The organism is Rhabdothermincola sediminis, assembly GCF_014805525.1.
In the GTDB taxonomy this organism is placed as follows: Bacteria; Actinomycetota; Acidimicrobiia; order Acidimicrobiales; family Acidimicrobilacustridaceae; genus Rhabdothermincola; species Rhabdothermincola sediminis.
This window is the reverse complement of sequence record NZ_JACFSZ010000014.1, coordinates 1-55,964: the sequence shown is the minus strand read 5'-3', so window position 1 is coordinate 55,964 and position 55,964 is coordinate 1. Positions and strand designations below refer to the sequence as shown.

Here is a 55,964-nt window from a genome sequence, read left to right as displayed (position 1 = left end):
CGACCGCCCACATCGGGGACTCGAGCTCGTGGGGATGGCGGAGCTTCTCGATCCCCTCGTAGAGGGAGAACACCCCGCCGAGCACGAACAGCACCTGGGCCACGATGAACGACCAGAAGTACCGCTCGCGGCCGTAGCCGAACTGGTGCTCATCGTCCGCCGGCCGCCGGGCGCGCGCCCCACCGAGCAGGAGCAGCGCCTGGTTGCCGCTGTCGGCCACCGAGTGGATGCTCTCCGCCAGCATCGACGACGCCCGGGTCACGAGGAACCCGATGAACTTGGCGGTCGCGATGCCCAGGTTGGCGAGGAGGGCCGCGAGGATCGCCTTGCGACTGCCGGAGGAGGCCATGGGCGGGTTTTAGCCGGTGGTCAACCGCTGGCGGGGGAGATGCCGGTCGCCTCGGGTGGTCGATGGCCGTCGAGGACCACCGAGGCCAGCCAGGTGCCGATGGCGAACGAAGCGGTGGCGCCGGGGCTGGGCGCGTTCAGGACATGGACAGCGCGAGGGGTCACCTCGATGGCGAAGTCGTCGACGAGGCAGCCTCGGTCGTCGACCGCCTGCGCTCGTACCCCCGAGGGCGCGGGGGTGAGGTCCTGGGCCCCGATGTCGGGGACCAGCCGCCGGAGATCGCGCACCAGCAGCCGCCGGCTGACCGAGCGGGCGATCTCGTGGAGGCCGGTGCGCCAGTACCGGAGCGCGAGGCGCCACACCGCGGGGTCGGAGGCGAGGTGGGACACGTGGCGGATCGACCGATCGCGCCACCGGTAGCCCTCGCGGGCGAGTGCCAGCACCGCGTTCGGGCCGCCGTGCACCCGTCCGTCGATCCCACGGGTGAGGTGGACCCCCAGGAACGGGAAGCGCAGGTCCGGGACGGGATAGATGAGATGGCGGACGAGGTGGGCCCGTTCCGGGAGCAGCTCGACGTACTCGCCCCGGAACGGCACGATCCGCACGGCTGGTTCGAGACCGGCCCGGCGGGCCAGCACGTCGCTGTACAGCCCGGCACAGTTGGCGACCTGCCGGCCGTGCAGCTCGCCGTCGCTGGTGTGCACGACCACCTGGGACTCCCGCTCGTCGAGCGACTCGACCGCGCAGCCCAGCCGGAGCTCCACCCCACTCGCCACGAGGTCCCGCGCCAGGGCCCGGGTGACCGTGCCGAAGTCGACCACACCCGCCGCGGGGACGAAGATCGCCTCGAGGGCTTCGGCGTGCGGCTCGTGCTCGGACAGGCCCCGCCGGTCGAGCCGGACGATCCGCAGGCCGTTGCGCTCACCGCGCTCGTGCAGGGCGTGGAGCGGTTCGAGGTCGTTACGCCGGGTGGCGACGATGACCTTCCCGCAGTGCTCGACCGGGATGCCGACCTGCTCGCAGTACGCGGTCAACTCGGCCCGACCGGACGCGCACAGCCGGGCCTTGCGGGAGCCGGGCCGGTAGTAGATGCCGGAGTGCAGCACGCCCGAGTTGCGCCCGCTCTGGTGCCGGCCCGGCTCGGTCTCCTTGTCGAGGACCGTGATCGCGAGGTCCGGTCGGGCCCGTCGCAGCGCTCTCGCCGTCGCCAGGCCGACGATGCCGGCTCCGATCACCACCACATCGGCGTCGGCGGGCATCGACCGTCAGTGCCGGTACCGAGCTCGTGATGCCTCGATCTCCGCCCATGCGGCGTCCCGCCCCTCCCAGTCCGCGATGAGCGAGTACTTCTCCGGTTCGAGGTCTTTGTAGATCGTGAAGAAGTGGCGGATCTCGGCCAGGAGATCCTGGGAGAGATCGGTGATGTCGGCGGCGTCGCGGAAGCGGGGGTCCCGGGGGTCCACGCAGATGATCTTGGCGTCGCGACCCTTCTCGTCCTCCATCCAGAGCACGCCGATCGGCCGGGCGGTCACCAGGCAGCCGGGGAAGGTGGGGTCCTCCAGCAGCACGAGGGCGTCGAGGGGGTCCTCGTCCTCGGCCAGGGTGTCGGGGATGAACCCGTAGTCGGTCGGGTAGACGGTGGCGGAGAAGAGCCGCCGGTCGAGGCGGATGCGCCCGGTCTCGTGATCCATCTCGTACTTGTTCCGGCTCCCTTTCGGGATCTCCACGATGACGTCGATGAGTTTGGGTTCGTCCATCGCAGCATTGTGGCCTCGACGGCCTCGCCAGGTGCACCCGGCGGGTCCCGCCCCGAGGAGCGTTCGGCGTCCCGGTCGTCCATGCTTGAGTCGTGGTGACCGCTCTCGCTCTGGTCGTCGCCGGATGGATCGGCGGGTGGGTGCTCTTCTGGCGGTTGCCCCGCTTGACCGCACCGGAGACCGGGTCGGGATCGGGCCGCCGATCTGGACACCTCGATTGCAGCGTCATCGTGCCGGCGCGCAACGAGGAACGATCGCTTCCCACCCTCCTGCGGTCACTCGAGGCGCAGCTCCCCCCTCCTCGGGAGATCATCGTGGTCGACGACCGGTCCGAGGACTCGACCCGCTCCGTCGCCGCCTGCTTCCCCAGGGTGACCGTCCTGGCCGGCGAGCCGGCGCCACCGGGATGGACGGGTAAGTCGTGGGCCTGCTGGCAGGGGGCGCGGGTGGCGTGCGGGCGCGTCCTGGTCTTCGTCGATGCGGACGTGTCGTTCGGGCCCGGCGCGCTGGCGCGGGTGGTCGCGAGTTGCGAGGCGAGGGGTGGGCTGTTCTCGATCGTTCCGTACCACCGGGTCTTGCGCGCCTACGAGCAGCTCTCCGCGCCGTTCTCGGTCGTCGCGGTGATGGGGACGGGGGCCGCGGGTCTGGCCCGGGGGCAGGTGCACGGGGCATTCGGGCCGTGCCTGGCGTGCAGCCGCGCCGACTACGTGGCGCTCGACGGGCATCGGGGCGTGCGCTCGGAGATCGTCGAGGACGTCGCGCTCGCGGCGCGCTTCGAGACCGCTGGGCTTCCGGTCGACGTGGTGGGCGGCGGTCGCCTGCTGTCGTACCGCATGTATCCCTCGGGTCCAGGTCAGCTGGTCGAGGGCTGGTCGAAGAACATGGCCGCTGGCGCTCGTTCGGTGCCGTGGGGCCGGCGCCTGCTGATCGCCGCCTGGGTCGGCGCGTCGCTGGTACCGCTCCAACTGCTGGTGCAGGCGGCCCAGACGGGATCAGCGGCCACCACCGTCGCCGCGGTCGCCGCGTGGGCAGGGCTCGCGATCCAGCAGCGGGTCATGCTGGCGCAGCTCGGGTCGTTCCGATGGTGGGTGCCGGCACTGCACCCGCTGGTCACGCTGTTCTTCGTCGCGGTGTTCGTCCGGTCCGCCTGGCTGACGCTCGTGCGCCGCCGGGTGCGATGGCGGGGGCGTGACGTGCCGATCAGCGCCCGCGGTGAGCGGCAGGTGGGATACTGATGCATCTCGGTCGGCTGCCCGTCGGTTGGTTGGTGGTGATCGACTCGCTGATCTGGGCGGCAGTCAGCGTGATCGTGGGGCTGTTCGCGCACCGGGCGTCACTGACCCGCCTCGACCGGGACGGCGCGCTCACGAGGCTGCGCGGCTTCGAGCGCGACGGGCGCTGGTACGAGCGTCGGCTGCGCATCAAGCGCTGGAAGGACCACCTCCCCGAGGCCGGTGATGTGTTCGCGGGCGGCTTCTCCAAGCGTGCACTCCACGGGACGTCGCCGGCCCAGCTCCGGCGCTTCGTCGCCGAGACGCGCCGGGCTGAGCTCACGCATTGGGTGCTGATGGCACTCGGTCCGGTCTTCTTCTTGTGGAATCCCTGGTGGCTGGGGGCGGCGATGGTGGTCTACGCGGTCTCGGCCAACGTCCCGTGCCTCCTCGTCCAGCGCTACAACCGGGCTCGCCTCGAGCGGGTGCTGCGCCGCGCGGGCGAGATGCCAGAATGCCGGCCGTGAGGAGCGAGAAGCTGGCCACGGTCGATGCCTTCGTGGTCTTCGACCTCGACCACGCGGAGACCTCGTCGGGCTTCGTGCGGCAGGCACCCAAGATCCTGGTCGACGGCGCGGCGCTGCTGGCTCGCTCGCAGACCTACCAGTTCGCCTCGTTCGAGATGCAGGTCGGGGGCGCCTCTGCGGGCATCAACGCGCCCGCCTCCGAGCGCCAGGCGGCGGTGGAGTGCTTCGTGGAGGAGATCCGGTCCGCGGTTGCCACCGGCCGGTTCCTCCCCGACCCGGGGAAGGGGATCACCGCCGCCGATCTGGGCCCGTTGTGGGCCGTCGACCCCCGCGGTGCCCGGTACTTCGAGCAGCGTGAGCCGCTCGTGGCTCTCGGTCTCGCCGAGGCCGGCACGACCGCTCTCGGGGGGCTCGACGGGCGCACCGCTGCCGTCGAGTGCTTCGACCCCGTCGGTCCGCTACTGGTGCGCGAGCTCTCCGAGCGTGGGGCCAGGGTGGTCGCGGTCGGCACCTCCTCGGGCGTGGCGTGCTCACCGGAGGGCCTCGATCCCGTGCTGGTCGCGGGCGGCTGGGACGAGCACGGCCCCGACCTGGTGGCTCATCTCGGCCCACCGGTCACCCCGGCTCCCGAGCTGGTGGCCTGCGAGGCCGATGTGCTCTACGTGGGGTCCCGAGCCGGGGTCCTCGATCACGTGGCCGCGCAGCAGGTGCAGGCCGGAGCCGTCGTGCCGGCCGGGCCGGTGCCGGTCACGGCGAAGGCCCTGGCCGTGCTGCGGCGGCGGGGGGTGACGGTGCTCCCGGACTTCCTCACCACCGCCGGGGCCATCTTCGCCGCCCACCCGCCACCCGGCCACGATCTGGCCGAGATCCGGGCGGACGCGGCGCGCCGGGTCGCGGGGGCGATCAGTGAGGTCCTCGGCCACGAGGACGGTCCCCTCCTCGCCGCGTGCTACCGGGCGGAGGCGTTCCTCCGCTCCTGGTGCCCAGTCCTGCCCTTCGGCCGACCGCTGGCCTGACCCGCCAGAGGCGGGAACCTCCCGGTCCCGGCGCGTACGCTCCCCGCCATGCCTGGCTCCGAGAAGATCGCGGTCGTCTGGTTCCGCCGCGATCTACGGCTGGATGACAACCCGGCGTGGGCGGCGGCCACCTCCGAGCGGCGCGCGGTCGTGCCGCTGTTCGTGCTCGATCCCCGGCTGCTGGACGCGGCCGGCCCGTTCCGGCGCCGCCAGCTGCTCGCCAGCGTGCAGGCCCTCGACTACGACCTCTTCGAGCAGGTCGGCGGGCGGCTCCTGGTGCGCATCGGCGACCCGGTGGTGCTCGTCCCGCAGACCGTCGCCCGCTACCAGGCCGGAGCGCTCTACTGGAACGCCGACGTCAGCCCCTTCGCCGCCCGCCGCGACCAGGCCGTGGCGAAGGCGCTCGACGCCCCCGTGCACACCTTCCACGGCACGCTCGTCCATCCACCCGGCTCGATCCTGACCACCAAGGGGTCCCTGTCGAGGGTGTTCAGCGCTTTCTTCAAGGTCTGGCGCCGCACCCCCCTCGATCCGTGGCCGGCTCCGGGCGACGCGGTGGTGCTCGACCATCCGGGCCAGCCGCTGCCCGCGCTCGACGGGCCGTCACCGTTCCCCGAGGGCGAGCTCGAGGCTCGTGCTCGCCTCGAAGCGTTCCTCGCGATCGTCGACCACTACGACGCGGACCGGGATCGGCTCGACCGGCAGGCGACCTCTCGGCTGTCCGTCGATCTCAAGTACGGCACGCTGTCCCCGCGAACCGTGCTCGACGCGGTGGGTGACGCCACTGCCGGCCGTGAGAGCCTCGTGCGCCAGCTCGCCTGGCGGGACTGGTTCGCGCACCTGCTGGCGGAGATCCCCTCCCTGCCGACCCGGGAGATGAAGCCCCGCTACGCGGGGCTGGCGTGGCGTGACGATCCGGTGGAGATCGCCGCGTGGAAGGGCGGGTTCACTGGCATCCCGATCATCGACGCCGGCATGCGGGAGCTGCGCCAGACGGGATGGATGCACAACCGGCTCCGGATGCTCTGCGCGTCCTTCCTGGTCAAGAACCTCCTCGTCGACTGGCGGATCGGTGAGCGCCACTTCCGTCACCTGCTCGTCGACGGTGACGTCGCCCAGAACGTGGGGAACTGGCAGTGGGTGGCGGGCACCGGGCCGGACGCAGCAGCGTTTCATCGCATCTTCAACCCCGTCACCCAGGGCAGGCGCCACGATCCCGACGGTAGCTACGTCCGCCGCTGGGTGCCGGAGTTGGCTCCCCTCGACAGCTCACAGATCCATGCCCCGTGGGAGGTGGATCCCGCGGAGCTGGCCCGGCGGGGGGTGACCCTCGGCGACGACTACCCGCACCCCATCGTCGACCTGGCCGAGAGCCGGGCGCGGGCGCTCGAGGCGTATGCCGCGCTGGGCGCCACCCGGAGCTGATCCGTGCTGCCGTGCTGTCCTAGGAGGCGATCCCCCGGCTCGCCGCCTCCTGTACCGCGCGGCGGCTGATCGAGCGGGGAGGGAATCCCGCCGCGGCGCGCTCCTCCTCGGATTCGCCGCCCCAGAAGCCGTTCTCCCGGTTGGCCCGAGCGGTGGCCCGGCACTCCGCGATGACGGGGCATGCCGCGCACACACGCCGCGCCGAGGCCTCGCGACGGGCCCGGCGCTCCGGTCGCTCACCCGCGATGCCGAAGAACAGGCCGGTCTTGCCCTTGCAGGCGGCGAGTTCCATCCAGTCGTCGGTGGCCGGTGGCAGCCGGACCATCGAGCTTCGCTCCTCGGTCATCGTCACGGCTCGGCACCTCGCTCGCGGTGCCCCGGCGAGGCGCGCCTCGCTTCCGGGGGGCGGGGTCGCTGCACGGCCCGGGTGGATCTCATCGGGCGTGATCCCTTCCCCACCCGGCACCGGTCCAGAACCGGTGAGCCTGAGGGCCGGTGTGCGGGAGCTCGGAGCGTCGGTCGGCGGTCAGCCGGCCAGGAGACGGGTGTAGGTCAGCAACATGACGGCGCGGGCCTGCTCGATGGTGCGTCCGGTGCTGCGCAGCGCATCCCAGCAGGCCCAGCCTCCGGCTGCCGCCAGGGCGGCCAGGGTGGTGGCCCGTTGCTCGTGGTCCAGCCGATCGAGCTCGTGGCCGAACACCGCCACGATCCGCTGCTCACTCCGTTGATTGAACGCCGCCCTGGCCCGGCGCAGCGCAGGGGAGAAGGGCTCCTGGAGCAGCGATGCGCGCCGCACCGGCGTCATGCTCTCCAGCACCCGGCTGCGCTCGAGCACGAACCGGGCCAGGCGCTCCTCGAAGGGCAGCTCGGAAGGGATGTGCTGCACCATGGCGGCCATGCGTTCGGCCTGGCGCTCGGCGGCGGCGCGGTAGAGGGCTTCGAGATCGCCGAAGTGGTGGTAGATCAGGCGTTGCGAGATGCCGGCTCGTTGGGCGATGCGGGTGGCCGTTGGTTGCAGGTGGCCTTCGTCGAGCAGGGTCAGCAGCGCCTCGACGATCGCCGCTCTGGTTCTGGTCGCCCGAGCGCTCCGGCCGTCGGTGGGGACCTGCACGGGCGCCTTCATGCCGCCATCTTGCCAGGCCCGGACCGTCCCGCGGCCGGGAGCGGCCCACCTAGGCTGGCGCGGTGACCGTGTACCTCGTCGGCGCGGGGCCCGGCGATCCGGGGTTGCTCACCGTGCGGGGCGCCGAGCTGCTCGCTCGGGCCGAGGTCGTCGTGTACGACCGCCTGTCGGCGCCGTCGCTGCTGGAGCTGGCGCCACCGACCGCCGAGCTGATCGATGTCGGCAAGGCGCCTGGGCGTACCACCTGGTCGCAGGCCGCGATCTGCGAGCTGCTGGTCGACCGGGGGATGACCGGCGCCCTGGTGGTGCGCCTGAAGGGCGGTGATCCGTTCGTGTTCGCTCGGGGCGGGGAGGAGGCCCAGGCCCTGCTCGACGCCGGCGTGCCCTTCGAGGTGGTGCCAGGGGTGTCGTCGGCGATCGCGGTGCCCGCCTACGCCGGCATCCCGGTGACGATGCGCTACTCGTCGACCTCGTTCACGGTGGTGACGGGCCACGAGGACCCGGCCAAGGCCAGCGAGGTGAACTGGGAAGCGGTCGCCGGGGTGGGGGGCACGATCGTCGTCCTGATGGGGGTGGCACGGCTCGACGCCATCGTCGGACGCCTGCTCGCAGGAGGCCTGCCGGGCGACACCCCGGCCGCGGCCATCCGGTGGGGGACCCGGCCGGATCAGCACACGGTGCGAGCCACGCTCGCCACCCTGACCGAGCACCGGCTGGAGCCCCCGGCGACCATCGTGGTGGGAGCGGTGGCCGGGCTCGACCTGGCGTGGTTCGAGCGGCGTCCGCTGTTCGGGCGGCGCATCGTGGTCACTCGGGCTCGCCGCCAGTCCCCGGCACTCGTCACCCGGCTGCGCGAGCTGGGCGCCGCGCCCATCGAGGTACCTGTCATCGACGTCGTCGATCCCGAGGACGGCGGCCGCGGGCTGCGTGCGGCGCTGGAAAGGATCGCCGACTACGACTGGCTGGTGGTGACCTCGCCGAACGGCGCCACCCGGGTGCTGGCCGCGGTGCGAGACGCTCGCGTCCTCGCCCCCGTGCGGGTGGCCGCGCTGGGGCCGGGGACGGCGGAAGCCCTGCGGGAGGGCAACGTGGTCGCGGACCTGGTGCCGGAGCAGTTCGTGGCCGAGGCGCTGGTCGACGCGTTCCCGCGACCCACCTCCGGCGACCAGGGGCGGGTCCTGATCGCGCGGGCGGCGGTGGCCCGGGCGGTCCTCCCCGAAGGGTTGGCGGCGCGTGGTTGGTCGGTCGACGTGGTGGAGGCCTACCGGACTGTCGGCGTGCCGGTCGACGAGGCGCAGCGGGCGGAGGTGGCCACCGCGGACGCCGTGACGTTCACCTCGTCCTCCACGGTGGAGCGGTTCGTGGAGGCCGTGGGCGTGGACGCGGTCCCGCCCACGGTGGTGTGCATCGGTCCCGTCACCGCCGCCACCGCGCAGGCCTGCGGCCTCCGGGTGGACGCGGTCGCCAGCGAGCACAGCCTCGACGGGCTGGTGGAGGCGCTGGTCCGCCACGCGGGCGGGGCGCGCTGATCGCGGCCCCGAGCCGCGGGCGGCCGAGCGCGGAGGGCTCCACAGCAGGGGAGGCGTAGGCTGGCCGGGTGAGCTTCCCCCAACGTCGCCTGCGACGCCTCCGCCGGACCCCGACCTTGCGCCGACTGGTCGCCGAGACCCGGGTCGCGGTCGACGATCTGGTCGCGCCGCTGTTCGTGCGGGAAGGCATCGACGAGCCGCAGCCGATCCGCTCGCTGCCGGGTGTGGTGCAACACACCCGGGATTCGCTGCGCAAGGAGGTTCGGGAGCTGGTGAGCCTGGGCATACCGGCGGCGATCCTCTTCGGTGTGCCGGCCCGCAAAGATGCGCAGGGGTCGGCTGCATGGGATCCCGACGGGATCGTGCAGGTGGCGCTGGGCGATCTGCGCGACGAGGTGGGCGACGACCTCGTCCTGATCACCGACCTCTGCCTCGACGAGTACACCGATCACGGTCACTGCGGTGTCCTCGACGGCGCCGGGCAGGTCGACAACGACGCCACGCTCGAGCTGTACGCCGAGGTCGCGCTGGCACAAGCCGGTGCGGGGGCCGACATCGTGGCCCCGTCGGGGATGATGGACGGCCAGGTGGCCGCCATCCGGGATGCGCTCGACGACGCCGGGCACCACACGGTGGCGATCCTCGCCTACGCGGCCAAGTTCGCTTCCGCCCTCTACGGCCCGTTCCGCGACGCGGTCGACGTCACCATCGCGGATGGGGGCGACCGCCGTGGCTACCAGCAGGATCCGGCCAACGCCCGCGAGGCCCTGGAGGAGATCCGTCTCGACGTGCTCGAGGGGGCCGACATGGTGATGGTGAAGCCGGCGGTGCCCTACCTCGACGTCATCTGCCGGGCCCGAGCGGAGATCGACCTGCCCATCGCGGCTTACCACGTGTCGGGCGAGTACTCGATGATCAAGGCCGCCGGCGCCAACGGCTGGATCGACGCCACCGCAGTGGCGCTCGAGCAGCTCCTCGCCATCCGCCGCGCCGGTGCCGATCTCGTGCTCACCTACTTCGCCCGTGAGATCGCCGAGGAGCTGGCCGACTGAGATGACTTCGAACGCCGAGCTGTTCGATCGCGCCTGCCGTGTGATCCCCGGCGGGGTGAGTTCGCCGGTGCGGGCGTTCGGATCAGTGGGCGGAAGCCCGTACTTCGTGCAGAAGGCCGAAGGTGCCCACGTCTGGGACGTCGAGGGCAACCGCTACGTGGATCTCGTGCAGTCCTACGGGGCGATCATCCTCGGGCACGCGCACCCCACCGTGGTCGATGCCATCCTGTCCGCTGCGGCGGACGGGACCTCCTACGGCGCCCCGACCGAGCGGGAGGTGCTTCTGGCGGAGGCCCTCGTCGAGGCCGTGCCCTCCGTCGAGAAGGTGCGGCTGGTGAGCAGCGGCACCGAGGCGACGATGACCGCGCTGCGCGTGGCCCGAGGGTTCACCGGACGCGACCGGGTGGTGAAGTTCGCCGGCAATTACCACGGGCACTCCGACGCCTTGCTGGTGGCGGGCGGCAGTGGGGTGGCCACGCTGGGCCTGCCGGGGTCTGCCGGGGTCACCGCCTCTCAGGTGGCCGACACGCTCGTGGTCCCCTACAACGTCGTGCCCGAGCTGGACGAGACCGTGGCGTGCGTGATCGTGGAACCGGTGGCCGCCAACATGGGCTTGGTCCCACCGGCGGAAGGCTTCCTCGAGGGGCTCCGGGCGGAATGCGACCGGGTGGGTGCGCTCCTGATCTTCGACGAGGTGATCACCGGGTTCCGCCTGGGCCGGGGGGGTGCTCAGGAGCTGCTCGGCGTGCGACCCGATCTGACGTGCCTCGGGAAGGTGATCGGTGGCGGGTTGCCGATCGGTGCGGTGGGTGGTCGCGCCGCGGTGATGGACGCGCTCGCCCCGGTGGGCCCCGTGTACCAGGCCGGCACGCTCAGCGGGAACCCGCTGGCTACCGCCGCAGGCCTGGCCGCGCTGGGGATGCTCGGGCCACCGGTGTACGAGCAGATCGGCGCCTCGGCCGAGCAGCTGGCGAGCGGGCTCTCGAAGGCGCTGGGCGATGCCGGTCTGCCCGCGATCGTGCCGCGGTTCGGCACCCTGCTCGGGCTGTTCTTCGGCCCGGACGCGCCGGTCGACCACGACGGGGCGAAGCGCACCGACGAGGAGCTCTACGCGGCCTTCTTCCATGAGCTGCTCGTTCGCGGCGTGGCGATCGCACCGGGTGCCTACGAGGTGCTGTTCCCCGGCGTGGCGCACACGCCGGAGGTCGTCGATCGGATCGTCGATCTCGCGCACGAGGCGGCGCTCGAGGTCGCCCACCGGAGGGGATGAGCTCGATGGTGGGCGCCGGCGCCGACGAGCCCACGGACGCGCTGGTCCTGTTCGGCGCGACGGGTGACCTCGCCCGGCCCACCCTCGCCCCCGCCGCCTCCGCGCGGGCCCGGCGGGGGGTGGTCGAGTTCCCGATCGTCGGGGTGGCGTCGTCGCCCTGGGGCGACGACGACCTGCGGCGGGTTGCGCACGAGTCCATCGCCGCTCGCGGCGAGATCGACGAGGCGGTGTGGTCCAGGATCTCGGAGCGGCTGTGCTACGTGAGCGGGGACTACCGGGAGCCCTCGACGTTCGACGAGCTCCGGCGGCGGCTGGACGGCGCCCGCCACCCGCTGTTCTACCTCGCCATCCCGCCGGCTTTGTTCGACGACGTGGTCGAGGGTCTGCACCGGGTCGGGGTCAACGAGGGGGCCAAGGTCGTGGTCGAGAAGCCCTTCGGCCGGGACCGCGACAGCGCGCGGGCGTTGAACGAGGTGCTGCGCCGGGCGTTCCCCGAGGAGGCGGTGTTCCGCATTGACCACTTCCTCGGCAAGGACGGCATCGAGAACCTGCTGGTCTTCCGCTTCGCCAACTCGATGCTCGAGCCGATCTGGAACCGCAACTTCATCTCCAACATCCAGATCACCCTGGCCGAGGACTTCGGCACCGCGGGACGGGCGAAGTTCTACGACACCGCGGGGGCGATCCGCGACGTGATGCAGAACCACCTGCTCGAGATCGTGGCCCTGCTGGCCATGGAACCACCGGTGGCGGCCGACGCGGACGCGTTGCGCGACGAGAAGGTGAAAGTGTTCCGCCAGATCGAGGCGTTCGACCCGGTGTCGGTGGTCCGCGGCCAGTACCGGGGCTACGCGGACGAGCCGGGCGTGGCCCCAGGCTCGGATACCGAGACGTTCGTGGCGCTGCGCTTCGAGATCGACTCGTGGCGGTGGTCGGGGGTGCCGTGGCTCATCCGCACCGGCAAGCACCTCCCGGTGACCGCGACGGAGGCCATCGTCGAGTTCAAGGCCCCGCCCCGCATGCTCTTCGGTGACGCCGCTGCTGCCGTCCCGCACCCCAACCACCTGCGGTTCCGTCTGGGACGTGTCGGCGGGATCCTCCTGCAGGTGCACGCCAAGACGCCGGGCGATCGGCTGCTCACCCACGCGGTCGACCTCGAGGTGACCGAGGAGAGGCTCTTCGGCACCCCGGAGGAACCCTACGAGCGGCTGCTGGAGGACGCGATGGAAGGCGACGCCCGCCGCTTCGGGCGGGCTGACAGCGTCGATGAGCAGTGGCGGATCGTCGACGACCTGCTCAAGTGGCCGCCGCGGTTGCGCCTCTACGACCCCGGCACGTGGGGGCCGCCCGAGGCCGAGGCACTCGCCGCGCCGTTCGGCGGCTGGCACGAGCCGTTGGTGGACTGACGCCCCCACCCGCTGGGCGTTCACCGGCCCGGGTTCAGCCGCGCTCGGGGATCACCCGGGCGATCACGGCCGCAGCCCGATAGGCCATCTCGGCGGGGCCCACCTCGTCGTCGCGCAGGAGGTTGGCCATGATGCGCAGCACCCACTCCATCAGGGTTCGTGACTGCATGCCGGCGCGGGTCAGCTCCCTCATCAGCGCCGGCTGGCCGATCACCCTCGCGAACAGCCGCGCCACCTTGAAGTACAGGCCGTACTCCGCGTCGAGCAGGCCGGGGTAGCGCTGCAGCGCCATGCCGTCCCCGGTGGTGAGCGCCTCGTCGAGCAGGCCGGCGGCGAGCCGGCCGGTCTCGTATGCGTAGTCGATCCCTTCGCCGTTGAACGGGTTGATCGACCCGGCGGCGTCGCCGACGACGATCCAGGTCGGGCCCACCTTCGGTTCGATCGAGCCTCCCATGGGGAGCCGCCCCCCGGTCGGGGGGCGCGTGGCGGTCTCGGGGGAGATGCCCCAGTAGGCGGGCGCGGTGGCGGCGAACTCGTCGAGGATGTGCGTGGTGTTGACCGACTTGAAGTCCCGGAAGGTCGACAGCAGACCGATGCCGACGTTGATCTCGCCGTCGCCCACCGGGAAGATCCAGCCGTAGCCCGGCAGCGAGTTGCCGTTGCGGTCATGCAGGTCGAGTGCGCTCTCGATCCAGGGGTCGTCGTGGCGCGGGCTCTCGTAGTAGCCGCGGATGGCCATGCCCTGGGGCCAGGAGCGGCGGCGGGACGTGCCGAGTGCCCGGCCGAAGCGCGAGTTCGCTCCGTCGGCGACGACCACGTAGCGGGCCCGCACTTGCTCGGTGACGTCGCGCTCGGTGTCCCGCACCACCGCCCCGACGACCAGCCCGTCACGCAGCAGCGGCTCGAGTGCTTCGGTGCCGGTGCGCAGGGTCGCGCCCGCCTTCACCGCGGCGTCGGCGACGAGCTGGTCGAGTTCACGACGGCGCACGACGTATCCGTACGAGGGGTATGAGGGATGTTCGGGCCAGGCGAGCTCCAGGGTCACGCCGTGAGCGATGGCGCGCAGACCGTCGTAGCGGTGGTAGCCGGCCAGCTGCTCGGCCAAACCCATGTCGGTGAGTTGCCGGACCGCCCGTGGGGTGAGCCCGTCCCCACAGGTCTTGTCGCGGGGGAAGGTCTTCTTCTCGACCACGACGACGTCGTGGCCGGCCTGGGCGAGCCAGTAGGCGCTGGCGGCTCCCGCGGGGCCACCGCCGATCACGAGGGCGTCGTAGCGATGGTCTGCGCTCACATCGGCCAGCGTAGGGTCGCCGCGTGAGAGTGGCTCCACCCGAGCGGGCCGACCAGCGATGCCCGCATCGGCAGGAGGTGCGCCTAGCGGCCCGAAGGCTGTCCCGGTTCGGCCGGGGAGCCCTGCGCGATCTCGATGGTGAGCTTGCCGGAGGCGTCGAGCAGGGGCTGGCCATCGGGGGTCACGAGCTGCCCCGCGGCATCGAGGTAGGGCTTGCCGTTGCTGGTGAGCCGGGTCCCGTCCGGGCCCGCAGCCTGCCCCTCGAGCTTCTCGCCCGAGAGGGTCTCGCGCTCGTGGCGCACCACCGCGAACAGCTCGGTGTCGGTCAGCACCTCACCGAAGGCAGGCATCTTGTTGCCGTTGTAGGAGCCGGCGATGTGCTGGCCACCCTCGCGGTTGGGGTCGCCGTAGCCGTTGCCGATGCCGATGCCGTCGGAGCCGATGGCGACGAATTCGAGCATGGACTCGATGTCGGGGAACGTCTTGAGCACCTCGCCCCCCGCCAGGGGGCGGCCGACCCCGCCGCCGCCGCCACCGCCGTGGCAGCTCGCGCAGCGGGCGGCGTAGACCTGTGCACCGAGGTCGAGCTGGCTGACCTGGCCGACCTTCGCCGGGGAGAGGGATCCCGCATAGAGGATGGCCCACACCGGGAGGATGGCCAGCACCGGCATGGCCCAGAACGGGATGCGCTTGCGGGTCAGCGCCGCTTCGACGTAGGGGGGGAGCGGCTCCGGCGGGGTCGGTTCGACCTCGGCCGGTGCCGCGGCCGCGGGCTTCGCCGCCGCGGTGGGGGTGGCGGGCTCGACCTCGGCACCTGCAGCCGGCGCGGCGGGGGTCGCGGCCTCGCCTCCTCCCTCGCCGCCGAGTCCGAGCGCGGCGCGGCGGTCTCGAGAGCGCTTGAGCAGGTGCTCGGGTACTTCGGTCACGGCGAAGCTCCTCGCGGGGTGATCTCCGGCAGGCGTGTTCGGTGCCGTTCGCGTGCCCGCTCATCGACTCGGGAACGGAACCGCGCCACCCTACGCGATGCACGCCGCGGAGAGCCAAGTGCATGAACGTCCCCAGACCCGCTCGGGGAGTGCGGTGGGGGCAGCCGGCGGGCGATGTTCTGCGCGCTCGGAACGAGGGGTGGAGCGACCCCCTGCGTCGATGTGCTCGCTTCGACGGGGGCGTGCTAAACACAGTCGTCACGCGCTCTGCGTTCCCCGACCGATCCGTCGAGCGCAGAGGCCCCACTAGTATTGTGAGAAGTTTCACGAGCCGGGCTGACGAGGAGGTCACCACCACGTGGTTGCGTTCGTTGCATCGCTTCTGGTGACCGCCGCCCTCGTGGCGTTGGTCTTCCCGGTGGCAAAGCGACGCCCGCCGGGCACCCCGATCACCTGGGGCGAAGCGATCGTGGCGGGGGTGTACGTCTTCGCCATCATGTTCTGGGTGTACGGCATGGTTCCGCACCTGTGGCTCACCTGGGCCGACAACGAGCTCAACTGGCGGCCCGACAACCTCGTGTACGGGCCCGGCGACATCCTCAAGCCGCAGGCGCTGGGCGGGTCGCTCCCGTTCACGCTCAACTACCAGGTGATCCGCGACCTGATCGTCGTGGGCATCTACGTGGTGTTCCTCGGCCTCAACATCTTCCTGTGGGCGTGGTGGAACGATCGCTCCAAGCGAGCCGAGGCCGCCGCTCGCGAGCTCGCCACGTCCGACTACGGCCGGCCGCTGGTCAGGAAGGGGTGAGGGTATGGCCAAGACCGACGCCAACCCACCGATGCCGGAGTTCCGTGACGACTACGTCCTGCAGGAGGTCGACGCGGCCTGGTTGTCGAGGGCGGTCAAGCCGAAGCAATTCATCCACATCGACCAGTCCGAGTGCATCATGTGCGAGGGCTGCGTCGACATCTGCCCGTGGAAGTGCATCCACATGGTGCGTCCCGATGCCATCGCGGAGGCCGTGGGCACCGAGCAGCCGGGCACCGACCCTCGCGACCACGTCATCTTCACCATCGACGATGACGTGTGCACCCGCTGCGCACTGTGCGTGGATCGTTGCCCGACCGGGGTCATCATCCTGGGCAAGATCGGTGATCCTCCCGCTGAGGGCGATCCGCACCAGCGCACGAACTCGCACGGCTACGGCTACGGGATGCGACTGGGGTAGGGCGGCGATGACGGCAACGAGCGAGTGCACGTACGACGGGGCCCGAGGAGACAGGGAGTAGCCGTGGCCAAGACGATGGGTCGACCGGGCGAGAGCAAGATCGCCAAGAAGGTTTCGGACCTGACCGATCAGGTGCAGGGCTCCCAGGCGTGGAACGCGATCTTCCGGCCGGGTTCGGTGTTCCGCAAGGGCTACACCGACAGCCCCCGCAACCGCTCGTACGTGATCATGAACAGCGTGCTGTACCACCTTCACCCGGTGAAGGTGAAGCGGCATGCGGTGAAGGTCAGCTACACCCTGTGCCTGGGTGGTCTGAGCTTCTTCCTGTTCATCCTGCTCACGATCACCGGCATCTTCCTGATGTTCTTCTACCGGCCCACCGCGGCGCAGGCGTGGAACGACATCTACACCCTGCAGACCTCGGTGACCTTCGGGCTGCTGGTCCGGAACATGCACCGGTGGGGGGCGCACCTGATGGTGCTCTCGGTGTTCCTGCACATGGCTCGGGTCTTCTACCACGGCGCCTACAAGCCGCCCCGGGAGTTCAACTGGGTGATCGGCGTGATCCTGCTCACGCTCACCTTGCTGCTCTCGTTCACGGGCTACCTGCTCCCGTGGGATCAGCTGGCGCTGTGGGCGGTCACCGTGGGCACGAACATGATGGGCTACACGCCGGTGTTCGGCGACCAGGTCCGGTTCGTGCTGCTCGGCGGTCGTGAGATCGGCACCGACACCTTGTTGCGGTGGTATGTGCTGCACGTGTTGTTCGTCCCGTTCGTCACCGTCATCTTCCTGGCCATCCACTTCTGGAGGGTCCGCAAGGACGGTGGTATCTCCGGGCCCCTCTAGGCCGACAGCGAGTTGCCATGACTGAGATCCCCGAGCACCTGCGCAAACGAGCGGAAGCCGCCCGGCAGAAGGCCGCCGAGAAGAAGGCGGCCGAGGCCGGCGCGGAGTCCGCTGCCCCCGAGGCTTCCGCCGCCGGTGAACCAGCCGGCGGCGGCAAGATCCCCGCTCACCTGCTCGAGCGCAGCCGAGCTGCCAAAGCCCGCACCGCGGGCACCGGTGCCGCTGCCGAGGCCGGTGCGCCCACCGCAGCCGCGGCGGCCGCCGTGGCCACCGCGGCCCCACCTCCCGCGGCCACCGGCCCCGGTGGCCACACCCAGCGGCTGCTGACGGTGGTCAAAGCGGGGTCCATCCAGGACGTCAAAGCCACGCCGCAGGACAAGGTGCACGTGTGGCCCCACCTGCTGGCCGTCGAGTTCGTCGCCGCGCTGGCGATCACCGCGTTCACGTTGCTGTTCTCGATCTTCGTGGACGCGCCACTGCTGGAGCTGGCGAACGTCAACCAGACCCCCAACCCCTCCAAGGCGCCCTGGTACTTCCTGGGTCTGCAGGAGCTGCTCACCATGTTCCACCCGATGGTCGCGGGGGTGACCATTCCGGGGATGGGCATCTTCTTGCTGATCCTCGCTCCGTTCATGGACCGCAACCCCAGCAACAAGCCCGAGGACCGCAAGTTCGCCATCTCGCTGTTCACGGTCCAGATGATGTTCTGGGCGGTGCTGGTCATCATCGGCTCGTTCTTCCGGGGGCCCGGCTTCAACTTCGTCGCCCCCTGGACCGAGGGACTCCACTTCGAGCTGTGATGGTCGTCGCCGCACACCGCCGTAGCCCGAGGAGCTCGTCATGAACCCCCTCGTCATCGCCGTGCCCGTCGTCGTGGTCCTCGCGCTGGTCCTGCTCGTGGCCGCCGCGAGACGGCGCGACACCGACGAGGCGACCGGCTTGCTCTCCCGCGAGACCCTCAAGCGGGACCGTGGGGAACCGGCCGTGCTGGCCGGAGCGACCCGCATTACCGGCCGCGAGGTCGAACGGTCGGTGGAGGTCGAGCGCCGTGGGGGCGGCGCCGAGCTGGCGACCGTGGGTGCTGCCGATCTCGCGCCGTACGTCCCGCCCGATCCGGACACGCTGGGAGTCACGCGCCGCCAGTTCTTCAACCGCAGCATCGTGCTGTTGATGGGCCTCGGCCTCAGTGGCTTCGGCGCTGCGGTGCTGGCGTTCCTATGGCCCCAGCCCAAGGGCGGCTTCGGCTCGAAGATCCGCGTCGGCAACGTCGCGGACATCAAGGCCGCGGTCGACGCCAACGACGGCTTCTACTACGTGGCCGAAGGGCGGATGTGGATCACCAACTACCCCGAGGCCGCCATCGACAAGGCGAAGGCCGTCTACCCGCAGCCCGTGCTCAACAGCATGGAGGCCGGTCTGGCGGTCCTCTACCAGAAGTGCCCGCACCTGGGGTGCCGGGTGCCTGACTGCAAGACCTCCCAGTGGTTCGAGTGTCCCTGCCACGGCTCGCAGTACAACCAGGCGGGTGAGAAGAAGGGTGGCCCGGCCCCCCGGGGAATGGATCGGTTCGTCACCGAGGTCACCGGTGGGGTGCTCACGGTCGACACCGGCACGGTCATCCAGGGACCGCCGATCGGCACGAACACCACCGGACAGGAAGCGGAGGGTCCCCACTGTGTCACGGGTGGGGGTGGAGGTCACTGATGGAGGTCCTCTCCGGCCAGATCGTCCTGGCCAACACGCAGCGAGCGATCGGCTACGTGATCGCGGTCATCCTGTCGATCGGCTTCGTCGTCGCGGTCGTCGCCAACATGCGCAAGGGTCGCCGCGAGGTCGGCTCGGAGATCGAGCTCGCCGCCAACCGCAAGCCCTACTACGACGACGACACGCTCGAGACCACGAAGCTCGACCGCACGCTCGCCCTCGGATTGGCGACGCTCGCGGTGATCGGGGTGACGCTGCCGCTGTACTGGTTGGCGGAGCCAGGGCGGATGGAGGGCCGCGTCGAGGCCTACAACGAGACGTTCATCAAGCGGGGCGAAGAGCTGTACAACACCGGCGCCCAGTGCGCGGCGTGCCACGGTCCGAAGGGTGTGGGTGGTGCTGCGAACTACACCATCACCGCTCCGAACGGAGACTTCGTGGCCCAGGTGAGCTGGCAGGCTCCCGCACTGAACACCGTGCTGTTCCGCTACTCGCGCGATGAGGTACGCAACATCCTGATCTACGGCCGTGGCTTCTCCCCCATGCCCGCGTGGGGGGCAGCGGGCGGGGGCCCGCTCACCGATCAGCAGATCGACAACATCATCGACTACCTGCAGAGCATCCAGCTTTCGGGTCCGGAGGCCCGGGCCGAGGTCGAGAAGGAGCTCGCCGACACCTGCGCGCCCGACGCGGACGGCAAGTGCACCGTCCCGGGCGGGCAGTTCGCCACGCTCGGCGAGGCGATCTTCAACATGGGCCTCTACACCAAGTTCGCCGGTGGGGCCTACTCCTGCGGACGCTGCCACACCGACGGGTGGTCCTACGGCCAACCGGGCGTTCCGGGCGGCGGCGCCTTCGGGTGGAACCTCACCGGCGGTCGTTCCCTCCGGCAGTTCCCGACCGCCGCGCAGCAGATCGAGTTCGTCTCCGTCGGCGGTGTGGCAGGCAAGTCCTACGGCACCAGCGGCCTGTCCGGGGCCGGCCAGATGCCGGGGTTCGGGGTCAACCCCAACGTCACCCCACCCAACATCCCGGGCCCGAAGATCTACCCGATGTCCCCTGACCAGGTGATGCTCACCGAGGAGCAGATCGCCGCGGTCGTCCAGTACGAGCGGAGCTTGTGAGCGTGAACCTCCTCACTGTGTTCGCCGGCATCGCCTGGGACCCTCACATCCGGGGGGTCCTCGTCGTCGCCGTCGGCGTGGCCGTCCTGATGGGATCGGTGTACCTCTTGCTGGGCACCAACCTCGGCGCGCGCCTAGGCCTGCTGTTGTCCCTCGCCGGCCTCACCGGGTTCCTCGTGATCCTCACGCTGATCTGGTGGATCGTCCCACCGGGTATCGGGCCCCGAGGGACGAATCCCTCGTGGAAGCCGGTCGAGATCTACGTCGACGACCCACAGGATCCAGCGCCGCCGAAGACGGCGGAGCTGGCGCGACTCCCCTTGCCCCAGGATCTCCCCGCGGCCGATCGGATCCTGGCGGAGCACCCCGAGGTGGCGGCTGACTTCCCGAACGGCGCGACGCTGTCGGATCTGCAGAACTCACATCCCGATCTGGTGGCCCAGTACCTGCAGAAGGAGGCACTCGGCGGTTGGCGTCTGGTCTCCTCCGCATCCGCCGGCGAGGCACAAGCGGCCGCCGACGCCGCGCTGAAGGCCGCGAACTTCTTCCCCGACGCCACGGCCTACAAGAAGCTCGACACCTTCGACTACGGCGGCAAGCCGAACCTGGCTCAGGAGTGCCCGAAGGCCAAGGGTGGCAAGTTCCTCCCGGACGAGCCGCTGTGCCGGATCTGGCTCAAGGTGCGCAACACGCTGACCCTCAAGCACCCCACCCATTTCGCGGTGGTGCAGGTGCAGGCGGTGGTTCCCCAGCAAGCTCGGCCGGGTGAGGCGCCGCCGCTGCCCGTCGTCGACCGCAACGCACCGGTCGTTTCGGTGGTGCTGGTACGTGACCTCGGCAACGTGCGGCTGATCCCCTTCCTCTACTTCGTGATCTCCTTGTCGCTGTTCATCTTCTTCGCCCTCGTACTGCACTACCGCGACAAGACGCTCGCCAAGAACCTCGAGGCGGCGAAGGGGGCCTGAACGATGGCCCAGTACCTGCCGATCTTCGCCCTGCTCGTCCTGGCAGTCCTCTTCGGCGCGATCAGCCGGGCGGCGCAGCGCCTGCTCGTCCCCCCGAAGCCGACACCTCCCAAGATCGCGCCGTACGAGTGCGGCATCATCCCGAGCCGGGAGCCTCCTGAGCGGTTCCCGGTGAAGTTCTTCCTCGTCGCGATGATCTTCATCGTCTTCGACATCGAGATCATCTTCTTCTTCCCGTTCGCGCTGGCGTTCCGAGACCTCGGCGGCTTCGGGATCGCCGCAGTGGTGATCTTCGCCCTCGCGGTCTTCGAGTCGTTCGTGTACCTGATCGCCAAAGGGGCGCTCGAGTGGGGCCCGGTCCGCCGTGAGCGCCCGTCCGAGCTGGTGAGCCCGACCCGCACGGCCGCGACCACCGTCCGGCGGGTCGGCACCGAAGGCCGACAGCCCGCTGTGGCCAGCGAGGCAGCCTGATGGCTGGCGGGGGATTTCGCGAGGAGGGGTTGGCCGGGCTCCAGCACAACCTGCTCACGGGGACGTTGGAAGGGCTGGTCAAGTGGGCCCGGGCCCGCAGCGTCTTTCCCGCGACCTTCGGCCTGGCGTGCTGCGCGATCGAGATGATGGCCACCGGGGGCCCTCACTACGACCTCGCCCGCTACGGCATGGAGGTGTTCCGCGCGTCACCTCGGCAGGCCGACCTGATGATCGTCGCCGGCCGGGTGTCCCAGAAGATGGCCCCCGTCCTTCGGCAGGTCTACGACCAGATGATGGAGCCGAAGTGGGTCATCTCGATGGGGGTGTGTGCGTCGACCGGAGGCATGTTCAACAACTACGCACTGGTGCAGGGCGTCGACCAGGTCGTCCCCGTGGATGTCTACGCCCCTGGGTGCCCACCCGGGCCGGAGACCCTCATGCACGCCATCCTGACGCTCCACCACAAGATCCTGACCGGCGAGATCACCCGCCGGCCGGGGCAGGGAGCCGGCGTGGTGGTCGAACAGCGCGATGGGCAGACACAGACCCGCGTGGTGCTCGGGAGGTCCTGACCGTGGCCGAGGAGTCCGAACAGGCCCTGACGGCTGAGCAGGCCGAGCAGCTCGAGCATCCGACCGAGCCGGCGACCCTCTACGGGATGCCGGTCACGACCGCGTTCGGCGATCAGGTGCTGCACGTCGATCGGTCCCGGTACCTCGATCTCGTCAGGGCGCTGCACGACGACGGCTTCGTGGTCTGTGTGGATCTCACCGCAGCCGACTACCTCACCCACCCCGGGCGCTCGGACCTGCCCGCCGGCGTGGTCCCGGAGCGCTTCGAGGTGATCGTGAACCTCCTCGACCCCCGGAGACGGCGCCGCATCCGCGTGCGCTGCCAGGTTCCGGCCGACGATCCGGTGCTACCCAGCCTGTGGGACCTCTATCCGGGTACCGAGGCTCCGGAGCGTGAAGTCTTCGACCTTTTCGGCATCACCTTCGACGGCCACCCTGACCTGACTCGCATCCTCATGCCCGAGGACTGGATCGGTCATCCGCTTCGCAAGGACTACGAGTCCGGTCGCATCCCCGTCCAGTTCAAAGGCGCACCCTCGAACCGTTGACGTCCATGAGCTCGATCGACCGACAACTCGCCGCCGAGGCGGACGTGGCGTTCACCTCCGAAGGCAGCCAGGAACTCACGAGCCGCGGTATGGCGGCCGCAGCGGAGCGTCTGCGGGAGCAGGGCGCGGTGTTGCGGTTGTCGGAGGCTGATGCCGCTGCGCATGCCGAGCTCGAGCGGGCACCTGAAGACGAGACCATGATCATCAACATGGGGCCGCAGCATCCCAGCACGCATGGCGTGCTGCGGCTCATGCTCGAGCTGCAAGGCGAAACCGTGCTGCGATGCAAGCCGGTCATCGGCTACCTGCACACCGGGATGGAGTGGACCGGCGAGGAGCTCACCTACCTCCAGGGCCCCACCAACGTGACCCGCATGGACTACGCGTCGCCGCTGTTCAACGAGCTCGTGTTCTCGATGTGCGTGGAGAAGCTCCTCGGGATCGAGGTTCCCCCCCGTGCCGTTTGGATCCGCATGTTGATGACCGAGCTCAACCGCATCGCCTCACACCTGCTGTTCCTGGCCACCAACGGCATGGACCTGGGCGCGGTCTCGATGATGCTCTACGGCTGGCGCGAGCGCGAGGAGGTCCTCCGCTTCTTCCAGACGGTGACGGGGTTGCGGATGAACCACAACTACATCCGACCCGGAGGCGTGGCCGCTGATCTCCCATCGGGTTGGCGTGACGGGGTGCTCCGGCTGCTCGAGATGATCCCACCGCGACTCGAGGAGTACGACACGCTGATGACCGGGCAACCCATCTGGCGGGAGCGTCTGCAAGGTGTCGGCGTGATCACCGCCGAGGAGTGTCTGGCGTTGGGGGTCACCGGCCCCATCCTGCGGTCGACCGGCTACGCGTGGGACCTGCGCCGCGACATGCCCTACCTGGCGTACGACGAGGTCGACTTCGACGTGGTCGTCGGCACCTTCGGTGACTCGTTCGACCGGTACGCGATCCGCCTCAACGAGATTCGTGAGTCGATCCGCATCGTGCACCAGGTCCTCGACCGCATGCCCGGCGGTGACTACCGGATCCAGGACAAGAAGGTCACGCCACCACCGCGCGCTCGGATCGACGAGTCGATGGAGGCGCTGATCCACCACTTCAAGATCTTCACCGAGGGGTTCAAGGTTCCCGAGGGCGAGGCGTACGCGGCGGTCGAATCTCCGAGAGGCGAGCTCGGCTGCTACATCGTGAGCGACGGCTCGTCGCGCCCCTACCGGATGCACATCCGGGCCCCGAGCTTCTACAACATCCAGGCCTTGCCCCATCTCATGCACGGAGGCCTGGTCGCCGACGCGGTGGCCGTGATCTCCTCGGTCGACCCGATCATGGGCGAGGTCGATCGCTGATGGCACGGCTGTCCCCGGAGAACGAGGCGATCGCCCGGGAGATCCTCTCCCGGTACCCGCGGCGACGGTCCGCGCTGATCCCGTTGCTCCACTTGGCTCAGGAGCAGGACGGTTACCTGGCGGAGGACGCCATGGAGCACGTCGCGCAGCTCGTGGGCTGCACGCCCGCGCAGGTGCTCGGAACGGCCAGCTTCTACGAGATGTTCAAGCTCGAGCCGGTGGGGCGTTACGTGGTGAACATCTGCACCGACATCGCTTGCATGCTGCTCGGCGCCGATGAGCTGCTCCACCATGCCGAGGAGCAGCTCGGCGTCCGGGCGGGTCAGACCACCGCCGACGGTGCCATCACCCTCGAGGGGGTCACCTGCATCGCCGCGTGCACCGAGGCTCCGTGTCTCCAGGTCAACTACCGCTACCGCTACCGGATGACCCCGGAGGCCTTCGACCAGCTCTGTGACGACCTGCGAGCGGGGCGAGCCGAGGACGTGCCACCGCACGGCACGCTGGCCACCGTCCGCCAGCGCATCCCCGCCGATCGAGCGGCTGGCCCGGCCGATCCGTCGAGCGGTGCCGAGCCCGCCTGGATGAAGGGCGCCTCGACCGGGGGAGCGGCGTGATGGCGATCACCGACGCACCGAAGATCGTCACCAGCCGCTTCCGCTACGACGACGCTCACACGCTGGCTCGTTACGAGGCGACGGGTGGATACCAGGCCTTGCGCAAGGCGCTGGCCATGCCACCCGCAGCCGTGGTCGAGGAGGTGAAGGCGGCGAGCCTGCTCGGACGTGGCGGCGCGGGGTTCCCGGCCGGTGTGAAGTGGGGGTTCTGCCCACCGGGGGTGTGGCCCCGCTACCTGGTGGTCAACGGCGACGAGAGCGAGCCCGGTACCTACAAGGACCGCATGCTCATGGAGCGAGACCCACACCAGATCATCGAAGGGGTGCTGATCGCCTCCTACGCCGTCGGTTGCAGCCAGGCCTTCCTGTACGTGCGGGGCGAGATGGCTCTGGCACAGGAGCGGATCGCGGCCGCACTCAACGAGGCCTATGCCGCTGGCTACGTCGGCCGCAACATCCTGGGCTCCGAGTTCTCCCTCGACATCGTCCTGCACTGGGGAGCGGGCGCGTACATCGTCGGGGAGGAGACGGCCCTGATCGAGAGCCTGGAGGGCGAGCGCGGGATGCCTCGCCTGAAGCCGCCGTACTTCCCAGCAGCAAAGGGCCTCTACCTGCAGCCGACGATCGTCAACAACATCGAGACGCTGTCGAACGTGCCCTGGATCGTCGCCAACGGGGCGGAGGCGTTCAGCGCGCTCGGCGCGGAGACGTCGAAGGGCACCCGCCTGTTCGCGGTGTCAGGGCACGTCGCGAACCCCGGGGTGTTCGAAGTCGAGTACGGCGTCACCACGTTCCGCGACCTGATCTACGCACCCGTTTATGCGGGCGGCATCCGCGGTGATCGCCAGCTCAAGGCCTTCATCCCCGGGGGCGCGTCGTCCCCGTGGTTCTTCGAGGAGCACCTCGACCTGCCGCTCGAGAAGGTGACGGTCGACCGGGCGGGATCGATGCTCGGCTCGGGAGCCATCGTGGTCATGGACGAGACCACCGATGCGGTCAGGGCCTGCCACCGGGTTGTGCGCTTCTTCGCAGCCGAGTCCTGCGGCAAGTGCACCCCGTGCCGGGAAGGCACGACCTGGCTCGAACGCATCCTCAAGCGCATCCTCGACGGTCAGGGACGGGCGAGCGATCTGGAGTTGTTGCTGGACGTGGCTGACAACATCAGCCCGGGCATCACGTGGCCACCGAAGCAGACCACCATCTGCCCGCTGGGGCCCTCAGCGGTCTCACCGGTTGCATCGGCGATCCGGCGCTTCCGCCACGAGTTCGAGGCTCACATCGCACGCAACCCGAAGGCCAGCGGCGCCGTCGATGCCACCGGTTCCGGTGCGGCGAGACCCGCCGCGCTCGAGACCCCGGTGCCGTTCGGAGGCCACCATGGCTGACCAGACCAGCGACGTCGTGGGCGAGCAGGCCACCGAGGGTGTGCCGGTGACCATCAACGGCAAGGAGCTCCTGGCGCTCGACGGCGAGCTGCTCATCGAGGCCGCCGAGCGCCATGGGATCTACATCCCGCGGTTCTGCTACCACCCCCGCATGACCCCGGTCGGCATGTGCCGGATGTGCCTGGTCGAGGTCGATACCGGCCGCGGTGCGGCGTTGCAGCCGAGCTGCATGCTCACCTGCACACCGGGGATGGTCGTCGAGACCGAGTCCGACGTGGCCAAGAAGGCGCAGGAGGGGGTACTCGAGTTCCTGCTCATCAACCATCCGCTCGACTGCCCGGTGTGCGACAAGGGCGGCGAGTGCCCCCTCCAGGACCAGACGATGGCCTATGGCCCGGGCGAGAGCCGGTTCATCGAGGAGAAGCGGCACTACGAGAAGCCGCTCCCGATCAGCGACTTGGTGCTGCTCGATCGCGAGCGGTGCATCCTGTGCGATCGCTGCACGCGGTTCGCGGACACCGTCGCCGGTGATCCGCTGATCCAGTTCATCAACCGTGGTGGCAACACCGAGGTGAACACCTTCCCCGGTCAGCCGTTCGCCTCCTACTTCAGCGGCAACACGGTGCAGATCTGTCCGGTGGGAGCGCTCACCTCCGTCGACTACCGGTTCCGGGCCCGCCCGTGGGACCTGGAGGAGACGGAGTCCACCTGCCAGGGCTGCGCGGTGGGCTGCCGCATGGCGGTGCAGTCCTCCCGTAACCAGGTCCTGCGGTACGTCGGGCTCGACGTCGACGACATCAACTGGGGCTGGTTGTGCGACAAGGGGCGCTACAGCCTCCAGGCGGTCAACCACGAGGATCGGCTCGGTGTCCCGCTGCTGCGGCGTGGGGACGAGCTGGTGCCCACCCGATGGAACGACGCCTACGAGCAGGCCGCAAGCGCCATCCGCTCTGCACTCGAGGCTCGTGGACCGGCTGGCGTGGCGGTGCTGGGCGGTGCCCGGCTGAGCGATGAGAGCGCCTACGCCTGGGCGAAGCTCGCCAAGGGGGTCATCGGCACCGACAACGTCGACGCCCAGCTCGGCGACGGCCTCCCGGCCGAACTGGTGCTCGGCTTGCCCCGTGCCACCATCGACGAGGCGTGCACGCCCGGCGGCAGCGTGATCCTCCTCTGTCCCGATCTCAAGGAGGAGCTGCCGGTCCTGTTCCTGCGCCTTCGGCACGCGGTGGTCAACGACGGCGTGACCGTCATCGACTGCCACCCTCACGCCAACGGGTTCACGGCGCTCGCGGCGGTGTCGCTGCCCGCCCGCCCGGGGGAGCAGGCGGAGGTGGCGAAGGTCCTCACCGGGGCCCTCGGCACCGACCGTGAGGTCGCCGGAGTCGCCCCGGACCGCCTCGCACGGGCCAGAGCCCTCCTCGATGCGGCGCAGGGCCCGATCACCGTGGTGCTGGGACGACAGAGCATCGGCGAGTCAGGGGCTGCCATCGCTGATGCCGCCTCCGTGCTGCTGTCAGGCCTACCAGGGGTGCGGTTCCTCAGCGCCCTGCGGCGAGCGAACGTGCACGGCGCTCTAGAGATGGGTCTGGCGCCGGGCGTGCTGCCGGGCCGGGTCAGCCTGGAGGCGGGTCGGTCCTGGTACGCCACTCACTGGCCGGGTGTGCCCGAGGCCAGAGGGCTCGACGCGCTCGGCATGCTCCGAGCAGCCGCGGCGGGTGAGATCGGGGCTCTGATCCTGCTGGGTGCTGATCCGCTCACCGACTTCCCGGACCGCAAGCTCGCCGAGGACGCGCTCGCCGGCGCAGCGAGCGTGATCGCCGTCGACCAGTTCCTCACCCGTTCGTCTCGCCGTGCGGGTGTGGTCTTCCCGGCGGCGGGCTTCGCCGAGGTGGCGGGGTCCACCACCAATCTCGAGGGCAGGAGCCTGCCGCTGGGCCAGCGGGTCACTCCGCCGGGCACCGCGCAGCCCGACTGGGTGATCGCGGCGGAGATCGCCCGGCGATTGGGAACCGACCTGGCCATCACCTCCGTGCACGACGCGCAGGACGAGATCCGTCGTCTCGCGCCGTCGCGCGCCGCCAGCGGTGTCGCCGGGGGGGTCGAGCTCCCATTGCTGCTCGAGCATCTGCCGGCGCCGGTCGCCGATCCCCCTCCGGTCGACAGCTACTCGTTGCGGCTCGTGGCCACCCGCAAGCTCTACGACGAGGGGGTCCTCGTCCAGCACGCCGCCTCCTTGTCAGCCCTTGCCCCCGGCACCGTCCTGCGGGTGAACGGCTACGACTTCGATCGTCTCGGCGTCGAGGAGGGATCCGTCGTCCGGGTCAAGTCCCCCCGAGGGAGCATCAACGTCGAGATCCGCATCGACAACGGCATCCCCCGGGGGTCTGCTGCGATCGCGGTGAACCAGCCGGGCGTGCCGGTGGCCGAGCTGATCGACGCCTCCGAACGGGTCACCGACGTGCGGATCGAGAGGGGTGACACATGATCCTCGGATTCGACCCGCTGTTCGTCGACGGGGTCGACGCCGCCGTCGTCGGCATCGTGGTCCTGAAGGTCCTCGTCGTCTTCGGGCTCTTGCTCGTGGCCACGATGCTGATGGTCTGGTTCGAGCGCAAGCTGATCGGCGACATGCAGAACCGGATCGGCCCGGCCCTCGCCGGCCCCTTCGGCATCCTCCAGACGCTCGCCGATGGCATCAAGCTGTTCTTCAAGGAGGACCTGCTGCCCGAGAAGGCCGAGCGGCGGGTGTTCATCCTGGCTCCGTTCCTCTCTTTCGTCCCGGCCTTCCTGTTGTTCTCGATCGTGCCGTTCGGAGGCGACTTCAACGGTGGGAACGACGGGATCGTCACCATCTTCGGGCATGACACGTTCTTGCAGCTCGCCGACCCGCCGATCGGCATCCTGTTCGCGTTGGCCATGTCGTCGGTCGCGGTCTACGGAGTGATGCTCGCCGGTTGGTCCTCTGGCTCGAAGTACCCGCTGCTCGGCTCGGTTCGAGCCTCCGCCCAGATGGTGTCCTACGAGGCCGCGCTGGGGCTCTCCGTCGCGGCAGTGGTGCTCAAGAGCGGCACCCTGACCACCCACGGGATCGTGGCCGCCCAGGCCGCCGACGGGCCTGGGGGCTTCCTCCCGAACTGGAACATCCTCCTCGTCGGTCTGGTGCCGTTCGTCCTCTTCCTCATCGCGGGCACCGCTGAGCTCAACCGCCCGCCGTTCGATCTGGTGGAGGCCGAGCAGGAGCTGGTCGGCGGGTTCAACACCGAGTACAGCTCGATCCGCTTCGCGCTGTTCTTCCTGGCGGAGTTCATGAACACGGTGACCATGTCAGCGATCATCGTCACCCTGTTCCTGGGCGGCCCGGCAGGGCCGGCGCCGTTGGGGCCCGGGTGGTTGTGGGGCTGCATCTGGTTCTTCGGCAAGCTGATGATCTTCCTCTTCACCTTCGTGTGGTTCCGGGCCACGCTCCCCCGGTTCCGCTACGACCAGCTCATGGAGCTCGGGTGGAAGGTGTTGATCCCGCTCGCGCTCGGGTGGTTCCTGCTCCTCGCGGCGCTCGACGTCGGCCGTGAGCAAGGCTGGAACCCGGTCGCCGTCGCCGGGGTGTCGGTGCTGGTGCTGCTAGCCGGGGCAGGGTTGCTCCGCCTTGCGGTGGGCACGGCTCGCTGGAGTCGGCTCGAGGAGGCGGGAACCATGGGAGGTCTCGACTGATGGGCTACCTCGACGGGTTCCTGGTCACGGCCCGCCAGATCGGCAAGACGGTCACCACCCCGTATCCCGAGCAGAAGGCGCCCAAGCCCGAGCGGTTGCACGGGCGGCACGTCCTCAACCGCTACGAGGACGGGATGGAGAAGTGCATCGGCTGCGAGCTGTGCGCCGGCGTGTGCCCTGCCCGTTGTATCTACGTCCGTGGTGCGGACAACCCGCCGGATGATCCGATCTCGCCAGGGGAGCGCTACGGGTTCATCTACGAGATCAACTACCTGCGCTGCATCCACTGCGACCTGTGCGTCGAGGCCTGCCCGACCGAGGCCATCACCGAGACCAAGCTGTTCGAGTTCTCGTTCCTCAACCGGAACGACGCCATCTACACGAAGGACGAGCTGGTCGTCGGTGATGACGGTCGCCCGAAGCAGCTCCCCTGGGAGGACTGGCGCGACGGTGAGGACCTGCACACCTCGGCGTGGATGCGGGCCACCGCGCCGAGCGGCGATGCCGACTTCGAGGGGCGGATCGCCTGGTCGGGTGAGCTCGGGTATGGCACCAGGCCTCCTGAGCCTCCGCAACAGGACGCCGACCGGCCCCCGCCGTCGGGTGAGGGCGAGGGCGGGAATGCCACCGCCGACCACGGGCACGGAGGACACTGAGCGTGGAAGCGACGATTTTCTTCGTCTGCGCGGTCATCGCCCTGGCGGGTGCGTTCGGCGTGGTGCTCTCGCGCAACCCGGTCCACGCGGCGCTGAGTCTGGTGGCCACGTTGTTCGCCATCGCGGTGCTGTTCCTGAACCAAGGGGCCCAGCTCCTCGCCGCGGTGCAGGTCATCGTCTACACGGGCGCGATCGTTGTGCTCATCCTCTTCGTGCTGATGCTGCTCGGCATCGACAAGGAGGAGGATCTCCGGGTGGAGCCGCTCGTGGGTCAGCGCACCCTCGCCTTCGTCGTCGCCGCGGCGATCTTCGGTGCGCTGCTGGCAGTGGTCATCCTCGGGGGAGCGAACGTCGTCACCGGTGCTCGTAGCGTCACCCAGCCGCTCGCCGATGGGGTCCAGATGACCGACATCCGCCAGATCGGCCAGCAGCTGTTCTCCACCTACGTCTTCCCGCTCGAGGTCACGGCCGGCCTCCTCACCGTCGCGGTGGTCGGAGCGGTCGTGCTGGCCAGGCGGGTTCGGAATCCGCAGCCCCTCCCCGAGCCCGAGCCGCTCGACGAGGACGAGGATCGGCTGCTGTACGCCGAGGAGGGAGCGGACTGATGGGCAATGATCTCAGCACGGCGTACCTGAGCCTGTCCGCCGTCCTGTTCGCGGTCGGTGCGTTCGGGCTGCTGGTGCGCCGCAATCCGCTGGTCATGGTCATGTGTGTGGAGCTGATGCTCAACGCGGTGAACCTGACCTTCGTGACCTTCGGGAGGATGCTCGACGACGTCACCGGCCAGGTGATCGTGTTCTTCGTGCTCGTGGTGGCTGCCGCAGAAGTCGTCATCGGACTGGCCATCGTGGTGGCGGTGTCGAGACGGCGGCCGGGGGCCACAGCCGACGACCTGCGGGTCCTCCGGGGATAGGGGTATCGAGCGCATGGTTGATCTGGTCTGGTTGATCCCTGCCCTGCCGCTGGCTGGGTTCGTGCTGCTCGTGCTGGCCGGCCGCCGCATGGGGGAGCCGTTCGCCGGATGGTTGGCGACCGCGATGGTGGCGGCGTCCTTCGCGGTCTCCGTCATCGTGTTCCTCGGGCTTCGGAACGAGCCTGGGCACGTCTTCACGCAGACGCTCTTCGAATGGATCCCTGCCGGCGACTTCCGCGTGGACGTCGGGATCTACCTCGACGCGCTCTCCATGACCATGGTGTTGTTCGTCACCGGCGTCGCGGCGCTGATCCATCTCTATTCGATCGGGTACATGCACGGCGACCCGAGGTTCCCCAAGTTCTTCCTCTACCTCAACCTCTTCGTCTTCTCGATGCTGGTGCTGGTGCTGGGGGACAACCTCGTGCTCACCTTCCTCGGCTGGGAGGGCGTGGGCGCGTGCTCCTACTTCCTCATCTCCTTCTGGTTCGAGGACGAGGCGAACGCCAGCGCGGGCAAGAAGGCGTTCATCACGAACCGGGTGGGCGACTGGGGCTTCATGATCGGGATCTTCGCCACCTTCTTCGCCTTCGGGAGCGTCACCTACGCGAGGTTCCTGCCCCTTGCACCCGGGTTGGCAGCCACGACCGCCACCTTCATCGTGCTGATGCTCTTCGTGGGTGCGATCGGGAAGTCGGCCCAGATCCCGCTCTACATCTGGCTTCCCGACGCCATGGCCGGTCCGACCCCCGTCTCGGCGTTGATCCACGCAGCCACGATGGTCACCGCGGGCGTGTACGTGCTCTGCCGGGTGAACCCGCTCATCGCCTCTGCCTACGACTGGGTACCATCGGTGATCGCCTGGGTCGGTGTGGGCACCGCGCTGTTCGCGGCGACGATCGCCACGAGCCAGTACGACATCAAGAAGGTCCTCGCCTATTCGACCATCAGCCAGATCGGTTACATGTTCCTGGCCGTCGGTGTGGGCGCCTACTGGGCGGCGATCTTCCACATGGTGACCCATGCGTTCTTCAAGGCGCTGTTGTTCCTCGGTGCCGGATCGTTCATCCACGGCATGCACGGCGAGCAGGACATGCGCTGGATGGGTGCACTGCGCAAGCTCATGCCCGTCACCTCCGTCACGTTCATCATCGGATGGTTGGCGATCGCGGGCGTGCCTCCGTTCTCGGGGTTCTGGTCGAAGGACGAGATCCTCACCTACGCCCTGGCGCACAATCCCGGTCTCTACGCCGTCGGCCTGGTCGCTGCTCTGCTGACCGCCTACTACATGAGCCGGCAGGTGTTCATGGTGCTCTACGGCGATGCCCGGTGGTCGGCGTCGAGCGAGGCCGAGGCCGAGGCCAAGGCCCGAGTCGCCTCGGCCGGTGCTGGTGAGGCGGAGGTCTCGGCGGCCGATGGCCAGCCGGCGGGCACAGTGACGGAGGATGCTGCGAGCCGGTTCCCCGAGGGCTTCCGGCCTCACGAGTCCCCATGGACCATGACGGTCCCACTGGTCGTGCTGGCGGTGCTGGCGGCCATCGGGGGCGTCCTCAACCTGCCTTTCCCTGATTCGCTGCACGTCCTCGAGCACTGGCTCGAACCGGTGTTCGTGCTCGGCCAGCCGGCTGAGCTCACCTACTCGGACCTCTCCATCGTCGGGTTGCTGGTGGTGTCGACCGTCGTCGCGCTGGCGGGTATCGGCATCGCGGCGGTGGTATTTCTGAAGGGCCGGATCGACGCCAGGCGGGTGGAGCCCGCGGTGCTCCAGAACGCCTGGTACGTCGACAGCAGCATCGCTGCCTTCATGGGCGGCCCGGGCTACGAGTTGGCGGACGGTACCGCGACCGCGGACCGGTTGGTCGTCGACGGAGCGGTGAACGGGATCGGCCGCGCCACCCGATGGACCGCAGCGCGTGCCCGCTACCTGCAGAGCGGCTTCGTCCGGGCCTATGCCCTGATGGTGGCGGTGGGTGCGGTGCTGCTGGGTGCCTGGGTCCTCACCAAGGTAGCGGCATGGTGATGGGGGACACGAGCATGGCTGCACACGCCGCGAGTGGCTTCCCGGTGTTGCCGGCGATGGTGTTGCTCCCCGTCTTCGGGACCATCCTCATCGTGTGCACGCCGCGGTCGCGGCCCGACCTCCATCGGCTCACGTCGATCCTCACCGCGGTCGCCGTGGCCGCCATCAGCATCTGGGTGCTCGTCGAGTTCCGGGCCGATGATCCGGGGTTCCAGTTCGTGTCCAGCCAGACCTGGATCGAGGCACTCGACATCAAGTTCATCCTCGGGGTCGACGGCATCTCGCTCTTCCTCGTGGTACTGACCGCGGTCCTCTTCCCGATCGCGTTGTTCGCGGCCAAGCCCGACCACGACGAGAAGGGCTACTACCTGTGGATCACCCTGCTCGAGGCAGGGTGCATGGGCGTCTTCCTCGCACTCGACCTGTTCCTTTTCTTCTTGATGTTCGAGCTCACCATCGTCCCCCTCTACTTCCTCATCGGCCGTTGGGGACACGGGCGGCGGGTCTACGCGGCCACGAAGTTCTTCCTGTTCACGATGCTCGGCTCGGCGTTCATGCTCGTGGCCATCGTCGCGCTGGCCGTGCTGGCCAAGGCAGGGGAGACCGGCGGGGTCAGCTTCGATCTGCAGCGGTTGGTCGGCGCCGTCCAGAACGAAGGAGTCGCGCGCGACACGGCCCGGTGGATCTTCCTGGGCTTCGTCGTGGCCTTCGCCATCAAGACCCCGGTGTTCCCGTTCCACACCTGGCTCCCCGATGCCCACACCGAGGCCCCAACGGCGGGCTCGGTCGATCTGGCCGGGGTGTTGCTCAAGCTCGGTACCTACGGCTTCATGCGGTACGGGCTGTACCTGTTCCCCGAAGCATCCGTGTGGTTCGCTCCGGTGATGCTCACGCTGGGGACGATCGGCATCGTGTACGGCGGCATCGTCGCGGCCATGCAGCGCAACCTGAAGCGCCTGGTCGCCTACTCGTCCGTCGCGCACATGGGCTTCGCCATCGTGGGCCTCTTCGCGCTCAACACCGAGGGGCTTCTGGGCAGCGTGATGGTGATGGTCAACCACGGCATCATCACCGGCGCGCTCTTCATCCTGTTGGGTTGGATCTACAAGCGGCGCCACACCTACGAGATCTCGGCTTTCCGGGGTTGGCAGAAGGTCGCACCGTGGTTCGCGGGGGCGTTCAGCTTGACGATGCTGGCCTCCATCGGTCTACCCGGGCTCAACGGGTTCGTGGGCGAGTTTCTCGTCCTGCTCGGGACCTTCGTCGCCCATCGATGGTGGGCCGTGGTCGCCGCGTCCGGCGTGATCTTCGCTGCCCTCTACATGTTGTGGGCCTACCAGCGTGCCTTCCACGGCGAGCCCGACGAGGAGAATCGCTCGTTCCCCGAGATGGTGTTGAGCGAGAAGCTCGTCATCCTCCCCCTCATCGGCCTGATGGTCTTCATCGGCGTCTACCCGAAGCCCATGCTGGAGCGCATCCAGCCGTCGGTGGAGCGACTCATCGCCCACGTGGAGGCCAGCACCGGCGACTTCCGGGAGCCGGTGACCCAGGCCGGCGCGGAGCTCGATCCCGCTCGCATCGAGGAGCGCATGCGTGAGGCGGAGGGGGACCACACGACCGGCGAGGGCACGCCGGTCGGCGTCGGCGAGACGACCGGTGCCGGCTCGGGTCGTGAGGAGGGTGGGCGATGAGCGCGCTGGGCGGGCTGCTCGCGCAGGGAGAAGGGCTGCTCGCTCCTCTGACCGCGGGTGCCGGATCGGCCGCTGGGCCGGCGCCGGGTCCCGTCCCCACGCCCTCGATCGAGTGGTGGGCCATCCTGCCGCTGCTGATCCTCGGTGTGGGTGCGCTCGTCCTGGTCACCGTGACCTCGCTGCTCAAGGGGCGCCTCTTCCGGGGATTCCCAGCGCTCTACACGGTCCTGGTCGCGGTGGCGGCGATGATCGCCGCCCTGCCGGTGTGGGCCCGGGTCCAGGGCTGGTCAGAGCTGGGTTGGATCGAGTTCGAGCACCGCGATGGCGTGGGGGCGTTCAGCACCCTGGGGGGGATGGTCGGGGTCGACGGCTTCGGCATCTTCGTCACCATCGTGATCGCCGCAGCGGTGGTGCTCGCCGCGCTGTTCGCCGACCACTACCTGCGCCGGGAGGAGCTCGAAGGGCCGGAGTTCTACGTGCTGATGCTCCTCTCCGCGTTCGGCGGCGTGATCATGGCCATGGCCAACGACCTGATCGTCCTGTTCCTGGGTCTCGAGACGTTGTCGATCGCGGTGTACGTCATGACCGCCATGCATCTCCGCCGCGCCCAGTCACAGGAGGCCGGCTTCAAGTACTTCGTGTTGGGCGCGTTCTCGTCGGCGTTCTTCCTGTATGGCATCGCGCTGCTGTACGGGGCCACGGGCTCGACGAACTTCATCGAGATCAAGAACTTCCTGGCCGCCAACGTCGTGCTGCGCAACGGGTTGTTGTTGCTCGGCATGGCGATGCTGCTCGTCGGTCTCGCCTTCAAGATCGCGGCGGTTCCGTTCCACACCTGGAGTCCTGACGCGTACGACGGTGCGCCGACCGCCGCGGTGGTCTACATGGCGGCGGCGGTGAAGGCGGCCGCCTTCGCGGGTATCGCCCGGGTGTTCGTGCTCACGCTCTCGACGCAGATCAACGACTGGCGACCGCTCATCTACGGGTTGGCCGTCCTGTCGATGGTCGGCGGTTCGCTGTTCGCGATCGTTCAGAGCAACGTCAAGCGGATGCTCGCCTACTCGTCGATCAACCACGCCGGATTCATCCTGGTGGCGGTATCGGCGGGTACGGCACTCGGCATGCAGGCGGTCCTCTTCTACCTGGCGGCGTACACGTTCATGGTGGCCGGGTCCTTCGGCGTGGCCACCCTGGTGGGGCGTCGGGGTGACGACCGGCACCGGCTCACGGACTACCGGGGCCTGTCCCGCACCAATCCCCTCCTATCGCTGATCTTCACCATCTTCCTGCTGGCACAAGCAGGCGTTCCCTTCACCGCCGGGTTCTTCGCCAAGTTCTCCGCCATCACCGCCGCCGTCGATGCCCGCGAGACGTGGTTGGCCATCGTGGCCATGCTGACCGCGGTCATCGCCGCGTTCCTGTACCTGCGCATCGTGGTGGCGATGTACATGTCCGGCGGCGAGCACGGTGACCAGCACGAGGGAGCGCCGCGGGCGGGGCGGGTGAAGGTCCCCTTCAGCGCTGCGCTCGGCCTGGCCCTCTGCTTCGCCGTCACCATGGCCGCGGGCATCGCGCCTTCCCCGCTCTACGACGCAGCGGGGAAGGCCTCCCTCCAGGTCGTGGAAGAGCCGGCCTCGGGGCAGAGCGTGCCCGTCGCAGGGAGTGCCGGCACCGGCGTGCCTGAGGCTCCCACCGGCCCCTGAGCGAGGGCCCGCGGGGCGAGGACTCGGGTGGTGACGGCCCGAGAGCACGGATTTCCTGCCTTGTTCTCGCGTTCACTAGGCTCGTCGGCCGATGTCTCAGACGTACTCGGACTTCGTGCGCCAGTACCTCACCGTGGCCATCTTCGGCGGGCTCGGCCTCGCCATGGCCGGGTTGATGCTGGGTGTCGGTCGCATCCTGCGGCCGGTTCGTCCGCAGGAGCAGAAGTACATCACCTACGAGAGTGGCGTGGACCCGGTGGGCACCGGCTGGAGCCAGAGCCAGATCCGCTACTACGTGTTCGCCCTGCTCTTCGTGCTGTTTGACGTCGAGGCCGTGTTCATCTTTCCCTGGGCGACACGGCTCGAGACCTACGGCGTGTTCGGGCTGGTGGAGATGGGAGTCTTCATCGTGATCCTCGCGCTCGGGCTCGTCTACGCGTGGCGCAAGAAGGTGTTGCGGTGGGTCTAGTCGAGAGCGGCAAGATGCCGAAGCCGCTGACCAGGCTGCTGAACCTCAGCCGGAAGTACTCCATCTGGGTGTACCAGTGGGGTCTGGCGTGCTGCGCGATCGAGATGGGCGCAGCCTTCGCCTCGCCCCGCTACGACGTCATGCGGCTCGGCGTCATCCCGTTCCCGGCCAGCCCTCGGCAGGCCGATCTCGTGGTCATCGCCGGAACCGTCACCGACAAGATGGCACCGGCGCTGATCCGGTTGTACGAGCAGATGCCCGATCCCAAGTACGTCATCAGCATGGGAAGCTGTGCCAACTGCGGAGGCCCCTACTGGGATTCGTACTCCGTGACCAAGGGCGTCGATCAGCTCATCCCGGTCGATGTCTACGTGCCGGGTTGCCCACCTCGCCCCGAGGCCCTGCTGGAGGGCATCGTCCTCCTCCAGGAGCGCATCCACAACGAGGACATGGCTGAACGCTGGAAGGGTGAGCCCCTTGTCGTCGGCTGACACGGCCACCGACACTGCTGCCGGGGAGGAAGCACCCGAGCGCGACGAGCGTCGCGAGGAGCTGCTCGCGATCCTGGCGAGTGAACTGGGCGACGCCGTCGTGGGCTCGCACATCAGCCCCGGCCAGACACTGTGGGTGCGGGTCGATCGTGACGCGTGGAGGCACACCGCGGAGGTCGCGAAGAACCGCCTCCGCCTCGACTTCTTCGACTTCCTCTCGGCCATCGACTGGTTGCCCTCGCCGTTCGGGCGTGACATGGACAGCCAGGAAGACCTCGCGATCCACGGTGCCGAGCCGAAGGAGCCCAGCCCGATGACCACGGGTTGCGCGGGAGGCGACACCCGGTTCCAGCTCCTTGCTCACCTCTACAGCACCCGGAGCCACCTGGGCGTGGTCTTCAAGGCCGACCTGCCCGATGACGACCTGCGGGTGGCGAGCTGGGTGCCCGTGTACCACGGAGCCGACTGGCACGAGCGGGAGACCTGGGAGATGTTCGGGATCGAGTTCACCGGGCACCCGAACCTTGCCCACATCTACCTCCCCTCGGGGTTCGAGGGGCATCCGCTGCGCAAGGACTTCCCGCTCCTCGCCCGCCGGGTGAAGCCCTGGCCGGGCATCGTCGATGTTGAACCCATGCCGGGTGGCGCCGGCGACGAGGAAGAGGAGGGTGGATGACCGCGCCCACCGATCTCCGAGACGAGCCGTTCCTCGCCGAGCGCGAGAAGTTCGCCTACGTGGCTGCTCGCGCCGCCGACGCCAGGGTCAACCTGGAGCTCGAGACCGAGGGCATGACCCTCAACATCGGCCCGCAGCACCCCGCCACGCACGGGACCCTGCGGATCGTGGCCAAGCTCGACGGGGAGCAGATCATCTCGGCGGAGCCGCTGTGTGGCTACATGCACCGCGGCTACGAGAAGCTCACCGAGGTCCGCTCCTACCCGCAGGTCACGACCCTCATCAACCGGATCGACTGGCTGGGCAGCTTCGCCAACGAGGTGCCGTTCATCCTCGCCGCCGAGCGGTTGATGGGCATCGAGGCGCCGCCGAGGGCGCAGTGGATCCGCACCATCCTCTTTGAGATGTCGCGCATGGCGAACATCGCCCTGTTCCTCGGTGACATCGGGCTCCAGCTCGGCGGGCTGACAGCGGGTTTCTATGCCTTCCGCGATCGTGAATACGTCCTCAACCAGATCGAGGCTGTCACGGGCGGTCGCTTCCACCCCAACTTCGACCGGATCGGCGGGTTGAAGGACGATCTCCCGAAAGGCTGGATCGACGAGACGAAGAAGGCGATGCAGATGATGCGTCGCCTCTGTGACGAGCTTGACGACCTGGTGCTCGGCAACGAGATCTTCCAAGCCCGTTGCCGGGGTATCGGGGTCATCCCTGCGGACGTCGGACTGTCGTACGGGCTCTCGGGGGCCAACATCCGTGCCAGCGGTGTCGATTGGGACCTCCGCCGCGACAGCTGCCCACCGGGCCTGGTGTACGACCAGGTCGACTGGCGGGTCTGGACCCATCCCGATGGGGATTCGTTCGCTCGAACGTGGGTGCGCTTGCAGGAGACCCGGGAGGCGACCCACATCGTGGATCAGCTCCTCGACACGATCCCGAGCGGCCCGATCATGGCCAAGGTGCCGCGCATCATCAAGGTGCCGGAGGGCGAGGCGTACGTCGAGACCGAGAACCCCCTCGGTGCGATGGGCTACTACATCGTCAGCAAGGGTGACCTCGTGCCGTTCCGGGTCAAGATCCGCTCGGCCTCGTTCAACAACGTCTCGATCATCCCTTGGGTCAGCAAGGGCGTCTACGTGCCCGACCTGGTGACCATCCTGGCCAGCCTCTACTTCATCCTGGGAGACATCGACCGGTGATCTCCCTCCTGGCTCAGTTCGACCCGCCGTACTGGCTGGCCACGGTCATCAAGCTGCTCGTGGTCGCCGTCGTGGTGCCGACCACGGCGCTCATCCTCGGCATCGTGTTCCTGTTCAAGGTGATGAGCTGGATGCAGAGCCGGCTCGGCCCACAGGAAGCCGGCCCCCGAGGGTTGCTCCAGCTCCTCGCGGACGGCGTGAAGTTCCTCCAGAAGGAAGACCTCATGCCCAACGGTGCCGACAGCTTCGTCTTCAAGGCGGCACCGGTCGTGGTCCTGATGTCGACTTTCCTCGTCTACGTGACCATCCCGGCGAGCAAGCATCTCGTGGTTGAGGATCTCGACGTGGGGATCTTCTTCGTGCTGGCCGTCTCGTCACTGTCGGTCATCGGCGTGCTGATGGCCGGTTGGGCGTCGGCCAACAAGTACTCGCTCCTCGGCGGGCTGCGCGCCGCCGGCCAGCTCATCGCCTATGAGCTGCCCCTGGTGCTCGCTGTGGTCGGGGTGGTCATCCAGGCCGGCACGCTGAACCTGAACGGCATCGTCGAGGCGCAGAACAACAGCGGGATCTTCGGTTGGGACGGCATCGGGTTCCCCTACATCCTCACGCAGTTCGTGGGCTTCGCGATCTTTCTCGCCGCCGTGCAGGCAGAGCTCACCCAGACCCCCTTCGACATGCCGGTCGCCGAGTCCGAGATCGTCTCCGGCTACCAGGTCGAGTACTCCGGTTTCCGGTTCCTGTTCTTCTTCCTCGCCGAGTTCGCGACGGCCTTCGCGTTCGGGGCGGTGGCGGCGATCCTCTTCCTCGGCGGTTGGGCGGTCCCGTGGCTCGACACGAACAGCGACTGGTACTACGTGCTCGGGCCAGCCGTCCTCTTCGCGAAGATCATGCTGGTCTCGTTCCTCATCTTCTGGTTCCGCTTCACCTACCCGCGCTTCCGCGAGGACCAGCTGCAGACGCTCGCCTGGAAGTTCCTGATCCCGCTGGCCCTCGTGAACATCGTGGTCACGGGTGTGTTCAAGGTGGTGTTCTGATGCCCAAGATCCCCGGTCTCCTCAAGGGTCTCGGCGTCACGTTCGGCGAGATGGTGAAGACGCTCACCGACGGCCCCGTCACTGTGCAGTACCCGCACGAGAAGGAGCAGCCTGCTCCCAGGGCCCGGGGTGTCATCGCCCTGCACGAGGAGAATTGCACGGCGTGCATGCTGTGCGCCCGCGAGTGCCCCGACTGGTGCATCTACATCGAGGCCCACAAGTACCTGGCGCCTCCCCGACGGGAAGGCGGCAAGCCGCGCCAGAAGAACGCGCTCGACCGGTTCGACATCGACTTCTCGCTGTGCATGTTTTGCGGGATCTGTGTGGAGGTCTGCCCGTTCGAGGCGCTGTTCTGGAGCCCCGAGTACGAGTTCAGCGAGCTGCGGATCGCGGACCTGCTGCACGACAAGCAACGCCTCGGCCAATGGATGCAGACCGTCCCCGACTTCGAGCCCTACGAGAGCGGCGCCGAGGTCAAGGTCAAGAAGGTGCCACGCTGATGGGGTCCCAGGGGATGCTCGTCGCCGACCTGCTGGTCGCCCAGAACATCGCGTTCTACGTGATCGCGGTGGGCATGGTCGTCTCGGCGGTCAAGGTGGTGACCGTCAAGAACATGGTGCATGCGGCCCTGTGGCTGGTCCTGGTCCTCGGTGGCATCGCCGCCCAGTTCATCCTCTTGGCAGCGGAGTTCGTCGCTATCACCCAGGTGCTGGTCTACATCGGGGCGATCGTCGTGCTCTTCCTGTTCGGCATCATGCTCACCCGGGCTCCGATGGGCCGCTCGACGCAGCTCGACAATCCTGCACAGGCGCGGGCGGTCGGGGCAGGGATCGCCGTGATGCTGTTCGCCGTCATGGGCTTCGCTCTGTGGGACGGGTTCCAGGACAGGCAGTTCGGGCAGATCCTCGTGCAACGAACCGCTCAGGTCAGTGACTCGATCTTCTCCACGTACCTCCTGCCCTTCGAGGTGGTATCCGTGCTCCTGCTCGCCGCCCTCATCGGCGCCATCGTCCTCGCGAGGCGCGACTGATGCTCGTCAACCAGTTCCTCTTCCTCGGCGCGGTCCTCTTCTGCATCGGCGTGTACGGGGTGCTGGCCCGCCGCAACGCGGTGCTCGTGCTTCTCTCGATCGAGCTCATCTTGAACTCGGTCAACATCAACCTGGTGGCCTTCGGAGCGCTCTGGCACGCCACCGACCCGGCGAACCTGTCCGGTCAGGTGTTCGCGTTGTTCGTGATCGCGATCGCCGCCGCTGAGGTGGGGGTGGGTCTCGCCATCGTGTTGATGATCTACCGCAACCGCCGGAGCATCGACATCGACGAAGTCGATCTCATGAAGGGCTGACCCGAGCATGGATCCAACAGCCGGCTGGTTCCTCGAGAACGCCTGGATCATCCCGGTGATCATGGCGGGCTCCTTCCTGACGATCCTCTTCTTCGGCAAGCGACTGCCAGAACGGGGAACGGCGGCCATCGGCATCACCGCGGTCGCCGCCTGCCTGGTCCTGTCGCTCGGTGTGGCCACGCAGTGGGTCCAGCGGGTCAACGATCCGCCTTCGGTGGAACACGGTTTCGACAGCGGCGAGCACGGCAGCCCCGGAGGCGAGGGCGGCGGCGGTGCGGACGAAGCACCGGGGTCGCCGGCCGAGCAGCCCGCCGGTCCTGCCGCGGAAGGCGAGCACGCTGCCGGTCTCGGGCTGGCAGCGGCGACCGCGGCCGAGGAGGGTGAGCATCACGAGGTGCCGCCGGTCGTCCACCAGATCACCTGGTTCCAGAACGGCGGGGTGGAGTTCAAGGTCGGCACCTTGGTCGACGGTCTCACCGCCATGATGCTCGTAACGGTGACGATCATCTCCCTGTTGGTGCACATCTACTCGCGCGAGTACCTGCACGGCGATGTGCGCTTCACCCACTACTACGCCTTCCTCAGCCTCTTCACCGCGGCGATGCTCTTCTACGTCATGTCGTCGAGCATCCTGCAGATGGTGGTCGGCTGGGAGTTGGTGGGGGTTTGCTCGTTCGTGCTGATCGGGCACTGGTGGGAGGAGAAGAAGAACACCGACGCCGCGCTCAAGGCCTTCCTCACCAACCGAGTGGGCGATGTCGGCCTGCTGCTCGGCGTGGTGGTCACGTTCTTCGCCGCCGGCGGCACCTTCGAGATCCTCGAGATCAACGGCTACGCGCTCTCACCCGCAGCCAACCAGACCCTCCTCCTCGTGGGCGCGCTGCTGCTCTTCGGGGGTGTCACCTCGAAATCCGGCCAGTTCCCGCTCCACACCTGGCTCCCCGACGCCATGGCGGGGCCGACACCGGTCTCGGCGCTCATCCATGCCGCCACCATGGTCGTGGCAGGTGTCTACCTGATCGCCCGGCTCTACGCGGTGTTCTTCGAGGGGCTCAACATCGGGACCAACTCGATCAACTACGTGGCCCTGATCGGCGGGGTCACGATCCTCGTCGGCGCCTCGCTCGCGTTCGTGCAGCACGACATCAAGAAGGTGCTCGCCTACTCGACCATCAGCCAGCTCGGCTACATGGTGTTGGCCCTCGGTGTCGGGGCGTGGACCGCAGGCGTGTTCCACCTGTTCACCCACGCGTTCTTCAAGGCCGGCCTCTTCCTCGGTGCCGGGTCGGTGAGCCACGCCGCGCACCACACGTTCGACATGCGTGAGATGGGCGGTCTCCGCAAGCACATGCCCTCCACCTTCGCCACCTTCGTGATCTGCACCGCGGCGCTCATGGGGATCTTCCCTCTCGCGGGCTTCTGGTCGAAGGACGAGATCCTCGCCGGGGCATCCCAGGGGCAGCAGCAGGCCTACACCCTCATGCTCGTCATGGGCGCGGTCGGGGCGCTGCTCACCGCGGCATACATGACCCGGGCGATCTACCTGACCTTCTTCGGGGAGTACCGGGGGCATGGCACCCCGCACGAGTCGCCTCGCATCATGACCATCCCCCTCTGGGTGCTGTCGGTGGGAGCGATCACCTTCGGGTTCCTCAACTTCCCGAAGATCCTCTCGCTGTCGGAGGGTCTCACCACGCGGTTCGAGCACTTCGTGGAGCCCACGTTCCTGTTCCCCGAGATCGAACACCCAACGTTCAACCCGGTGCTGGCGCTGGTCTCGTCGGTCCTCGCGATCGCAGGCTTCGCCCTCGCGTACCAGTACTACTGGCTGGGCAAGAGCCCTCTCGCCGGGCTGAGTCACCGCGCCGGCTTCCGCCAGGGGTATGTGCTCCTCGAGAACAAGTACTACCTCGACACCCTGTACTCCGACATCGTGGTCGGATCCACGAAGGGCCCGATCGCTCGGGCCTCGTACTGGTTCAACCAGTACGTCATCGACGCGGTGGTCAATGCCGCCGGTCGCATCTCCGTGGCCCTGGCGGGGGTCCTGTACCGCGATGTCGACCAACGGGTCGTCGACGGCATCGTCAACGGCTCGGGGTACGTGTCGGAGAGCTCTGGTCAGGTGCTTCGACGCATCCAGACCGGCAAGGTGCAGCAGTACGCCGCGCTCCTGTTCGCGGCGGCGGCAATCCTGGCAGGTGCATTCGTCCTCGCCGTCTCCCTCTAAACCGTCACCAGAAGCGAGAGAGCAGAGATGAAGGAATTCCTGAACGACTGGGGTCTGAGCCTGGCGGTGTTCCTGCCGCTGGTCGGCGCAGCCATCATGCTGCTGATCCCGCGCCGCGACGAACAGCTCCACAAGCTCGTCGCGCTCCTCACGAGCGGGGCGGTGCTCGTGATGGGCGTGTTGCTCATCGCGAACTTCGACTTCGACAACAGCCGCACGCTGCAGTTCGTGGTCGATCGTGAGTGGATCCCGTTCATCAACAGCCGCTACATCGTCGGGCTCGACGGGATCTCCCTGCCGCTCCTGGCTCTCACGGTCCTGGTGGTGCCGCTGTGCGTCATCTACTCCTGGAACCACATCCCTGAGCCGGGCAACCCGAAGGCCTTCCTGATCCTCATGCTCATCCTGGAGACCGGGATGGTGGGCTCCTTCGTCGCCCAGGACCTCATCCTCTTCTTCGTGTTCTTCGAGGTCGTGCTGCTCCCGATGTACTTCATGATCGGCGTGTGGGGTGGCGAGCAACGGCAGTACGCCTCGATCAAGTTCTTCCTCTACACGCTCTTCGGCTCGGCGCTGATGATCATCAGCTTCCTGGCGTTGTACTTCCTGGGCAGCATCCAGACCTTCGACATGCGACTACTACCGGAGTCGGCCACGGCGATCTCCTCCACCGCCGCCCTGTGGATCTTCGGAGGGATGTTCATCGGCTTCGGTATCAAGGTACCGATGTTCCCGTTCCACACCTGGCTCCCCGATGCCCACACCCAAGCGCCCACCGTCGGCTCCGTGATCCTGGCCGCAGTGCTGCTGAAGCTGGGTACCTACGGATTCGTGCGCATCGCGCTCCCGATCCTCCCCGGAGCCGCTGAGTCCTGGGCGCCCGTCATCGGTGGGCTGGCCGTGGTCGGCATCATCTACGGCGCCCTGTGCTGCCTCGCACAGACCGACATGAAGCGCCTCATCGCCTTCTCATCGGTCGCCCACATGGGTTTCGTCATGCTCGGTATCGCCACCCTGACCGACTTCGGGATCAACGCCGCGATCTTCGGCATGGTGGCGCACGGTCTGATCACGGGGATGCTGTTCTTCGTGGCTGGCTCGACGAAGGATCGGTACCACACCCTCGAGATCAGCCGGCTCGGTGGCCTGCTCAAACAAGCACCGCACATGGGTTGGATCCTCGGCTTCGCGTCCATGGCCTCGCTCGGTCTGCCGGGCCTGGCCGGGTTCTGGGGCGAGTTCCCGGCGATCCTCTCCGCCTACGACCCCGGCGGTTCCGATCCCAACGTCACGTTGTTCCGCGTGTACATGGTCATCGCCGCGATCGGCACGGTGTTCGCCGCCGGGTACCTGCTCTGGCTCTACCAGCGGGTCGCGTTCGGCACCCCCAAGGACGAGTTCGCCCATGACGGCCACATCCGGGACGTCACCCTCTCGGAGTGGCTGGCGTGGACGCCGATGCTGGTACTCATCGTCCTGCTCGGCATCTACCCGAACCTGATCTTCCGGATCACGGACCCTGCCGTCACCAGCACCGTGGCGGCCTTCGGCGGGGGAGGCTGAGCCGCCGTGCTGTCCCAACTCGACGCGCTGACCACCTGGACGTCACCGTCGGTCGACTTCCACGCCTTCGCGCCCGAGATCATCGTGGTGGCGACGATCTCGTTGCTCATCCTCCTCGATCTCTTCGGCGGCGAACGCAACAAGTGGACCCAACCGTCGGTCGCTGGTATCGGGTTGCTGGTCGCTGGCATCCCCATCGTGACGCTCGTCTACGACGGTGTCGACCGCGTCCTGTTCGGTGGCGGCTACGTCGTCGACGACTTCGCGCTGGTCCTCAAGGCACTGTTCGTGATCTCCGGGTACGTGGTGGTGCTGATCTCGACCAACTACATCGCCGAGGGTGACTACTGGGAAGGGGAGTACTACCAGCTGATCCTGTCCTCGGTGCTGGGCATGATGGTCATGGCCTCGGCGCGGGACCTCGTGAGCATCTTCGTGGCCCTCGAATTGCTGTCCATCCCCGCCTACATGCTCGCCGCCTGGCGCAAGCGCGACCTGAGGAGCAACGAGGCGGGGTTGAAGTACTACCTGATGGGGGTGTTCGCCTCCGCCATCCTGCTCTACGGGATGTCGCTGCTCTACGGCCTGACCGGGTCGACCCTGTTGAGCGACATCGGCGAGCATGTTCGCAACCTGCCCGAGGGTCGACCGCTGGTCGCGCTTGCGATCGTCTTCGTGATCGTGGGCTTCGCGTTCAAGGTGTCCGCGGTGCCGTTCCACACCTGGGCGCCGGACACCTACGAGGGTGCCCCGACGCCTGTCACGGCCTTCCTCGCCGTGGCGTCGAAAGCCGCTGGCTTCGTGGCCATCGTGACCCTGGTCTTCGTCGGTTTCCACGATTCCGCCGGGGCGGACGTCTACGAGCCGGTCTTCTTCGTGCTCTCCCTGGTCACGATGACGGTGGGCAACCTGATCGCATTGCGCCAGACCAACGTCGTGCGGCTCATGGCCTACTCCGGCATCGCCCAGGCCGGCTACATCATGGCGCCGCTCGCCGTCGCCGGGGTGAGCCTCCAGGCGGGTGAGACGGCTCTGCAGGCCATCGTCATGTACCTGCTCATCTACGCGGCGATGAACCTCGGAGCCTTCGCGGTCATCATCGCCGTGGCGCGCAAGACCCGATCCGCGGAGCTCGAGTCCTACGGCGGGCTCTTCCAGTACGCCCCGGGCTTGGCAGTCGCCATGACGATCTTCCTGTTCTCTCTCGCCGGCATCCCGCCGCTCGCCGGCTGGTTCGGCAAGTTCGTGATCTTCCGGGCGTTGGTCGAGCCGGGCACCACCCCTGGTTACGTGTTGGCGGTCGCCGTGGGCGTGAACTCGGTCATCGCCCTCTTCTACTACGCCCGCATCGCTCGGCAGATGTGGATGGAAGACGCTCCGCTGGGTGATCGCTCCCCGATCCGGGTTCCGGTGTCGTTGAACGCCGCGCTGGCAATCACGGTCGTGGTCACGGTCGTGTTGGGGGTCGCGCCGTATCTCGTCACCCGGCTCACCGAGAACGTCACGCTGCTCGGGATCGGCACCTGACGTAGCGATGGACAGGATGCCCGCATCCTCGCCGGTCGAGCGCGAGGTGCGGGCGCGGATCGACCGTTACGGCCCGCTCCCGTTCGACGACGTGATCGAGCTGGCCCTCTACGACCCTGATCACGGCTTCTACACCAGTGGTGGCCTGGCCGGGCGGCGCGGGGACTTCATCACCAGCCCGGAGGTCGGGCCGCTGTTCGGCGCGGTGGTGGCCGAAGCACTCGACCGGTGGTGGGAGGAGCTCGGTCGCCCCGATCCCTTCGTGGTGGTGGATGCCGGTGCCGGGGTGGGGACCCTGGCGATCGCCGTCCGGGCTGCGTCGCCCCGATGCGGGGCATCGCTGACCTACGTTCTCGTGGAGCGGTCGGCGGCGTTGCGCGCCCGCCACGGTGATCATCTCGAGCTCACCGTGCCGCAGCTCGCCTTGCCGCCCGCCGGACGGGCGGCCGTCGGAGCGTGCGGCGAGGGACGATTCGAACCGGTGTTCATCTCTCTGGCCGAGCTGCCGGCCGTGGGCATCGAAGGGGTGGTGATCGCCAACGAGCTGCTCGACAATCTCCCGTTCAAGCTCCTCGAACGAGGCCGGGACCGTTGGGCAGAGGTCCGGGTAGGGGTCGACCCACAGGGACGGTTGGTCGAGGTGCTGATCCCGGCGGAGCCCCGGCTGGCGCGCCTCGGCGAGCGGTTTGCACCAGAGGCGCCCGTCGGGGCGCGCATCCCGCTGCAGCTCGCGGCGTCGAGGTGGTTGCGTGAGGCCCTCACGCTCGTGGAGCGAGGCCGAGTGGTAGTGCTCGACTACGCCTCGGACACCCCGTCGCTCGCTCGCCGCTCCCAGGACTCGTGGCTCCGGACCTTCCGGGGCCACCAGCGAGGTGGGCCACCGCTGGAACGACTCGGGTCGCAGGACGTGACCTGCGAGGTGGCGGTCGACCAGCTCGCCCAGGTGCATCCACCGGAGGTCGTTCGTGACCAGGCTGCCTTCCTCCGAGCCCACGACATCGATGAGTTGGTCGAGGAGGGTCGCCGGACGTGGCACCAGCGCGCTCACATCGGTGACCTGGCGGCGTTGCGAGCACGCAGTCGGGTGCGGGAGGCTGAGGCCCTCCTCGACCCCACGGGCTTGGGGGGCTTCCAGGTCTTGGAGTGGAAGCGCCCGCCGTGATCGCACGGCACCTACCTGCTGCTGCCCACGATCAGGACGGCAGCCGGCCAAAGGGCTCCGGCGGCGATTCGTCTCCGTCACGGAGGATGCCGAGATCCAGCTCGATGAGATCGTCGGAGTTGCCGTCGGTCCCGTCGCCGGTGGGCACACCCGGCGACGGGACCGACGACAAGGCATCGTCCACGACCCTGCTCGCCGCTCGGGCGGCGACACCGTCGACGACGATGCAGTTCTTACCGGCACGTTTGGCGCGATAGAGGGCAGAGTCTGCCACGGAGAGCATCTCTTCGAAGGTCTGGCCCGCGGAGTGATCCGTGAGACCCCAGCTCGTGGTGAACGGGACAGTCGACGACCGATCGAGGTCCTCGGCGATCGCCGCCTGCACCCGATTGATGGCTTGGACGGCCTCGGTGATGGAGGTGCCGGGCAGCAGCACCACGAACTCCTCTCCTCCGTAGCGCGCCGCGATGTCATCCGGGCGGAGGTGGCGTCGCAGGCTGGTCGCGAACTGGCGCAGTGCCCGGTCGCCCGCCTCGTGACCATGGGTGTCGTTGAGCTCCTTGAAGTCGTCGAGGTCGGCCATGCCGATGCTGAAGGGCGTCCCGTCCAGGAGCAGGGCACGGGCACGGGCCTCGAGGCTTCGACGGTTGAGCAATCCGGTCAACCCGTCGGTGTTGGCCTGGAGCTCGGTCATCGCCATCACCTGGAGATGTCCGAGGCGCGCACCGGTCTCCGCAGCGAGGACGGTCAGGCGATCTAGCTGTGTCTGCGTGGGCAGCTCGTTGTCGGGCCCGATCGCGTGGAGCACGCCCATCGCCTGCCCGTCGAAGGTGACCGGGATGCACACCGCCGAGCAGGGTGCCTGCGAGTGCTCGGGCAACTTGGGGCAGACGTTGAGCATGCGGCTGCTCTCGTAGACCATCCGTTGCGTGTTGCGCAGCGCGGCGCAACTCTTGGGCGAATCGACCGGGCACTGCGGGGCACCGCATCGGGGATGGGTGCTGGCTCGCCGCAGGTGGGCCTGGCTGGCATCCGCGAGCAAGAGCTCCACCTTGTTGTTGGGCACCACGGCCACGAAGGCCCGCTCGACCGCGGCGAGCACCTCGGCCCGAGTGTCGGTCACCTCCAACGCCTTGGCGAGGTCGTTCCTGAAGCTCTGGCGCTCGTTGTTCTCGCGATGGATCCGCTCCGCTTCCTCGAGCTGGGAGGTCTCCAGGTGAATGGAGCGGGCCATCGGCCGGAAGAGCGCCAGCACGACGGCGACCACAACACCGACGCCTGCGATCATCAAGAGCCGGCTCTGGCTGCGCCGATGGTCGATGATGTCTTCCGTCTGGGCCACGTACAGTCGGACCGCCCTGTCGAGCTCGGTGGCGGTGGGCGCGGTCGACTCCTGGAGCAGGTCGATCTGCCGTCCTCGCTCGGTCGCCGCCTCCGCGGTGGGTGCAGCGTTGTCGGCGACGAACTGCCCTGCGTTGGCGATGGTCTGGACCCGCTGATCGAGGCGGGTGTCGGTGCCGAAGTACAGCTCTGCGAGCGCGGCGCTCGGTGGCGCGGCGGGAAGCCCCGGAGCGGCCTCACCGGTCGACAGCGCGCGCTCCACGATCCGGAGAGCATCGACCTCTTGCTCCAGTTCGCTCACCAGCAGCTTGATGTTGGAGGAGGACGTACCGGTCCTCATGTCCTCGAAGGCCTGCACGTCGAGTCGGGTGGCGAGGTCCAGGATGCGGTAGAGACGGGCAGGTTGACCCGCGGCGGCCTCGAGCTGCTGCGAGTTCGTCTCGAGGTGGTCGAGCGCCCGGTCCTCGCCGACCTTGGCGGCGATGCCGATGGCGACGAAGGCGGCGATCGCGATGAGGTAGCGGTAGGTGAAGCGGCGGCTGAGGGGTGTAGCGCGTCGGCGACCCCCTGGCTGCCGCCGAGAGAGCGCCCGCATCGCATCTCCTTGTTCGATCGCGGTCCTCTATCCATCGGCACGAGGCGGGGACCGGGTGAATAGTCCGAGCGGATCATGGCCGTCTGGGCCGGAAAACCGGGCTCGTGGGCCATCCAACCTGTGTCGGGTGCTGCGTCGGCGACGGGGTCGACATGCGGGTAGGTGTGAGCCTGCTGGCCCTCCGCTCGACCGCCCGCTGGGCGGCTCGATCCCCGACCGGACACTAGGCTCGATTCCGTCGTTGTCGTGGAGCAGAGACGGGGGGCCTTGCCGATGGGCGAGCCGACGATCGAGGACTACCTGCGCGAGAACCGCACGTTCCCACCGCCACCCGAGTTCGTCGCCAGGGCCGTCGTCGCGGACGACTCGATCTACGCCGAAGCCGAGGCCGACTTCGAGGCGTTCTGGGCTCGCCGGGCACGTGAGACGCTCACCTGGTACGACGACTTCCACACCGTCCTCGAGTGGGACCTGCCGTTCGCCAAGTGGTTCGTCGGCGGAACCCTCAACGTCTCCTACAACTGCCTCGACCGCCATGTGGAGGCGGGGCGTGGGGGCAAGGTCGCCTACTACTGGGAAGGGGAGCCGGGTGACACCCGGACGATCACCTACGCCGAGCTGCTGGAGGAGGTCTGCCGGTTCGCGAACGTGCTGAAGTCGCTCGGTGTCCAACAAGGTGATCGTGTCGCCATCTACATGCCGATGATCCCGGAGCTTCCCGTGGCGATGCTCGCCTGCACGCGCATCGGCGCGGCGCACTCGGTCATCTTCGGCGGCTTCTCACCGGATTCGATCATCGACCGGGTCAACGACGCCGAAGCCAAGCTCATCGTCACCGCGGATGGTGGGTTCCGCCGCGGGACGGTCTCGGCGCTCAAGCCGAACGTCGACGCCGCGATCGCCAGCACGCCGTCCGTCGAGCACGTGGTCGTCGTGCGTCGCACCGAGAACGATGTCTCGATGGTCGAGGGCCGTGACCACTGGTACCACGATCTCATGGCCGAGGCATCTGCGGATTGCCCGCCGGTGAAGATGGACTCGGAGGCCCTCCTCTACCTCCTCTACACCTCGGGCACCACCGCCAAGCCCAAGGGGATCATGCACACCACCGGTGGGTACCTGGCCCAGGTGGCCTACACCCACAAGGTGGTGTTCGATCTGCATCCCGACGACGACGTCTACTGGTGCGCGGCGGACATCGGCTGGGTGACGGGACACAGCTACATCGTCTACGGGCCCCTGACCAACGGCGCCACGTCGGTCATCTACGAGGGCACCCCTGACACACCAGGACGCGATCGCTTGTGGGCGATCGTCGAGAAGTACGGCGTGACCCAGCTGTACACGGCGCCGACGGCCATCCGGATGTTCATGAAGTGGGGCCACGAGGAGCCCGAGAAGCACGACCTTTCGAGCCTCCGCCTCCTCGGCACGGTGGGTGAGCCCATCAATCCCGAGGCCTGGATGTGGTACTACCGCTACATCGGGGGTGAACGCTGCCCGATCGTCGACACCTGGTGGCAGACCGAGACGGGGGCGCACATGATCACGCCGCTGCCGGGAGTCACCACGCTCAAGCCCGGCTCCGCCACCTTCGCCTTCCCCGGCATCGGCGTGGAGGTCGTGGACGATCATGGCCGGCCGGTGGAGCGGGGGGGCGGCTACCTCACGCTCACGCGGCCGTGGCCGGCGATGTTGCGGGGCATCTGGGGTGACCCCGACCGGTACCGGGAGACCTACTGGTCCCGGTTCCCGGGCCGGTACTTCGCGGGCGACGGCTGCAAGATCGACGACGACGGCTACCTGTGGTTGCTCGGCCGCGTCGACGACGTCATGAACGTCTCGGGGCACCGGGTCTCCACCACCGAGGTCGAATCCGCGCTCGTCGACCATGAAGCGGTCGCGGAGGCGGCGGTCGTGGGGGCGTCGGATCCCACGACGGGCCAGGCGATCATCGGTTACGTCATCTTGAAGCAGCGGTTCGAACCCACCCCCGAGCTCGTGGAGGAGATCCGCCAGCACGTGGCGGTGAAGATCGGGCCCACCGCTCGTCCTCGCACCGTGGTGGTGGTCCCCGACCTCCCCAAGACCCGCTCGGGCAAGATCATGCGCCGCCTGCTGCGCGATGTGGCGGAAGGACGCCAGCTCGGCGACACCACGACGCTGGCGGACGCGTCGGTGGTCGAGGAGATCCGCCAGCGTGCGCTCGAGGCACCACAGGAGGACTGACCTCGCCGGTGGCGACCTTCCGTGAGCCCGACAACTGGAGGTGGCGCACTGGGCCGGTCGAGCCGGCGCCCGCGGTGGTGTTCGACCTCGACGGGGTGCTCTCCGACGCCGCTGGCCGCCAACACTTCCTGGAGTGGCCCTACCGGGACTGGGAGTCCTTCTTCGAGGCCTGCGGTGACGACCCGCTCATCGACGAGGTGGCGCGGTTGCTCGACGTCATCGAGGACTCCTACCGGATCGTGCTCCTGACGGCGCGACCGATCCGGGTTCAGCCGAACACGCTGGCGTGGTTGAGCCGCTACGAGCTGCGCTGGGACCTGCTCGTGATGCGGGACTTCGGCGACTATGGCGCGTCTCGCGACTTCAAGCGGCGCAGCGTCGGGGAGCTGCGACGGTACGGGTTCGACCTCCGGCTCGCGTTCGAGGACGATCGGCGCAACGTCCACATGTTCCACCAGGAAGGCGTCCCTTGCATCTACATCCACTCTGGTTACTACGACTGAGGAGTGGGATGCGGCTCGGCGCTAGTCGCGGAAGTTCTCGAACTGCAGCGGGATGCCGAGGTCGGCCTCGCGCAGGGAGGCGATCACGCTCTGAAGGTCATCCCGCTTCTTGCCGGTGACCCGGATCTGGTCCCCCTGGGTCTGGGACTGGAGGCCCTTCAGGCCCAGGTTCTTGATGAACGTGTTGATCTGCTTGGCCTTGTCAGACGAGATGCCGGCAGTGAGGGTGGCGACCTGCCGGACCGTTCCCCCCGCCGCGTCCTCCACCTTGCCGTAGGACAGCGCCTTCAGGGAGACCTTGCGCTTGACCAGCTTCTCCTCCAGCACCTGGCGCAGCGCGTTCAGCCGGTCCTCGGTGATGGACCTCATGACGATCTCCAGCCCGTTGAGCTCGATGGAGGAGTCGGTGCCCTTGAAGTCGAAGCGGGTGCCCACTTCCCGTGCGGCCTGGTCGACGGCGTTGCGGACCTCCTGCGCGTCGACCTGGGAAACGACATCGAAGCTCGGCATGCCCGAAACGCTAGCCAACCCTGCTCGTCCACCCGAACCGGCCTCCGGACCGGGAGCGTGCCGATGACGTGTCGGAGACGCTGAAGTGGGCCGGGGTGGATTCGAACCACCGTAGGCAGAGCCGACGGGTTTACAGCCCGTTCCCTTTGGCCGCTCGGGCACCGACCCAGGACGTCCGACGATACCGCCTCCCACCTTCGCCGCGGAATTCCGGACCGGGGAACCGGCGGACCGGCTGGTTACAGGAGCCGCTGCATGACCACCACGTCGAGCCAACGACCGAACTTCCGGCCCACCTCGCGCTCGGTCCCGACGACCTCGAACCCCACCGACCGGTGAAGCGCGATGGACGCTTCGTGGCCGCCGACGATGCGGGCCATGATCGTGTGGAAGCCGTGCTGCGTGGCCAGCTTCACCAACTCCTCGAGGAGCATCCGCCCCACCCCCCGGCCACGGGCCTGGGTCGCCACGTAGACGGAGTCCTCCACCGTGGTGCTGTAGGCTGGTCGGTCACGGTAGGGCGAGAGGGACGCGAACCCGACCACCTCCCCGTCGTCGGCGGCCACGAGCACGGCGTGCGCGCCCGAACGGGCTTCGAGCCACTCGAGCTGCTCGTCGAGCGTACGGGGCACGAGATCGAACGTGACCGTCGAGGAGGTCACCTCGTGGTTGTAGATGCGGCGGATGGCCTCGGCGTCGGCGGGTTCGGCGAGGCGGATCTCCACCTCTCAGACGCTACCGGCGGCGACACTCAGGCCGCGACATGCTTCGACGACCTCGGCTCGTCACCACCGGCGGGCTGCTCGCTGCCTCTCGGCTCGATGATCGACAGCCCCCCGGTCATCGCCTCGAGGCGGGCCCAACTCGCGACGTGCTCGTCCTCGGTGAGGAAGATCACCTGCTGATGGCGCGATGCCTTCATGAGCAGCTCCAGGAGCTCACCCTTCACGGAGTCCTCGACCTGCGGGAACGGCTCGTCGAGGAAGAGCGGGTAGCTCTCACCCCCGCCGAGCGTCCGGAGATGGTTGAGCCGGTGTAGCAGGGCATGGGCCAGATCGGCCGCGGTCTCCTCCTCGGGGGAGAGACGAACCGCCATCGGGTTGCGTACCTCGACCGTGCTCCGCAGCCGGTTCGCGGCCTCGCGGATCTCGGCGCGGTGATCGAGTGCCCAGTCGACGGGGATGTCGCCTGCCAGCAGCTGCCATTCGGTCAGCGCAGACCGGTGGTACTCGGCGGCCCGCATCAGCTGGCGTCGCTGGTGATCGTCGGCCAAGAGGCCGTTCACCTTGTTGATCTGGAAGGTCAGGTAAGACTGCGCCCCTGCCGCGTCGAGCGCTTCCTGCTCATGGCGGCGGGCAGCTTCCATGCGCCGCCAGTACACCGCCGAGTACACCGTCATCGCCAGGGCGATGGCCAGCGCGGGGGCTGCTCCGGCCAGCCCGAAGATGCCGCCGAGGGGCACGATCGCGACCGCGGCGTTGGCTCCCACGAGCAGGGAGATCCGCCGCACCCGGTCGTGTGCCTCCTCCGCCTCCTCGAACGCGGCATGGCGGCGTTCGATCTCCTGGATGATCGGTGCGTCCTCGGGGTCCGAGCCGATCGCGGCCGCCGCTTCTGCCACCTCCTGATCCCGTTCGGTCACCTTGCGGGCGACGTCCCAGAGGCGACCCTGGTCGACGTGAGCCAGCGTCAGGATGTTCTGCTCGAACTGTGAGCGGGTGGTGAGATCGTTCTCGGTCAGGCGCAGCAGCTTCTTGGCCGAACGTCCGCTCAATCCCGAGCGGGCGAGCAGGTCGACCTGACCGTCCTCGGCGCGGAAGGAGTCCGTCACGTCGATGCCCCTCGCGAGGCTGATGACCCGGGCCGGGCCGTCGACCGGGCGCAGCAACCCGTACCGGGTGCCGGAGTCGGCCCGCAGTTCGAGGTGGACTCCCGCCCGGCCGCTCCCGAGGGCCCCGAGCATCTCGCCCACCAGGCCACGGCGCTCGGCCGGCCCCACGCCGGCGATGACCGTGAAGGACGGGTGGAGGTCCAGGGAGAACGTGTCGTCCCCGGCCTCGATGGTCAGCCGTTCGATGTGCACCTTCTCTGGATCGACGCACCCCGCCGAGGACTTGAGTCAAAAGGCTCAAGGGTCTGGGTCATCCGGACCGGGTCCGGCACCCCAGAGCGGGCACGGGTGGCTCCTCGGCGAGGCAGCGGGCCGGGCGGGCAGGGGCCGGGGTGGGACAGACCGAGCTCGGCCGGGGTTCCGGGTTGGGTCTCGGCGGTCTCCCGTGGCAAGATGGCCCGCCCGTTGCCGGTGCCCCTGCGCCTCGTGCCAGGGCTCCGGTGGCGACTCGCCCCCTTAGCTCAGTCGGCAGAGCGTTTCCATGGTAAGGAAAAGGTCGTCAGTTCGATTCTGACAGGGGGCTCGCTGGCTGGTCGCTCGGTCCTGGTCGCGGACCGTCCGGCGCCGACCAGTGGCGGCGTAGCTCAGCAGGTGAGAGCACTCGGCTCATAATCGAGGGGTCGTCGGTTCGAGTCCGACCGCCGCCACCGACCTCATCCGACAACGACGTTCAGGAGAGCACCATCATGGCACGAGAGAAGTTCGAGCGGACGAAGCCGCATGCGAACGTGGGCACGATGGGTCATATTGATCATGGGAAGACGACGTTGACGGCGGCGATCACGAAGGTGTTGTCGGAGGCGCATCCGGA

The 55,964-nt window shown here is 68.5% G+C and carries 54 protein-coding genes, 3 tRNA genes and 1 pseudogene (1 of these 58 running past the window's edge); 46 read left to right on the top strand and 12 right to left on the bottom strand.

Going from position 1 to position 55,964, the window contains the following annotated elements; genetic code table 11:
* The 3 genes in view from HZF19_RS12185 to HZF19_RS12175 are tightly spaced (at most 20 nt apart) and all read right to left on the bottom strand, a layout consistent with a single transcriptional unit that may run on beyond the window.
* Window positions 1-349, bottom strand: partial view of a cation diffusion facilitator family transporter gene (locus HZF19_RS12185; RefSeq protein ID WP_208029059.1) — the start only. The gene continues 590 nt to the left of window position 1, outside the view; only the first 349 of its 939 coding nucleotides appear in the window; its start codon is at window positions 347-349; the stop codon falls past the left edge of the window.
* A gap of 20 nt (window positions 350-369) precedes the next feature.
* Window positions 370-1,608 carry an L-2-hydroxyglutarate dehydrogenase gene (lhgD, locus tag HZF19_RS12180; protein ID WP_208029058.1) on the bottom strand — a complete coding sequence of 413 codons (1,239 nt, stop codon included), beginning with the start codon at window positions 1,606-1,608 and terminating at the stop codon, window positions 370-372.
* A 6-nt stretch (window positions 1,609-1,614) separates the two neighbouring features.
* A complete protein-coding gene (locus HZF19_RS12175) occupies window positions 1,615-2,106 on the bottom strand; it encodes an inorganic diphosphatase (protein WP_208029057.1) in 492 nt (163 codons plus the stop codon).
* A gap of 95 nt (window positions 2,107-2,201) precedes the next feature.
* Here HZF19_RS12175 and HZF19_RS12170 point away from each other — a divergent pair, with 95 nt between their 5' ends.
* Genes HZF19_RS12170 through HZF19_RS12155 form a run of 4 tightly spaced genes read left to right on the top strand, consistent with a single transcriptional unit; the run spans window position 2,202 to window position 6,285 of the window.
* Window positions 2,202-3,341, top strand: a complete 1,140-nt coding sequence (locus tag HZF19_RS12170; protein ID WP_208029056.1) for a glycosyltransferase family 2 protein — start codon at window positions 2,202-2,204, stop codon at window positions 3,339-3,341.
* Window positions 3,341-3,844 (top strand): glycosyl-4,4'-diaponeurosporenoate acyltransferase CrtO family protein, encoded by a 504-nt coding sequence (locus HZF19_RS12165; RefSeq protein ID WP_208029055.1) that lies wholly within the window; start codon window positions 3,341-3,343, stop codon window positions 3,842-3,844. Before HZF19_RS12170 ends, HZF19_RS12165 begins: the two co-directional genes overlap by 1 nt.
* The gene (locus tag HZF19_RS12160; RefSeq protein ID WP_208029054.1) at window positions 3,841-4,860 is read left to right on the top strand and encodes a Rossmann-fold NAD(P)-binding domain-containing protein; all 1,020 of its coding nucleotides are present in this window, start codon (window positions 3,841-3,843) and stop codon (window positions 4,858-4,860) included. The genes HZF19_RS12165 and HZF19_RS12160 overlap by 4 nt, the downstream gene beginning before the upstream one ends.
* Before the next feature lie 48 nt (window positions 4,861-4,908).
* Entirely contained in the window at window positions 4,909-6,285 is a 1,377-nt protein-coding gene (locus HZF19_RS12155; RefSeq protein WP_208029053.1) for a cryptochrome/photolyase family protein, read from the top strand.
* A 19-nt stretch (window positions 6,286-6,304) separates the two neighbouring features.
* Here HZF19_RS12155 and HZF19_RS12150 read toward each other — a convergent pair whose 3' ends face one another.
* The gene (locus tag HZF19_RS12150; protein WP_208029098.1) at window positions 6,305-6,631 is read right to left on the bottom strand and encodes a WhiB family transcriptional regulator; all 327 of its coding nucleotides are present in this window, start codon (window positions 6,629-6,631) and stop codon (window positions 6,305-6,307) included.
* Window positions 6,632-6,811: 180 nt separating this feature from the next.
* Complete coding sequence (locus tag HZF19_RS12145) at window positions 6,812-7,408, bottom strand: TetR/AcrR family transcriptional regulator (protein ID WP_208029052.1); 597 nt, start codon at window positions 7,406-7,408, stop codon at window positions 6,812-6,814.
* A 62-nt stretch (window positions 7,409-7,470) separates the two neighbouring features.
* Here HZF19_RS12145 and cobA point away from each other — a divergent pair, with 62 nt between their 5' ends.
* From cobA to zwf, 4 genes are all read left to right on the top strand, one after another.
* A complete protein-coding gene (cobA, locus tag HZF19_RS17190) occupies window positions 7,471-8,937 on the top strand; it encodes a uroporphyrinogen-III C-methyltransferase (protein WP_208029051.1) in 1,467 nt (488 codons plus the stop codon).
* A 68-nt stretch (window positions 8,938-9,005) separates the two neighbouring features.
* Window positions 9,006-9,989 carry a porphobilinogen synthase gene (gene hemB, locus HZF19_RS12135; protein ID WP_208029050.1) on the top strand — a complete coding sequence of 328 codons (984 nt, stop codon included), beginning with the start codon at window positions 9,006-9,008 and terminating at the stop codon, window positions 9,987-9,989.
* A gap of 1 nt (window position 9,990) precedes the next feature.
* Window positions 9,991-11,259 (top strand): glutamate-1-semialdehyde 2,1-aminomutase, encoded by a 1,269-nt coding sequence (hemL, locus tag HZF19_RS12130; protein ID WP_208029049.1) that lies wholly within the window; start codon window positions 9,991-9,993, stop codon window positions 11,257-11,259.
* Window positions 11,256-12,665, top strand: a complete 1,410-nt coding sequence (gene zwf / locus HZF19_RS12125) for a glucose-6-phosphate dehydrogenase (RefSeq protein ID WP_208029048.1) — start codon at window positions 11,256-11,258, stop codon at window positions 12,663-12,665. Before hemL ends, zwf begins: the two co-directional genes overlap by 4 nt.
* Window positions 12,666-12,699: 34 nt before the next feature.
* On the opposite strand, the gene HZF19_RS12120 is transcribed toward zwf, so the two are convergent.
* Both HZF19_RS12120 and HZF19_RS12115 read right to left on the bottom strand, forming a co-directional pair.
* Window positions 12,700-13,956, bottom strand: coding sequence for a geranylgeranyl reductase family protein (locus HZF19_RS12120; RefSeq protein WP_208029047.1), 1,257 nt, complete (start codon window positions 13,954-13,956; stop codon window positions 12,700-12,702).
* 83 nt (window positions 13,957-14,039) lie between these two features.
* Window positions 14,040-14,882, bottom strand: a complete 843-nt coding sequence (locus HZF19_RS12115) for a c-type cytochrome (protein WP_208029046.1) — start codon at window positions 14,880-14,882, stop codon at window positions 14,040-14,042.
* 385 nt (window positions 14,883-15,267) lie between these two features.
* Between HZF19_RS12115 and HZF19_RS12110 the strand changes: the two genes are divergently transcribed.
* The 33 genes and pseudogenes from HZF19_RS12110 to HZF19_RS11950 all read left to right on the top strand — a co-directional run bounded on the left by HZF19_RS12110 (window position 15,268) and on the right by HZF19_RS11950 (window position 48,084).
* Complete coding sequence (locus HZF19_RS12110; protein ID WP_208029045.1) at window positions 15,268-15,690, top strand: hypothetical protein; 423 nt, start codon at window positions 15,268-15,270, stop codon at window positions 15,688-15,690.
* Window positions 15,691-15,694: 4 nt separating this feature from the next.
* Window positions 15,695-16,111: a 4Fe-4S binding protein gene (locus tag HZF19_RS12105; protein ID WP_208029044.1), complete on the top strand. Its 417-nt coding sequence runs from the start codon at window positions 15,695-15,697 to the stop codon at window positions 16,109-16,111.
* A 63-nt stretch (window positions 16,112-16,174) separates the two neighbouring features.
* Window positions 16,175-16,960, top strand: a complete 786-nt coding sequence (extP, locus tag HZF19_RS12100; protein WP_208029043.1) for a selenite/tellurite reduction operon b-type cytochrome ExtP — start codon at window positions 16,175-16,177, stop codon at window positions 16,958-16,960.
* A gap of 17 nt (window positions 16,961-16,977) precedes the next feature.
* Entirely contained in the window at window positions 16,978-17,760 is a 783-nt protein-coding gene (locus HZF19_RS12095; RefSeq protein ID WP_208029042.1) for a cytochrome b family protein, read from the top strand.
* Window positions 17,761-17,800: 40 nt separating this feature from the next.
* The gene (locus HZF19_RS12090) at window positions 17,801-18,664 is read left to right on the top strand and encodes a QcrA and Rieske domain-containing protein (protein WP_208029041.1); all 864 of its coding nucleotides are present in this window, start codon (window positions 17,801-17,803) and stop codon (window positions 18,662-18,664) included.
* On the top strand, window positions 18,664-19,788 hold the full coding sequence (locus HZF19_RS12085) for a c-type cytochrome (protein ID WP_208029040.1): 1,125 nt from the start codon (window positions 18,664-18,666) through the stop codon (window positions 19,786-19,788). The genes HZF19_RS12090 and HZF19_RS12085 overlap by 1 nt, the downstream gene beginning before the upstream one ends.
* A gap of 2 nt (window positions 19,789-19,790) precedes the next feature.
* On the top strand, window positions 19,791-20,753 hold the full coding sequence (locus HZF19_RS12080) for a hypothetical protein (protein ID WP_208029039.1): 963 nt from the start codon (window positions 19,791-19,793) through the stop codon (window positions 20,751-20,753).
* 3 nt (window positions 20,754-20,756) lie between these two features.
* Window positions 20,757-21,224, top strand: coding sequence for an NADH-quinone oxidoreductase subunit A (locus HZF19_RS12075; RefSeq protein WP_208029038.1), 468 nt, complete (start codon window positions 20,757-20,759; stop codon window positions 21,222-21,224).
* Window positions 21,224-21,712 (top strand): annotated as a pseudogene (locus HZF19_RS12070) (NADH-quinone oxidoreductase subunit B); the annotation flags it as partial. The gene HZF19_RS12075 and the pseudogene HZF19_RS12070, both read left to right, overlap by 1 nt.
* Window positions 21,713-21,798: 86 nt before the next feature.
* The gene (locus HZF19_RS12065; RefSeq protein WP_307781215.1) at window positions 21,799-22,344 is read left to right on the top strand and encodes an NADH-quinone oxidoreductase subunit C; all 546 of its coding nucleotides are present in this window, start codon (window positions 21,799-21,801) and stop codon (window positions 22,342-22,344) included.
* A gap of 89 nt (window positions 22,345-22,433) precedes the next feature.
* On the top strand, window positions 22,434-23,696 hold the full coding sequence (locus HZF19_RS12060; RefSeq protein WP_372443462.1) for an NADH-quinone oxidoreductase subunit D: 1,263 nt from the start codon (window positions 22,434-22,436) through the stop codon (window positions 23,694-23,696).
* Window positions 23,696-24,313 carry an NADH-quinone oxidoreductase subunit NuoE family protein gene (locus HZF19_RS12055; protein WP_208029035.1) on the top strand — a complete coding sequence of 206 codons (618 nt, stop codon included), beginning with the start codon at window positions 23,696-23,698 and terminating at the stop codon, window positions 24,311-24,313. Before HZF19_RS12060 ends, HZF19_RS12055 begins: the two co-directional genes overlap by 1 nt.
* Window positions 24,313-25,698, top strand: a complete 1,386-nt coding sequence (nuoF, locus tag HZF19_RS12050; RefSeq protein WP_208029034.1) for an NADH-quinone oxidoreductase subunit NuoF — start codon at window positions 24,313-24,315, stop codon at window positions 25,696-25,698. The genes HZF19_RS12055 and nuoF overlap by 1 nt, the downstream gene beginning before the upstream one ends.
* On the top strand, window positions 25,691-28,183 hold the full coding sequence (gene nuoG, locus HZF19_RS12045; RefSeq protein ID WP_208029033.1) for an NADH-quinone oxidoreductase subunit NuoG: 2,493 nt from the start codon (window positions 25,691-25,693) through the stop codon (window positions 28,181-28,183). Before nuoF ends, nuoG begins: the two co-directional genes overlap by 8 nt.
* Complete coding sequence (gene nuoH, locus HZF19_RS12040) at window positions 28,180-29,406, top strand: NADH-quinone oxidoreductase subunit NuoH (RefSeq protein ID WP_208029032.1); 1,227 nt, start codon at window positions 28,180-28,182, stop codon at window positions 29,404-29,406. The genes nuoG and nuoH (HZF19_RS12040) overlap by 4 nt, the downstream gene beginning before the upstream one ends.
* Complete coding sequence (gene nuoI, locus HZF19_RS12035) at window positions 29,406-30,062, top strand: NADH-quinone oxidoreductase subunit NuoI (protein WP_208029031.1); 657 nt, start codon at window positions 29,406-29,408, stop codon at window positions 30,060-30,062. The genes nuoH (HZF19_RS12040) and nuoI overlap by 1 nt, the downstream gene beginning before the upstream one ends.
* 2 nt (window positions 30,063-30,064) lie before the next feature.
* Window positions 30,065-30,667 carry an NADH-quinone oxidoreductase subunit J family protein gene (locus tag HZF19_RS12030; RefSeq protein ID WP_208029030.1) on the top strand — a complete coding sequence of 201 codons (603 nt, stop codon included), beginning with the start codon at window positions 30,065-30,067 and terminating at the stop codon, window positions 30,665-30,667.
* Window positions 30,667-30,975 carry an NADH-quinone oxidoreductase subunit NuoK gene (gene nuoK, locus HZF19_RS12025; RefSeq protein ID WP_208029029.1) on the top strand — a complete coding sequence of 103 codons (309 nt, stop codon included), beginning with the start codon at window positions 30,667-30,669 and terminating at the stop codon, window positions 30,973-30,975. The genes HZF19_RS12030 and nuoK (HZF19_RS12025) overlap by 1 nt, the downstream gene beginning before the upstream one ends.
* 13 nt (window positions 30,976-30,988) lie before the next feature.
* Complete coding sequence (gene nuoL, locus HZF19_RS12020) at window positions 30,989-32,995, top strand: NADH-quinone oxidoreductase subunit L (RefSeq protein ID WP_208029028.1); 2,007 nt, start codon at window positions 30,989-30,991, stop codon at window positions 32,993-32,995.
* 14 nt (window positions 32,996-33,009) lie between these two features.
* The gene (locus tag HZF19_RS12015) at window positions 33,010-34,686 is read left to right on the top strand and encodes a complex I subunit 4 family protein (protein WP_208029027.1); all 1,677 of its coding nucleotides are present in this window, start codon (window positions 33,010-33,012) and stop codon (window positions 34,684-34,686) included.
* Window positions 34,683-36,389 carry an NADH-quinone oxidoreductase subunit N gene (locus tag HZF19_RS12010; RefSeq protein ID WP_208029026.1) on the top strand — a complete coding sequence of 569 codons (1,707 nt, stop codon included), beginning with the start codon at window positions 34,683-34,685 and terminating at the stop codon, window positions 36,387-36,389. The genes HZF19_RS12015 and HZF19_RS12010 overlap by 4 nt, the downstream gene beginning before the upstream one ends.
* A 91-nt stretch (window positions 36,390-36,480) precedes the next feature.
* Window positions 36,481-36,858 (top strand): NADH-quinone oxidoreductase subunit A, encoded by a 378-nt coding sequence (locus HZF19_RS12005; RefSeq protein WP_208029025.1) that lies wholly within the window; start codon window positions 36,481-36,483, stop codon window positions 36,856-36,858.
* 14 nt (window positions 36,859-36,872) lie between these two features.
* Window positions 36,873-37,349, top strand: coding sequence for an NADH-quinone oxidoreductase subunit B (locus HZF19_RS12000; protein ID WP_208029096.1), 477 nt, complete (start codon window positions 36,873-36,875; stop codon window positions 37,347-37,349).
* Window positions 37,336-38,025, top strand: coding sequence for an NADH-quinone oxidoreductase subunit C (locus HZF19_RS11995; protein WP_208029024.1), 690 nt, complete (start codon window positions 37,336-37,338; stop codon window positions 38,023-38,025). Before HZF19_RS12000 ends, HZF19_RS11995 begins: the two co-directional genes overlap by 14 nt.
* Before the next feature lie 113 nt (window positions 38,026-38,138).
* Window positions 38,139-39,224, top strand: coding sequence for an NADH-quinone oxidoreductase subunit D (locus HZF19_RS11990; RefSeq protein WP_372443461.1), 1,086 nt, complete (start codon window positions 38,139-38,141; stop codon window positions 39,222-39,224).
* Window positions 39,221-40,258, top strand: coding sequence for an NADH-quinone oxidoreductase subunit NuoH (gene nuoH / locus HZF19_RS11985; RefSeq protein WP_208029022.1), 1,038 nt, complete (start codon window positions 39,221-39,223; stop codon window positions 40,256-40,258). Before HZF19_RS11990 ends, nuoH (HZF19_RS11985) begins: the two co-directional genes overlap by 4 nt.
* Complete coding sequence (locus HZF19_RS11980) at window positions 40,258-40,758, top strand: NuoI/complex I 23 kDa subunit family protein (RefSeq protein WP_208029021.1); 501 nt, start codon at window positions 40,258-40,260, stop codon at window positions 40,756-40,758. Before nuoH (HZF19_RS11985) ends, HZF19_RS11980 begins: the two co-directional genes overlap by 1 nt.
* A complete protein-coding gene (locus HZF19_RS11975) occupies window positions 40,758-41,288 on the top strand; it encodes an NADH-quinone oxidoreductase subunit J family protein (RefSeq protein WP_208029020.1) in 531 nt (176 codons plus the stop codon). Before HZF19_RS11980 ends, HZF19_RS11975 begins: the two co-directional genes overlap by 1 nt.
* Window positions 41,288-41,602, top strand: coding sequence for an NADH-quinone oxidoreductase subunit NuoK (gene nuoK, locus HZF19_RS11970; RefSeq protein WP_208029019.1), 315 nt, complete (start codon window positions 41,288-41,290; stop codon window positions 41,600-41,602). The genes HZF19_RS11975 and nuoK (HZF19_RS11970) overlap by 1 nt, the downstream gene beginning before the upstream one ends.
* 7 nt (window positions 41,603-41,609) lie before the next feature.
* Complete coding sequence (gene nuoL / locus HZF19_RS11965) at window positions 41,610-43,832, top strand: NADH-quinone oxidoreductase subunit L (protein ID WP_208029018.1); 2,223 nt, start codon at window positions 41,610-41,612, stop codon at window positions 43,830-43,832.
* Window positions 43,833-43,859: 27 nt separating this feature from the next.
* Window positions 43,860-45,395, top strand: a complete 1,536-nt coding sequence (locus HZF19_RS11960) for a complex I subunit 4 family protein (RefSeq protein ID WP_208029017.1) — start codon at window positions 43,860-43,862, stop codon at window positions 45,393-45,395.
* Window positions 45,396-45,401: 6 nt separating this feature from the next.
* The gene (locus tag HZF19_RS11955) at window positions 45,402-46,922 is read left to right on the top strand and encodes an NADH-quinone oxidoreductase subunit N (protein WP_208029016.1); all 1,521 of its coding nucleotides are present in this window, start codon (window positions 45,402-45,404) and stop codon (window positions 46,920-46,922) included.
* Window positions 46,923-46,938: 16 nt separating this feature from the next.
* Window positions 46,939-48,084 (top strand): SAM-dependent methyltransferase, encoded by a 1,146-nt coding sequence (locus tag HZF19_RS11950; RefSeq protein WP_208029015.1) that lies wholly within the window; start codon window positions 46,939-46,941, stop codon window positions 48,082-48,084.
* 31 nt (window positions 48,085-48,115) lie between these two features.
* On the opposite strand, the gene HZF19_RS11945 is transcribed toward HZF19_RS11950, so the two are convergent.
* Window positions 48,116-50,020 (bottom strand): sensor domain-containing diguanylate cyclase, encoded by a 1,905-nt coding sequence (locus tag HZF19_RS11945; RefSeq protein WP_208029014.1) that lies wholly within the window; start codon window positions 50,018-50,020, stop codon window positions 48,116-48,118.
* Window positions 50,021-50,293: 273 nt separating this feature from the next.
* Between HZF19_RS11945 and acs the strand changes: the two genes are divergently transcribed.
* Together acs and HZF19_RS11935 are read left to right on the top strand one after the other, a co-directional pair.
* Window positions 50,294-52,249 carry an acetate--CoA ligase gene (gene acs / locus HZF19_RS11940; protein ID WP_208029095.1) on the top strand — a complete coding sequence of 652 codons (1,956 nt, stop codon included), beginning with the start codon at window positions 50,294-50,296 and terminating at the stop codon, window positions 52,247-52,249.
* An 8-nt stretch (window positions 52,250-52,257) separates the two neighbouring features.
* Window positions 52,258-52,752: a phosphatase domain-containing protein gene (locus HZF19_RS11935; protein WP_208029013.1), complete on the top strand. Its 495-nt coding sequence runs from the start codon at window positions 52,258-52,260 to the stop codon at window positions 52,750-52,752.
* A gap of 21 nt (window positions 52,753-52,773) precedes the next feature.
* On the opposite strand, the gene HZF19_RS11930 is transcribed toward HZF19_RS11935, so the two are convergent.
* The 4 genes from HZF19_RS11930 to HZF19_RS11915 form a co-directional block, all read right to left on the bottom strand.
* Entirely contained in the window at window positions 52,774-53,262 is a 489-nt protein-coding gene (locus tag HZF19_RS11930) for a YajQ family cyclic di-GMP-binding protein (RefSeq protein ID WP_208029012.1), read from the bottom strand.
* Between the two features lie 86 nt (window positions 53,263-53,348).
* Window positions 53,349-53,430, bottom strand: a tRNA-Tyr gene (locus HZF19_RS11925).
* Between the two features lie 71 nt (window positions 53,431-53,501).
* The gene (locus HZF19_RS11920; RefSeq protein ID WP_208029011.1) at window positions 53,502-53,987 is read right to left on the bottom strand and encodes a GNAT family N-acetyltransferase; all 486 of its coding nucleotides are present in this window, start codon (window positions 53,985-53,987) and stop codon (window positions 53,502-53,504) included.
* Between the two features lie 26 nt (window positions 53,988-54,013).
* Complete coding sequence (locus HZF19_RS11915; RefSeq protein WP_208029010.1) at window positions 54,014-55,345, bottom strand: hypothetical protein; 1,332 nt, start codon at window positions 55,343-55,345, stop codon at window positions 54,014-54,016.
* Window positions 55,346-55,603: 258 nt separating this feature from the next.
* On the opposite strand from HZF19_RS11915, the gene HZF19_RS11910 reads away from it, so the two are divergent.
* The 3 genes from HZF19_RS11910 to HZF19_RS11900 all read left to right on the top strand — a co-directional run.
* Window positions 55,604-55,676 (top strand) — tRNA-Thr (locus HZF19_RS11910).
* 50 nt (window positions 55,677-55,726) lie between these two features.
* Window positions 55,727-55,800: transfer RNA gene (locus HZF19_RS11905), tRNA-Met, on the top strand.
* Window positions 55,801-55,839: 39 nt separating this feature from the next.
* Window positions 55,840-55,964: GTP-binding protein (locus HZF19_RS11900; protein ID WP_235979950.1), on the top strand; the 125-nt coding region annotated here is incomplete at its 3' end.

What these genes read in the sequence shown, in the direction of transcription:
- HZF19_RS12000 (WP_208029096.1), top strand. Translation starts at nt 36,873, where the DNA reads ATGCCGAAGCCGCTGACCAGGCTGCTGAACCTCAGCCGGAAGTACTCC.
- HZF19_RS12010 (WP_208029026.1), top strand. Translation starts at nt 34,683, where the DNA reads ATGAGCGCGCTGGGCGGGCTGCTCGCGCAGGGAGAAGGGCTGCTCGCT.
- HZF19_RS12165 (WP_208029055.1), top strand. Translation starts at nt 3,341, where the DNA reads ATGCATCTCGGTCGGCTGCCCGTCGGTTGGTTGGTGGTGATCGACTCG.
- hemL (WP_208029049.1), top strand. Translation starts at nt 9,991, where the DNA reads ATGACTTCGAACGCCGAGCTGTTCGATCGCGCCTGCCGTGTGATCCCC.
- HZF19_RS11930 (WP_208029012.1), bottom strand. Translation starts at nt 53,262, where the DNA reads ATGCCGAGCTTCGATGTCGTTTCCCAGGTCGACGCGCAGGAGGTCCGC.
- HZF19_RS12075 (WP_208029038.1), top strand. Translation starts at nt 20,757, where the DNA reads ATGGCCCAGTACCTGCCGATCTTCGCCCTGCTCGTCCTGGCAGTCCTC.
- HZF19_RS12060 (WP_372443462.1), top strand. Translation starts at nt 22,434, where the DNA reads ATGGCGGCCGCAGCGGAGCGTCTGCGGGAGCAGGGCGCGGTGTTGCGG.
- nuoL (WP_208029028.1), top strand. Translation starts at nt 30,989, where the DNA reads ATGGTTGATCTGGTCTGGTTGATCCCTGCCCTGCCGCTGGCTGGGTTC.
- zwf (WP_208029048.1), top strand. Translation starts at nt 11,256, where the DNA reads ATGAGCTCGATGGTGGGCGCCGGCGCCGACGAGCCCACGGACGCGCTG.
- HZF19_RS12055 (WP_208029035.1), top strand. Translation starts at nt 23,696, where the DNA reads ATGGCACGGCTGTCCCCGGAGAACGAGGCGATCGCCCGGGAGATCCTC.
- HZF19_RS11975 (WP_208029020.1), top strand. Translation starts at nt 40,758, where the DNA reads ATGGGGTCCCAGGGGATGCTCGTCGCCGACCTGCTGGTCGCCCAGAAC.
- HZF19_RS12085 (WP_208029040.1), top strand. Translation starts at nt 18,664, where the DNA reads ATGGAGGTCCTCTCCGGCCAGATCGTCCTGGCCAACACGCAGCGAGCG.
- HZF19_RS12015 (WP_208029027.1), top strand. Translation starts at nt 33,010, where the DNA reads ATGGCTGCACACGCCGCGAGTGGCTTCCCGGTGTTGCCGGCGATGGTG.
- nuoH (WP_208029032.1), top strand. Translation starts at nt 28,180, where the DNA reads ATGATCCTCGGATTCGACCCGCTGTTCGTCGACGGGGTCGACGCCGCC.
- HZF19_RS12145 (WP_208029052.1), bottom strand. Translation starts at nt 7,408, where the DNA reads ATGAAGGCGCCCGTGCAGGTCCCCACCGACGGCCGGAGCGCTCGGGCG.
- nuoK (WP_208029029.1), top strand. Translation starts at nt 30,667, where the DNA reads ATGGGCAATGATCTCAGCACGGCGTACCTGAGCCTGTCCGCCGTCCTG.
- nuoK (WP_208029019.1), top strand. Translation starts at nt 41,288, where the DNA reads ATGCTCGTCAACCAGTTCCTCTTCCTCGGCGCGGTCCTCTTCTGCATC.
- nuoI (WP_208029031.1), top strand. Translation starts at nt 29,406, where the DNA reads ATGGGCTACCTCGACGGGTTCCTGGTCACGGCCCGCCAGATCGGCAAG.
- HZF19_RS12005 (WP_208029025.1), top strand. Translation starts at nt 36,481, where the DNA reads ATGTCTCAGACGTACTCGGACTTCGTGCGCCAGTACCTCACCGTGGCC.
- HZF19_RS12090 (WP_208029041.1), top strand. Translation starts at nt 17,801, where the DNA reads ATGAACCCCCTCGTCATCGCCGTGCCCGTCGTCGTGGTCCTCGCGCTG.
- HZF19_RS12155 (WP_208029053.1), top strand. Translation starts at nt 4,909, where the DNA reads ATGCCTGGCTCCGAGAAGATCGCGGTCGTCTGGTTCCGCCGCGATCTA.
- nuoF (WP_208029034.1), top strand. Translation starts at nt 24,313, where the DNA reads ATGGCGATCACCGACGCACCGAAGATCGTCACCAGCCGCTTCCGCTAC.
- HZF19_RS12095 (WP_208029042.1), top strand. Translation starts at nt 16,978, where the DNA reads ATGACTGAGATCCCCGAGCACCTGCGCAAACGAGCGGAAGCCGCCCGG.
- HZF19_RS11945 (WP_208029014.1), bottom strand. Translation starts at nt 50,020, where the DNA reads ATGCGGGCGCTCTCTCGGCGGCAGCCAGGGGGTCGCCGACGCGCTACA.
- HZF19_RS12150 (WP_208029098.1), bottom strand. Translation starts at nt 6,631, where the DNA reads ATGACCGAGGAGCGAAGCTCGATGGTCCGGCTGCCACCGGCCACCGAC.
- nuoG (WP_208029033.1), top strand. Translation starts at nt 25,691, where the DNA reads ATGGCTGACCAGACCAGCGACGTCGTGGGCGAGCAGGCCACCGAGGGT.
- acs (WP_208029095.1), top strand. Translation starts at nt 50,294, where the DNA reads ATGGGCGAGCCGACGATCGAGGACTACCTGCGCGAGAACCGCACGTTC.
- HZF19_RS11950 (WP_208029015.1), top strand. Translation starts at nt 46,939, where the DNA reads ATGCCCGCATCCTCGCCGGTCGAGCGCGAGGTGCGGGCGCGGATCGAC.
- HZF19_RS11960 (WP_208029017.1), top strand. Translation starts at nt 43,860, where the DNA reads ATGAAGGAATTCCTGAACGACTGGGGTCTGAGCCTGGCGGTGTTCCTG.
- nuoL (WP_208029018.1), top strand. Translation starts at nt 41,610, where the DNA reads ATGGATCCAACAGCCGGCTGGTTCCTCGAGAACGCCTGGATCATCCCG.
- lhgD (WP_208029058.1), bottom strand. Translation starts at nt 1,608, where the DNA reads ATGCCCGCCGACGCCGATGTGGTGGTGATCGGAGCCGGCATCGTCGGC.
- HZF19_RS12105 (WP_208029044.1), top strand. Translation starts at nt 15,695, where the DNA reads ATGGCCAAGACCGACGCCAACCCACCGATGCCGGAGTTCCGTGACGAC.
- HZF19_RS12175 (WP_208029057.1), bottom strand. Translation starts at nt 2,106, where the DNA reads ATGGACGAACCCAAACTCATCGACGTCATCGTGGAGATCCCGAAAGGG.
- HZF19_RS11990 (WP_372443461.1), top strand. Translation starts at nt 38,139, where the DNA reads ATGACCCTCAACATCGGCCCGCAGCACCCCGCCACGCACGGGACCCTG.
- HZF19_RS11980 (WP_208029021.1), top strand. Translation starts at nt 40,258, where the DNA reads ATGCCCAAGATCCCCGGTCTCCTCAAGGGTCTCGGCGTCACGTTCGGC.